The 56,826-nt window shown below is 70.9% G+C and carries 53 protein-coding genes (2 of these 53 only partly in view); 33 read left to right on the forward strand and 20 right to left on the reverse strand.

Annotated elements, in window-relative coordinates; genetic code table 11:
• A protein-coding gene (locus tag ACFPZ3_RS08570) for a glycosyl hydrolase family 28-related protein (protein ID WP_379513429.1) crosses the window boundary here: on the reverse strand, positions 1-1,751 show its 5' portion. Its footprint begins 271 nt before the window's first position; only the first 1,751 of its 2,022 coding nucleotides appear in the window; its start codon is at positions 1,749-1,751; the stop codon falls past the left edge of the window.
• Between the two features lie 213 nt (positions 1,752-1,964).
• Between ACFPZ3_RS08570 and ACFPZ3_RS08575 the strand changes: the two genes are divergently transcribed.
• From ACFPZ3_RS08575 to ACFPZ3_RS08590, 4 genes are read left to right on the forward strand one after another with little or no spacing between them, the layout of a single operon-like run.
• Positions 1,965-3,011 carry an ABC transporter ATP-binding protein gene (locus ACFPZ3_RS08575; protein WP_379513430.1) on the forward strand — a complete coding sequence of 349 codons (1,047 nt, stop codon included), beginning with the start codon at positions 1,965-1,967 and terminating at the stop codon, positions 3,009-3,011.
• Positions 3,008-4,213: an ABC transporter substrate-binding protein gene (locus ACFPZ3_RS08580; protein WP_379513431.1), complete on the forward strand. Its 1,206-nt coding sequence runs from the start codon at positions 3,008-3,010 to the stop codon at positions 4,211-4,213. Before ACFPZ3_RS08575 ends, ACFPZ3_RS08580 begins: the two co-directional genes overlap by 4 nt.
• Positions 4,210-5,040 carry an ABC transporter permease gene (locus tag ACFPZ3_RS08585; protein ID WP_379513432.1) on the forward strand — a complete coding sequence of 277 codons (831 nt, stop codon included), beginning with the start codon at positions 4,210-4,212 and terminating at the stop codon, positions 5,038-5,040. Before ACFPZ3_RS08580 ends, ACFPZ3_RS08585 begins: the two co-directional genes overlap by 4 nt.
• Complete coding sequence (locus ACFPZ3_RS08590) at positions 5,037-5,843, forward strand: ABC transporter permease (protein ID WP_379513433.1); 807 nt, start codon at positions 5,037-5,039, stop codon at positions 5,841-5,843. Before ACFPZ3_RS08585 ends, ACFPZ3_RS08590 begins: the two co-directional genes overlap by 4 nt.
• Here ACFPZ3_RS08590 and ACFPZ3_RS08595 read toward each other — a convergent pair.
• From ACFPZ3_RS08595 to ACFPZ3_RS08630, 8 genes are all read right to left on the reverse strand, one after another.
• A complete protein-coding gene (locus ACFPZ3_RS08595) occupies positions 5,801-6,115 on the reverse strand; it encodes a hypothetical protein (RefSeq protein ID WP_379513434.1) in 315 nt (104 codons plus the stop codon). The genes ACFPZ3_RS08590 and ACFPZ3_RS08595 overlap by 43 nt on opposite strands.
• A 2-nt stretch (positions 6,116-6,117) precedes the next feature.
• The gene (locus ACFPZ3_RS08600; protein WP_379513435.1) at positions 6,118-7,068 is read right to left on the reverse strand and encodes a hypothetical protein; all 951 of its coding nucleotides are present in this window, start codon (positions 7,066-7,068) and stop codon (positions 6,118-6,120) included.
• Between the two features lie 124 nt (positions 7,069-7,192).
• Positions 7,193-9,466 carry a glycoside hydrolase family 43 protein gene (locus ACFPZ3_RS08605; protein WP_379513436.1) on the reverse strand — a complete coding sequence of 758 codons (2,274 nt, stop codon included), beginning with the start codon at positions 9,464-9,466 and terminating at the stop codon, positions 7,193-7,195.
• On the reverse strand, positions 9,463-10,932 hold the full coding sequence (locus tag ACFPZ3_RS08610; RefSeq protein ID WP_379513437.1) for a sulfatase-like hydrolase/transferase: 1,470 nt from the start codon (positions 10,930-10,932) through the stop codon (positions 9,463-9,465). Before ACFPZ3_RS08610 ends, ACFPZ3_RS08605 begins: the two co-directional genes overlap by 4 nt.
• Positions 10,929-11,897 carry an aliphatic sulfonate ABC transporter substrate-binding protein gene (locus ACFPZ3_RS08615; RefSeq protein WP_379513438.1) on the reverse strand — a complete coding sequence of 323 codons (969 nt, stop codon included), beginning with the start codon at positions 11,895-11,897 and terminating at the stop codon, positions 10,929-10,931. Before ACFPZ3_RS08615 ends, ACFPZ3_RS08610 begins: the two co-directional genes overlap by 4 nt.
• A 24-nt stretch (positions 11,898-11,921) precedes the next feature.
• Complete coding sequence (locus ACFPZ3_RS08620) at positions 11,922-12,701, reverse strand: ABC transporter ATP-binding protein (protein ID WP_379513439.1); 780 nt, start codon at positions 12,699-12,701, stop codon at positions 11,922-11,924.
• Complete coding sequence (locus ACFPZ3_RS08625; RefSeq protein ID WP_379513440.1) at positions 12,698-13,507, reverse strand: ABC transporter permease; 810 nt, start codon at positions 13,505-13,507, stop codon at positions 12,698-12,700. The genes ACFPZ3_RS08620 and ACFPZ3_RS08625 overlap by 4 nt, the downstream gene beginning before the upstream one ends.
• Entirely contained in the window at positions 13,504-14,739 is a 1,236-nt protein-coding gene (locus ACFPZ3_RS08630; protein ID WP_379513441.1) for an ROK family transcriptional regulator, read from the reverse strand. The genes ACFPZ3_RS08625 and ACFPZ3_RS08630 overlap by 4 nt, the downstream gene beginning before the upstream one ends.
• A 237-nt stretch (positions 14,740-14,976) precedes the next feature.
• Between ACFPZ3_RS08630 and ACFPZ3_RS08635 the strand changes: the two genes are divergently transcribed.
• Entirely contained in the window at positions 14,977-17,847 is a 2,871-nt protein-coding gene (locus ACFPZ3_RS08635; protein ID WP_379513442.1) for a beta-galactosidase, read from the forward strand.
• Between the two features lies 1 nt (position 17,848).
• Here ACFPZ3_RS08635 and ACFPZ3_RS08640 read toward each other — a convergent pair whose 3' ends face one another.
• The gene (locus ACFPZ3_RS08640; protein WP_379513443.1) at positions 17,849-18,181 is read right to left on the reverse strand and encodes a putative quinol monooxygenase; all 333 of its coding nucleotides are present in this window, start codon (positions 18,179-18,181) and stop codon (positions 17,849-17,851) included.
• Positions 18,182-18,295: 114 nt separating this feature from the next.
• Between ACFPZ3_RS08640 and ACFPZ3_RS08645 the strand changes: the two genes are divergently transcribed.
• The 7 genes from ACFPZ3_RS08645 (at position 18,296) to ACFPZ3_RS08675 (ending at position 26,757) form a co-directional block, all read left to right on the forward strand.
• A complete protein-coding gene (locus ACFPZ3_RS08645; RefSeq protein ID WP_379513444.1) occupies positions 18,296-19,081 on the forward strand; it encodes an ABC transporter ATP-binding protein in 786 nt (261 codons plus the stop codon).
• On the forward strand, positions 19,074-19,244 hold the full coding sequence (locus ACFPZ3_RS08650) for a hypothetical protein (protein ID WP_379513445.1): 171 nt from the start codon (positions 19,074-19,076) through the stop codon (positions 19,242-19,244). The genes ACFPZ3_RS08645 and ACFPZ3_RS08650 overlap by 8 nt, the downstream gene beginning before the upstream one ends.
• Positions 19,245-19,372: 128 nt before the next feature.
• A complete protein-coding gene (locus ACFPZ3_RS08655) occupies positions 19,373-19,873 on the forward strand; it encodes an NADPH-dependent FMN reductase (RefSeq protein WP_379513446.1) in 501 nt (166 codons plus the stop codon).
• A gap of 83 nt (positions 19,874-19,956) precedes the next feature.
• The gene (locus tag ACFPZ3_RS08660; protein WP_379513447.1) at positions 19,957-21,303 is read left to right on the forward strand and encodes a vWA domain-containing protein; all 1,347 of its coding nucleotides are present in this window, start codon (positions 19,957-19,959) and stop codon (positions 21,301-21,303) included.
• 108 nt (positions 21,304-21,411) lie between these two features.
• Positions 21,412-22,251, forward strand: coding sequence for an ARPP-1 family domain-containing protein (locus tag ACFPZ3_RS08665; protein WP_379513448.1), 840 nt, complete (start codon positions 21,412-21,414; stop codon positions 22,249-22,251).
• A 272-nt stretch (positions 22,252-22,523) separates the two neighbouring features.
• On the forward strand, positions 22,524-25,421 hold the full coding sequence (locus ACFPZ3_RS08670; RefSeq protein ID WP_379513449.1) for a M36 family metallopeptidase: 2,898 nt from the start codon (positions 22,524-22,526) through the stop codon (positions 25,419-25,421).
• Between the two features lie 136 nt (positions 25,422-25,557).
• Entirely contained in the window at positions 25,558-26,757 is a 1,200-nt protein-coding gene (locus ACFPZ3_RS08675; protein WP_379513450.1) for an amidohydrolase family protein, read from the forward strand.
• 60 nt (positions 26,758-26,817) lie between these two features.
• Here ACFPZ3_RS08675 and ACFPZ3_RS08680 read toward each other — a convergent pair whose 3' ends face one another.
• A complete protein-coding gene (locus tag ACFPZ3_RS08680) occupies positions 26,818-27,798 on the reverse strand; it encodes a zinc-binding dehydrogenase (RefSeq protein ID WP_379513451.1) in 981 nt (326 codons plus the stop codon).
• A 76-nt stretch (positions 27,799-27,874) separates the two neighbouring features.
• Between ACFPZ3_RS08680 and ACFPZ3_RS08685 the strand changes: the two genes are divergently transcribed.
• On the forward strand, positions 27,875-28,858 hold the full coding sequence (locus ACFPZ3_RS08685; protein WP_379513452.1) for a phosphotransferase enzyme family protein: 984 nt from the start codon (positions 27,875-27,877) through the stop codon (positions 28,856-28,858).
• On the opposite strand, the gene ACFPZ3_RS08690 is transcribed toward ACFPZ3_RS08685, so the two are convergent.
• The gene (locus ACFPZ3_RS08690; protein WP_379513453.1) at positions 28,855-29,253 is read right to left on the reverse strand and encodes a hypothetical protein; all 399 of its coding nucleotides are present in this window, start codon (positions 29,251-29,253) and stop codon (positions 28,855-28,857) included. The genes ACFPZ3_RS08685 and ACFPZ3_RS08690 overlap by 4 nt on opposite strands.
• A gap of 114 nt (positions 29,254-29,367) precedes the next feature.
• Complete coding sequence (locus tag ACFPZ3_RS08695; protein WP_379513454.1) at positions 29,368-30,633, reverse strand: serine hydrolase domain-containing protein; 1,266 nt, start codon at positions 30,631-30,633, stop codon at positions 29,368-29,370.
• A 200-nt stretch (positions 30,634-30,833) separates the two neighbouring features.
• Here ACFPZ3_RS08695 and ACFPZ3_RS08700 point away from each other — a divergent pair, with 200 nt between their 5' ends.
• From ACFPZ3_RS08700 to ACFPZ3_RS08750, 11 genes are all read left to right on the forward strand, one after another.
• Positions 30,834-31,883 (forward strand): LacI family DNA-binding transcriptional regulator, encoded by a 1,050-nt coding sequence (locus ACFPZ3_RS08700; RefSeq protein WP_379513455.1) that lies wholly within the window; start codon positions 30,834-30,836, stop codon positions 31,881-31,883.
• A gap of 414 nt (positions 31,884-32,297) precedes the next feature.
• Positions 32,298-33,392: a Gfo/Idh/MocA family protein gene (locus tag ACFPZ3_RS08705; RefSeq protein WP_379513456.1), complete on the forward strand. Its 1,095-nt coding sequence runs from the start codon at positions 32,298-32,300 to the stop codon at positions 33,390-33,392.
• Positions 33,389-34,291 carry a DUF6807 domain-containing protein gene (locus ACFPZ3_RS08710; RefSeq protein ID WP_379513457.1) on the forward strand — a complete coding sequence of 301 codons (903 nt, stop codon included), beginning with the start codon at positions 33,389-33,391 and terminating at the stop codon, positions 34,289-34,291. The genes ACFPZ3_RS08705 and ACFPZ3_RS08710 overlap by 4 nt, the downstream gene beginning before the upstream one ends.
• Positions 34,288-34,998, forward strand: a complete 711-nt coding sequence (locus ACFPZ3_RS08715) for a cupin domain-containing protein (RefSeq protein WP_379513458.1) — start codon at positions 34,288-34,290, stop codon at positions 34,996-34,998. The genes ACFPZ3_RS08710 and ACFPZ3_RS08715 overlap by 4 nt, the downstream gene beginning before the upstream one ends.
• Before the next feature lie 35 nt (positions 34,999-35,033).
• Positions 35,034-35,819, forward strand: a complete 786-nt coding sequence (locus ACFPZ3_RS08720; protein ID WP_379513459.1) for an early set domain-containing protein — start codon at positions 35,034-35,036, stop codon at positions 35,817-35,819.
• A gap of 5 nt (positions 35,820-35,824) precedes the next feature.
• A complete protein-coding gene (locus tag ACFPZ3_RS08725; protein ID WP_379513460.1) occupies positions 35,825-36,856 on the forward strand; it encodes a LacI family DNA-binding transcriptional regulator in 1,032 nt (343 codons plus the stop codon).
• 103 nt (positions 36,857-36,959) lie between these two features.
• The gene (locus ACFPZ3_RS08730; RefSeq protein WP_379513461.1) at positions 36,960-37,688 is read left to right on the forward strand and encodes a class I SAM-dependent methyltransferase; all 729 of its coding nucleotides are present in this window, start codon (positions 36,960-36,962) and stop codon (positions 37,686-37,688) included.
• A 148-nt stretch (positions 37,689-37,836) separates the two neighbouring features.
• Positions 37,837-38,259: a YbaB/EbfC family nucleoid-associated protein gene (locus ACFPZ3_RS08735; protein ID WP_379513462.1), complete on the forward strand. Its 423-nt coding sequence runs from the start codon at positions 37,837-37,839 to the stop codon at positions 38,257-38,259.
• Between the two features lie 95 nt (positions 38,260-38,354).
• The gene (locus tag ACFPZ3_RS08740; RefSeq protein ID WP_379513463.1) at positions 38,355-40,502 is read left to right on the forward strand and encodes a hypothetical protein; all 2,148 of its coding nucleotides are present in this window, start codon (positions 38,355-38,357) and stop codon (positions 40,500-40,502) included.
• Positions 40,499-41,623: a DUF58 domain-containing protein gene (locus tag ACFPZ3_RS08745; protein WP_379513464.1), complete on the forward strand. Its 1,125-nt coding sequence runs from the start codon at positions 40,499-40,501 to the stop codon at positions 41,621-41,623. The genes ACFPZ3_RS08740 and ACFPZ3_RS08745 overlap by 4 nt, the downstream gene beginning before the upstream one ends.
• Positions 41,611-43,833, forward strand: a complete 2,223-nt coding sequence (locus ACFPZ3_RS08750) for a transglutaminase TgpA family protein (protein WP_379513465.1) — start codon at positions 41,611-41,613, stop codon at positions 43,831-43,833. Before ACFPZ3_RS08745 ends, ACFPZ3_RS08750 begins: the two co-directional genes overlap by 13 nt.
• 177 nt (positions 43,834-44,010) lie before the next feature.
• Here the strand turns inward: ACFPZ3_RS08750 and ACFPZ3_RS08755 are convergent, their stop codons facing one another.
• The 3 genes from ACFPZ3_RS08755 to ACFPZ3_RS08765 all read right to left on the reverse strand — a co-directional run bounded on the left by ACFPZ3_RS08755 (position 44,011) and on the right by ACFPZ3_RS08765 (position 46,174).
• On the reverse strand, positions 44,011-44,472 hold the full coding sequence (locus ACFPZ3_RS08755; protein ID WP_379513466.1) for a nitroreductase/quinone reductase family protein: 462 nt from the start codon (positions 44,470-44,472) through the stop codon (positions 44,011-44,013).
• A gap of 99 nt (positions 44,473-44,571) precedes the next feature.
• Positions 44,572-45,573, reverse strand: a complete 1,002-nt coding sequence (locus tag ACFPZ3_RS08760; protein WP_379513467.1) for a zinc-binding dehydrogenase — start codon at positions 45,571-45,573, stop codon at positions 44,572-44,574.
• A 4-nt stretch (positions 45,574-45,577) separates the two neighbouring features.
• Complete coding sequence (locus ACFPZ3_RS08765) at positions 45,578-46,174, reverse strand: NADPH-dependent F420 reductase (protein WP_379513468.1); 597 nt, start codon at positions 46,172-46,174, stop codon at positions 45,578-45,580.
• A 141-nt stretch (positions 46,175-46,315) separates the two neighbouring features.
• Between ACFPZ3_RS08765 and ACFPZ3_RS08770 the strand changes: the two genes are divergently transcribed.
• Positions 46,316-46,936, forward strand: coding sequence for a TetR/AcrR family transcriptional regulator (locus tag ACFPZ3_RS08770; RefSeq protein ID WP_379513469.1), 621 nt, complete (start codon positions 46,316-46,318; stop codon positions 46,934-46,936).
• A 348-nt stretch (positions 46,937-47,284) separates the two neighbouring features.
• Here the strand turns inward: ACFPZ3_RS08770 and ACFPZ3_RS08775 are convergent, their stop codons facing one another.
• From ACFPZ3_RS08775 to ACFPZ3_RS08785, 3 genes are read right to left on the reverse strand one after another with little or no spacing between them, the layout of a single operon-like run.
• Positions 47,285-49,183 carry a protein kinase domain-containing protein gene (locus tag ACFPZ3_RS08775; protein WP_379513470.1) on the reverse strand — a complete coding sequence of 633 codons (1,899 nt, stop codon included), beginning with the start codon at positions 49,181-49,183 and terminating at the stop codon, positions 47,285-47,287.
• Positions 49,180-50,388, reverse strand: coding sequence for a hypothetical protein (locus ACFPZ3_RS08780; RefSeq protein ID WP_379513471.1), 1,209 nt, complete (start codon positions 50,386-50,388; stop codon positions 49,180-49,182). The genes ACFPZ3_RS08775 and ACFPZ3_RS08780 overlap by 4 nt, the downstream gene beginning before the upstream one ends.
• A gap of 10 nt (positions 50,389-50,398) precedes the next feature.
• Positions 50,399-51,028: a hypothetical protein gene (locus ACFPZ3_RS08785; protein ID WP_379513472.1), complete on the reverse strand. Its 630-nt coding sequence runs from the start codon at positions 51,026-51,028 to the stop codon at positions 50,399-50,401.
• Positions 51,029-51,161: 133 nt separating this feature from the next.
• On the opposite strand from ACFPZ3_RS08785, the gene mycP reads away from it, so the two are divergent.
• The 8 genes from mycP to ACFPZ3_RS08825 all read left to right on the forward strand — a co-directional run bounded on the left by mycP (position 51,162) and on the right by ACFPZ3_RS08825 (position 56,139).
• Entirely contained in the window at positions 51,162-52,319 is a 1,158-nt protein-coding gene (gene mycP / locus ACFPZ3_RS08790) for a type VII secretion-associated serine protease mycosin (RefSeq protein WP_379513473.1), read from the forward strand.
• Between the two features lie 84 nt (positions 52,320-52,403).
• Complete coding sequence (locus ACFPZ3_RS08795) at positions 52,404-52,727, forward strand: WXG100 family type VII secretion target (protein WP_379513474.1); 324 nt, start codon at positions 52,404-52,406, stop codon at positions 52,725-52,727.
• Between the two features lie 36 nt (positions 52,728-52,763).
• Positions 52,764-53,063 (forward strand): WXG100 family type VII secretion target, encoded by a 300-nt coding sequence (locus tag ACFPZ3_RS08800; RefSeq protein ID WP_379513475.1) that lies wholly within the window; start codon positions 52,764-52,766, stop codon positions 53,061-53,063.
• A gap of 5 nt (positions 53,064-53,068) precedes the next feature.
• Positions 53,069-53,416, forward strand: a complete 348-nt coding sequence (locus ACFPZ3_RS08805; RefSeq protein WP_379513476.1) for a hypothetical protein — start codon at positions 53,069-53,071, stop codon at positions 53,414-53,416.
• Between the two features lie 9 nt (positions 53,417-53,425).
• Complete coding sequence (locus ACFPZ3_RS08810) at positions 53,426-54,667, forward strand: hypothetical protein (RefSeq protein WP_379513477.1); 1,242 nt, start codon at positions 53,426-53,428, stop codon at positions 54,665-54,667.
• Between the two features lie 4 nt (positions 54,668-54,671).
• Positions 54,672-55,001, forward strand: a complete 330-nt coding sequence (locus tag ACFPZ3_RS08815; protein ID WP_379513478.1) for a hypothetical protein — start codon at positions 54,672-54,674, stop codon at positions 54,999-55,001.
• Positions 54,998-55,723: a hypothetical protein gene (locus tag ACFPZ3_RS08820; protein WP_379513479.1), complete on the forward strand. Its 726-nt coding sequence runs from the start codon at positions 54,998-55,000 to the stop codon at positions 55,721-55,723. The genes ACFPZ3_RS08815 and ACFPZ3_RS08820 overlap by 4 nt, the downstream gene beginning before the upstream one ends.
• A complete protein-coding gene (locus ACFPZ3_RS08825; protein ID WP_379513480.1) occupies positions 55,723-56,139 on the forward strand; it encodes a YbaB/EbfC family nucleoid-associated protein in 417 nt (138 codons plus the stop codon). The genes ACFPZ3_RS08820 and ACFPZ3_RS08825 overlap by 1 nt, the downstream gene beginning before the upstream one ends.
• On the opposite strand, the gene eccCa is transcribed toward ACFPZ3_RS08825, so the two are convergent.
• Positions 56,136-56,826: the final stretch of a type VII secretion protein EccCa gene (gene eccCa / locus ACFPZ3_RS08830; RefSeq protein ID WP_379513481.1), read on the reverse strand. 3,269 nt of this gene lie beyond the right edge of the window; the window shows 691 of its 3,960 coding nt (coding positions 3,270-3,960); the start codon falls outside the window, past its right edge — the gene reads right to left on this strand; its stop codon occupies positions 56,136-56,138. The two genes, ACFPZ3_RS08825 and eccCa, sit on opposite strands and share 4 nt — an antisense overlap.

The raw sequence follows: 56,826 nt of genomic DNA on the forward strand, positions 1-56,826 counted from the left end.
TTGAAGTGCACGTTGTCGATCGCGTACAGGTCCTTCACCGACCACTCGCTCACCAGCATGATCGCGTTGTAGGTGTTGTCGAGGAAGTCGTTGCCGCTCACCCGGATGTCGGCGGAGATGTCCCGCTCCAGCGCGTAGAACCAGATGGCGCCGAGGCCGATGTTCCAGTTCAGCTCGTAGGTGCCGGATCTGACGGTCGTGTTGCCGGTGATGTTCAGCCGCCCGGTGAACGGCTCGGCCGCGAAGCGGGAGCCCACCTGGAGCGCGCTGCCCTCCCTGATCGGGTCGGCGATGAGGTTGCCCGAAACCGTGTTGTCGCCGCCGCCGTAGATCGCGATGCCGTTGGCCAGCACGGGTGTCTGCACGGTGTTGTGGTCGAACGTGTTGCCCTTGTTCGGGATCTTCTCCGACCACATGGCCAGGGCGTCGTCACCGCTGTTGCGGACGAAGGTGTTGGACACGACCGAGTTCGTGACGCCGGTGTGGAAGTTGATCGCGTCGGCGATCTGGTCGACGATCACGTTGTTCGTGAGGCGCGTGTTCGTCATCGGGCCGTCGAACCACATGCCGACCTTGGTGTGGCGGATGTGCAGGCCGTCGATGGTGGAGTCGCTCATCGCGCCGCCGACGCCGTTGACCTGGTCGGTGTCGATGCGCTCGCGGACGTCGCCCTCGATCGCGAAGCCCGACAGGTGCACATCGCTGCTGCCGCCCTGCTTGCCGTAGAAGCCGACGCCCGTGTGCGTGGATCCGTCGGGGGCCGGAGTGGCGAGGGCGACCTCGCGGCCCTTGATGGTCGTGTACCAGTTCCCGGCGCCGGTGATGGTCACGTCGTCGACGATGATGTGCCGGTTGACCTGGTACGTGCCCGGCGGCACGTACACCTTCAGCCGTCCCCGCTTGGCGAAGGCGATGGCCTTGTCGAACGCCCCCGCCGAGTCGCGCCGCCCCGTGGGGTCCGCGCCGAACACCAGCACGTTGGCCGCCAGGAGTTCTACCTTCGGCGGGCCGACGAGCTCGGAGTCGAGCAGGTCGACGACCGTCCACTCGGCCCTGCTCCCGGCCGGGACCGTCAGGCGTACCCGGTCGCCCGCCCGGTAGGTGCGCCCCAGCCGCAGCCGCTGCTCGTCGTAGAAGTGGCTCGGCCGGAACGGCTTCGCGATCACCGGGGCCGGGGTGGTGGCGCTGGGCACGCACGAGCACTCGGTGATCCACCAGTCAGGGTGCAGCAGGCCGGCCTGGGGGTCGTTGGAGAAGGGATACTGGTTGTACAACCACGCGTACTGCGACGTCAGCGTCATCGTCGTCCGGCCCCCGCCGTTGACCGTGACGTCGAGCGGCGCCGTGATGCCACCCCCGCCCGGCGCGTCGGGGATGCTGTAGCGCACGGTGATCGCGTTCGCCTTGGCGGGCAGCGTGAACTCCACGTGCTGCCCCCGCGTCAGCCTGACCGCCTTCCTGCCCGACGCCTCTGCGGGCAAGGTGTACGCGCTGCGATCCGGCCCGATGACCGTGCCGTTCGTCGCGGCGTTCTCCGCCTCCTGCTCCGCGAACGCCACGTCGGCGCCCCGGCCCGCGACCAGCGCCGGATCCAGGGCCGCCCGCGTCACGACCGGAGCAGGACCCGCGGACCCGGCAGAAGCGGGCTCGGCTGAGGCGGACCCGGCAGAGGCGGACTCGGCTAAGGCGGGGCCGGTGAGGCCGCAGGCCAGGACGGCGGCGAGGAGCGCCGCGGTGAGGGGGCGAGGCATCCCGTGCTCGTTTCTCTCGGGGGGTGAGGCGACATTAGGCCCCCCGCACACCACTCCACAAGGCCCTGTGAACTACTTTCAGAATGTCCTCAAATTCTTGCGTCCATAACGCAAGCCGTTGCGGTTCTTGCGATGGCCGGCGACCGAGGAAACCCGCCGCACGCAGGCGAATCCCCCTTGTCGCCATACATCAGAAAACATATGTTTTCGGTTATGCCAGGCAGCGACGCGGCCGTGGGACTGAACGGGCTGCGCAAGGAGTTCGGGCCGGTCACCGCCGTCGACGGCATAGACCTGGAGATTCGCGACGGCGAGTTCTTCGCGATGCTCGGCCCGTCGGGCTCGGGTAAGACCACGGTGCTGCGCCTGATCGCCGGGTTCGAGACGCCGAGCGCCGGCACCGTGGAGCTGGGCGGCAGGGATGTCACCCGCCTGGCCCCCTTCGAGCGCGACGTCAACACCGTCTTCCAGGACTACGCCCTGTTCCCGCACCTCAACGTGCTGGCCAACGTCGAGTACGGCCTGCGCGTGAAGAAGGTCCCCAAGGCCGAGCGGCGCGAGCGGGCCGTGGCCGCGCTGCGTTCCGTGCGCCTGGAGGACTTCGGGAAGCGGCGGCCCGCCGAGCTCTCCGGCGGCCAGCGGCAGCGGGTGGCGCTGGCCAGGGCCCTGGTCAACCGTCCCCGGGTGCTGCTGCTGGATGAGCCCCTGGGCGCACTCGACCTCAAGCTGCGCGAGGAGATGCAGGTCGAGCTGAAGGAGTTGCAGCGCGAGGTCGGCATCACGTTCCTGTTCGTCACGCACGACCAGGAGGAGGCGCTGACGATGAGCGACCGGGTCGCGGTGTTCGACCGGGGCAGGATCGAGCAGATCGGCACGCCCGCCGAGGTCTACGAACGGCCCGCCACCGCGTTCGTGGCCGGGTTCGTGGGCACCTCCAACCTCATCTCCGGCCCCGCCGCCGAGAAGATCCTCGGCCGCTCCGGCACGTTCAGCGTCCGCCCGGAGAAGCTGCGCGTCGTGCTGGACGAGGACGAGGCCGCCGGGGCCGGTGAGCACTCCGCCGCCGGGACGGTCGCCGAGGTCGTGTACGCGGGCGCGGCCACCAGGTTCGTCGTCGACCTGGACGCCGGCGGGCGCCTGATAGCGCTCCAGCAGAACCTCCAGGTCTCCTCCATGGAGGTCCTGGGCCTGAGGGGCGCCCGCGTGCGGCTCGTGTGGCAGCGGCGCCACGAGTTCCTCGTGAAACAGGAGAAGGCATGAGACCGACCCGGTTAGCCATCACCACCGCGGCCCTCGCACTCCTCACGGCCTGCGGCGGCTCCACCACCACCGGCGGCGGCACGGCCCCCGCGCCGGGTCAGACCGGCTTCGTACCGCCCAAGATCGACGCCCTGCGGGACCTGGGCACGGGGGAGGGCCAGGTCAACCTGGTCGCCTGGGCCGGGTACGCCGAGGACGGCACCAACGACCCCAAGGTGGACTGGGTCACCCCGTTCGAGCAGGAGACCGGCTGCCAGGTGAACACCAAGGTCGCCGGCACCTCGGACGAGATGGTCACACTCATGCGAACCGGCCAGTACGACGCCGTCTCGGCCTCCGGCGACGCCTCCCTGCGCCTGATCGCGGCCGGCACGGTCGCCCCGGTCAACACGAACCTGATCCCCAACTACACCGACGTGTTCGACGGCCTGAAGAGCAAGCCGTGGAACTCCGTGGACGGCGTCGCGTACGGGGTCCCGCACGGCCGCGGCGCCAACCTGCTCATGTGGCGCACCGACACGGTCAAGCCCGCCCCCGACTCGTGGAGCGTGGTGTTCGACCCGAACTCGCCGTACAAGGGCAAGGTCACCGCCTACGACTCGCCCATCTACATCGCCGACGCCGCCGTCTACCTGATGGCGACCAAGCCGGACCTGGCGATCAAGAACCCGTACGCGCTGGACGACAAGCAGTTCAAGGCCGCCGTGGACCTGCTCAAGCAGCAGAAGCAGATCATCGGCGAGTACTGGTCGGACTACACCAAGGAGATCCAGTCGTTCAAGAGCGGCGACTCGGTCGTGGGCACCACGTGGCAGGTCATCGTCAACGTGGCCAAGAGCGAGAAGGCGCAGGTGGAGGCCGTCCTGCCCAAGGAGGGCGCGACCGGCTGGTCGGACACGTGGATGGTGGCCACCAAGGCCGCGCACCCGAACTGCGCCTACAAGTGGCTCGACTGGATCATCTCGCCCGAGGCGAACGCGCAGGTCGCCGAGTACTTCGGGGAGGCCCCGTCGAACGCCAAGGCGTGCGAGGAGACCGCCGACCCGAAGCACTGCGAGACCTTCCACGCCACCGACGAGACCTACTTCTCGAAGGTGCACTACTGGACCACCCCGATCCCGCAGTGCCTCGACGGCCGCACCGGCGTCAAGTGCACCGACTACGCCGAATGGACGCGGGCCTGGACGGAGATCAAGGGTTGACCCGGGTCGCCGCCTTCCTGCACCGCAGGGCGGGGGTACGGCTGTCGCTGCTGCTGTCGGCGCCGCTGGCGTGGCTGGGACTGGCGTACCTGGGGGCGCTGGCGGCGCTGTTCGTCACCGCGTTCTACACCACCGACACCTTCACCGGCGAGCTGGTCCGGACGTTCACCTGGGCGAACTTCCGTGACGTGATCACGGTGGAGGTGTACAGGACGATCACGTTGCGCTCGGTCGGGGTGGCGCTGGCGGTGACGGCGATCGACCTCGTGGTGGCCTTCCCGATGGCGTTCGCGATGGCCAAGCTGACCTCGCCCCGGGCGCGACGGTGGCTGGTGATCGCGGTGCTGACGCCGCTGTGGGCGAGCTACCTGGTCAAGGCGTACGCGTGGCGCGTCATGTTGTCGTCGGGCGGGCTGCTGGGGTGGGGGTTCGGGGTGACGTCCACGGTGCTGACGCTGGCGTACCTGTGGCTGCCTTACATGATCCTGCCCATCTACGCGGGGCTGGAGCGGCTGCCGGGCTCGTTGCTGGAGGCCGCCGGGGATCTCGGGGCCCGCGCCGGGCGGGTCTTCCGCACGATCGTCTGGCCGCTGGCGTTCCCCGCCGTGGTCGCCGGGTCGATCTTCACCTTCTCGTTGTCGCTGGGCGACTACATCGCGGTCAAGATCGTCGGCGGGCGCAGCCAGCTCATCGGGAACGTGGTCTACGACAACATCGGGGCGGCCAACAACCTGCCGTTCGCCGCCGCCGTGGCCACCGTGCCCGTAGTCATCATGCTCATCTACCTGGCGGCCGTGCGCCGTACCGGAGCCCTGGAGAACCTGTGACGTTGTCCCGCCTGTCCCGGTCGCTGCTCCGGCTCGCGCTCGCGGCCGGGCTGGCCGTGATCTACGTGCCGCTGCTCGTCGTGCTGCTCAACTCGGTCAACGCCGACCGCACGTTCGGCTGGCCGCCGCCCGGACTGACGCTGCGCTGGTGGAGCGCGGCCTGGGCATCCTCGGGGGTACGCGACGCGCTGTGGACCTCGCTCCAGGCCGGGCTCGGGGCGACGGCGATCGCGCTGGTGCTCGGCACGATGGCGGCCTTCGCCGTGCAGCGTTACCGCTTCTTCGGCCGCGACGCCGTGTCCCTGGTGATCATCCTGCCCATCGCGCTGCCCGGCATCGTCACGGGGATCGCGCTCAACAACGCCTTCCGTACCGTGCTGGAGCCGTTCGGAGTGGGGCTCGGGCTGTTCACCGTGGTGGTCGGGCACGCCACGTTCTGCGTGGTGACCGTCTACAACAACGTGCTGGCGCGGTTGCGGCGGACGGGCACGAGCATGGAGGAGGCGTCGGCCGATCTCGGGGCGGGGCCGTTCACGACATTCCGGCTGGTGACCTTCCCGCTGATCCGGTCGGCGTTGCTGGCGGGCGGGCTGCTGGCGTTCGCGTTGTCGTTCGACGAGATCATCGTGACCACCTTCACAGCGGGGGCGGGGGTGCGCACGCTGCCGATCTGGATCTTCGAGAACCTGTTCAGGCCGAACCAGGCGCCCGTGGTGAACGTGGTGGCCGCCGCGCTGATCGTGGCCTCGGTCGTGCCGATCTACCTGGCCCAGCGGTTGTCGTCGGACGTCGGCCCGCACTGAGCCGCCTCCTCGCGCAGCCGTCCGGCGCGGTGGCGCAGGTTCTCGGCGGTGGCCACGCAGGAGTCCTCCAGCTCGTCCATCTCGTGGCGCAGCCGGAGGGCCTGCGTGAGGTACCGCTGCGCGGCCGGGCCCATCCAGTACGGCCCGACATCGGCCGGTTTCGAGGGGATCCCCGCGAACACGTCGGACAGGCCCCTGGCATAGCGCATGAACGCGGCGGCGAGCGTCTCCTTCTCGGCCGCCTCGCGCAACAACTCGGGCCTGGTGGGCATGATCAGCGATCCTCGATCTCCACGGCCGCGCCGACGCCGCGGACGATGTTGCGCCACGCCCGCTCGCGCAGCCCGTCGGCCCCGACGCCCGGCTTCAGCGCCTCGTGCAACGCACCCGCCAGCGCCTCCTCCAGGCTGGGGTCGCGGGTGGCGGCGTCCAGCAGGGCGCGGGTCTCGCTCGGGTGCTCGGCCAGCAGCTGCTGCAACGCCAGCGGCTCGTCCTCGTACGCCCTGACCAGGTCGTGCATGCTCCAGGCGGGGTCGGGCGGGCGGTTGAGCAGCCCCACCGCCACCCGGTTGAGAAACGTGCCCGACTGCCCGGCCAGCGTGACCAGGCTCGTCAGGACGCCCGGCGGCGCGCTCCCCACCAGCTCATACCATTCGTCCCCGAGCCGCCCGGTACGTTCCGCGCTCGCGAACGCCTCAGCCAGCCCGCCGCCCAGCGCCCTGTCCGGGCCGCCCAGCGCCCGCGTGAACGCGTCGGGACCGAGCGCCGTCAGCAGCGCCGCCGCATAGGCGGGATCACGCACCTCGGCGCCCAGAACCGCGTCGCCGTCCTTGGTGGGCGGGGCTGTGTCGCTGCCCTCGGCGGGCGGGGCCGGGTCGCCGCCGTCGAGCGTCGCGCGGATCGAGTGCGCCGCCTCCGCGGCGGATCGCACCGCCTCCGCCTCGCTGCCGAACGGGAACGTTCCGGTGAGCATGCCTCGCTCGCGCACCGGCACGATCTGCTCGATCGTGTCGATCCGCCACTTCAGGTCGTGCTGGGACTCGTCGAAGAACGCCCACGCACGATGCATGGCCGTGGCACCCTGACGGCCCGCCCAGTCCTGACCCGCTTCGGCGATCGCCGCGTCGAGCCCGGCCCGCGTCCGGCCCAGGTGCCCCTTTCCCGCCTCCATCCGGCGGATCAGCTCTTGTGCCCCATGAGGGTCGATCCCCACGAACTCCCCCATGAACTCTCCCAGAGGGTGTGGTTTACCAGGCGGGAGTCAAGCACATGTGCCGGGTCGCGGACCGGCGTTTACCAGAACGGGAATCAGTGCCGGTGACGGACAAAGCCATCACCGGCACCGTGAATCAGTCGCGATAGGTCCGTACGTAGTCGAACTCGGCGACCGCGCCCGCCCTGTTCATCGAGACCAGAGCGATCCTGAGCTTGTCCTTCGCGGGCAACGTCCAGACCCCGTTGCGCACCCAGCGCTCGCCGTCCCGGCTGGTCGCCGCGCGCACCTCGGTCTCGTCGTTCGCGGCGTCATGGTGGTAGGACAACCGCAGCCACATCGTCTCCGCCGCCGGCCCGCCGAACATCGGCTGGTTGGCCACCGCGATCGGCGGCGTGGTCGTCGGCCGCTCGCCCTCCTTGCCGAACTCGCTCATCTGCAACACGGCCCCGTTGCCCCGTTCGAGCGGCAGCGCGGAATGGGCCATCTTGAAGTAGCGGTCGTCGTTCTCGTACAGCAGGATGCCGGCCTGCTGAGAGGCCTGCGCCGGCGCGAACCTCAGCTTCGCCTCGACCGTGTAGTCGCCTTCCGGCGCGTCCCGCAGCAGCACCGACGCGGTGTTGGTGGCCTGGTACAGCTCCGCGTTCTGCGTCGGCCACGACAACACGCCGTCCGCCACCTTCACCCCGGCGGCGGGGCCGCGCACCCACTGCCACGACGGGCCCACGGCGGTGCCGTCGAACTCGTCGCTGTACTCCGGCAGCAGCCTGCCCGGCTTCGGCGCGGGCACGCGACGGGTGACGGGGGTGTAGAGCCTGGCCGCGCCCACGTTGTCGGCGTCGGCCAGGCCGCGCGCCACCGCGCCTACCGAGCCGCTGCGGGCGGCGGCCCGCGGGATCGTGCGCCGCTGCTCCACGATCGCGTCGCCGAGCTGGTCGTCGCTCACCTGCACGGTCAGCTCCGTGCCGCGCAGCTCGGCCACCACGTTGTGCCAGGCGCCGAAGTCGAACCCGGCAGGCAGCGCGGTCACCTGCTCACCACGGCTCCTGCCGATCACCACGTCGGTCACCAGCGCGCCGCGGTCCTTGTCCAGCCAGGCGACCACGTGGTTGTTCCCGTTGACGTGGGCGAGCGTCAGCCCCGCCGCGCCTGAGGAGGCCCGCAGGTCGGCCTGGGCGCGGACGTCGGCCGAGCGCGTCCTCCCGGTCGTGGCCAGGTACGCCGTGCCCGGGCCGGCGTGCGAGGCGTAGCCGTGGGCGTCCTGATCGGTCTTCGCCGACCAGCCGCCGCCCTCCGCCCTCCAGCCCGCCAGGGTGCCCTCGCCGAACGCGCCGCCCACCTCGTACGAGGCCACCGGCGCCGGCTGGGCCCCCTCGGACGGACCCGCGCCGGCGCGGACCACCGGCCAGCCGTCGATCCAGTCCAGGCGGTCGATCAGCAGCGGCCGCTTGCTCAGCCCCGCCAGCCGCCCGCCGCCGATCGGCGGGAAGTCCGGGTCATCGGTCGAGATGCCGTGGTAGACCAGCCAGTCCTGACCCGAGAGATCGGTCTGGAAGCCGCTGTGACCAGGTCCGGCCCAGCGGTTGCCGTTCGCGCCCACGACGATGGCGCCCTTGCCGGTCAGCTCCATCAGGTCCACGCCCTCGTCGTCCGTGAACGGGCCGAACGGGCTGGTGGAGCGGCCTGCCTTTATCTGGTAGCCGCTGAAGGAGCCGGAGCAGCAGCCGGCGTCGGAGTAGAAGAGGTAGTAGAAGCCGTCGCGGCGGACGACGTAGCCGCCCTCCATCCGGCGGCCCCTGGCGATCTGCTTGGCCGTGCCCTCCACGAGGGTGGCCTCGGCGTTCATCCGGGCGACGCAGATGGTGTCGTAGCTGCCCCAGTACATGTAGTGGGCGCCGTCCACGTCGGTGAACTGGGCCTGGTCGATGTGGCCCGTCGGGCAGCTCGACTGGGTGGCCGCCGGGAGGATGTCGCCGTGGTCGGTCCACGGCCCGGTCGGGGTCGGGGCGGTGGCCAGGCCCAGGTCGCCGCTGGCCAGCGAGTACGACAGGTGGTACTCGCCGCCGACGTACCTGATGTCCGGGGCCCAGAGGCGGGCGCCGTTGTGCCAGGCCGGCTTCGTCTCCGGAGTGAACACCTCGCCGGCGTACTCCCAGGTCACCAGGTCCTTGGAGCGCAGGATCGGCAGGATGCGCTCGCCGTCCTCGCCCTTGCTGTTGAAGACCGGGTTCTGGGTGCCGTAGGCGTACCAGAGGCCGTCCCTGGCGCGGATCATCGTGGGGTCGGGGAAGGTGTCCACGACCCCGGCCGAGACCGGGTTGGAGTAGGTGGGGGCGGCCTGCGCCGACGCCGGTGACGGCACGGCGACCAGGCTCGCTAACAGGACGGAGATGCCGAGCAGAGTCCTCATCCCGTGGTGCTCTCCTTCTCGAAAGAGCTCAGCGTGGGGTCGTAGTCCAGTTCGCCGATGTCGTACATCGGGGTCATCCAGTGGTAGAAGTTGTCGCCGCGGTCGCGCAGCAGGTCGTACAGCCTGCGCATCAGGCGGCGGCGGACCGGGGCCAGCTCCGGATGGGTGTAGCGATTGCTCAGCTCGTGCGGGTCGTCGCGCAGGTCGTACAGCTCGTTGACCGACTCCGGGTTGACGATCAGCTTGTAGCGGTCGTCGCGGATCATCCGCTGCGGGTAGGGGAAGTGGTGGCCGTGGAACTCCGCGAGCAGCTCGCCGGGCCACTCCGGGTGCTCACCGCGTACGAGGGGGACCAGGCTGCGGCTGTCCACGGCCGGCTTGGTGTCGCAGCCCGCCAGCTCCAGGATCGTCGCCGTGCAGTCGGTGAGCGACACGAACTCGTTCCTGACCTGCGGCGGCGCACCCGGGATCCGGACGATGCCGGCGATGCGGTAGATGTCCTCGTACATCGCCGGGCCCTTGTCGTGCAGCCGGTGCGCGCCGGTGAACTCGCCGTGGTCGGAGGTGAAGAACACCGACGTCTGGTCCGTCAGGCCCAGCTCGTCCATGCGGTCGAGGATGCGGCCGATCTGCTGGTCGATGAGCGTGACGTAGCCCCAGTAGACCGCGATCAGCTTGCGGGTGATCTCGATCGGGATCGTGTCGAACGTCCAGTGCCGGCTGTAGTTGCGCTGCACCGGCGGCTTGCCCTCGAACGTCTCCGCGATCGACGGCGGCAGCTCCACCAGGCTCGGGTCGTACATGTCGAAGTACTCGTCCGGCAGCAGGTACGGCAGGTGCGGCCCGAAGAAGTGCGTGGCCAGGAAGAACGGCCGCCCGTCGGCCGCGTACCGCTCCAGGTGCTCGATCGCCCTGGTCGCCAGGTAGTGCTCGAACGTGGCCTCCACCGGCTGGTGCAGCCGCGCCGCCAGCAGGTTGCCCTGGTTCCCGTTCGGCGTCGTGCCCCGGATCAGATCGGAGATCCGGTACGGCGGCAGCCCCCGCTCCTCCAGATAGGCCAGGTAGTCGGGGTGGTCCACCGGGTTGTGCCAGCCGGGCAGGTCGGGCCCGTCGAAGCCGTAGGAGGCGGCGTTCCTGCTGGTCCCGCCGTGCCACTTGCCGATCAGCCCGAGCTGGTACCCCTGCTCCTTCAGCGCCTCGGGAAAGGTGAACGCGTCCTCCCGCAGGTCCTCCAGGTAACCGACGTTGCGCTCGTAGTTCGCCAGCAGCCGGTGCCTGAACGGGGCCTGCCCGGTGAGCAGGCTGGCCCGCGCCGGCGTGCAGATGGCCGTCGGCGTGTAGAAGCGGTCGAACCGCGTGCCGGTCGCGGCCAGCCTGTCCAGGTTGGGCGTGGCCACGTGCGGGTTGCCGTAGCAGCCGAGCGTGTCGACGCGATGTTGGTCGGTCATCAGGAACAGCAGGTTCACTTCGTGAAGGCCTTCGTGTAGAGATCGCCGGTGTAGTACGTCGCGGGGTCGGGCCTGGACTTGAGCTGGCCGGTGCTGACGAAGAAGTCGCCCAGGCTGTTCAGCCACTTGGCCACGGTGCCGTCCTTGGTCTTGTTGACCAGGTCCTCGGTGGTCATCGTCCGCACGTTCGCCGCGTCGCCCTTGACCTTGGCCGGGTCCAGCTTGAGCAGGGCGGCCGCCTCGGTGATCGACTCCTCGGGGTGCGCGGCCCGCCAGTCGTTGGCCTCCTGCAGCACCTTGATGACCTTGTTCTGGAGCTCGCCGTCCACCTTCGTGCCGCTCACGAACGCGGTCGGGAACGAGCTCTCCGGCCACGCCTTGGTGCTGGCGATCTCCACCAGGTCCGGCACCTGCTGCTTGATGTTGTCGATCAGCGGGTACCAGATGCCGGCCCCGTCGATCTGCCCGGCCACGAACGCCGACACGACGGTGGCCGGGTCCATCGGCACCTTCTCGATGTCCTTCTCCGTCATGCCGGCCTTCTGCAGCGCCAGGTTGAGCACCATGTCGCCGGAGGTGCCCGCCGGCACGCCGACCTTCTTGCCCTTGAGGTCCTGGATCGTCTTGATGCCGGGCCGGCCGATGACGCGGTCGGCGTACGCGAGCGTGTTGATCGCGACGACCTTGGCCTTGCCCGTGGCGGGCAGCCACATCGCGCCCGGGCCGATGTAGCCGAAGTCGAGGTCGCCCGCGCCGAGCGCCTGGATCTGCAGCGGCCCGTTGGTGAAGACCTTGACCTCGGGCGTGAGCCCCTGCTTGTCCCACAGGCCCTGCTTGTCGGCGATCGCGAGCAGGCTGGCGCCGTTGTAGTCGCTGATGTAGCCGAACCTGACCGTGGAGCCGTCGTCGGAGCAGGCGGTCACGGAAAGTGCTACGAGGCTCACCGCCGAGGCGGCCGTCAGGGCGCGACGAAGAGAAATCATGGCGGATCAGTCCTTTCTGGGGGTTCAGGCCGCCGACGCGGCGGGTGCCTGGTGGTACACGGCGTGCCAGACCTCGTTACGGATCCGCCCGAACTCGGGCGACAGCCGCATCTCCTCGGTCCTCGGGTAGGGCAGGTCGACGTCGATGATCTGCTGGACGCGGCCCGGCCTGGCGGCCATCACGACCACCCGCCTGGCCAGGTAGACGGCCTCGTCCACGTCGTGCGTGATGAACATGACCGTGCGCTGCTCCTGGCTCCAGGTGTCGAGGAGCTGGTCCTGCAGTTGCACGCGGGTCAGCGCGTCGAGGGCGCCGAACGGCTCGTCCATGAGCAGGACCTGCGGGTTCACCGCGTACGCGCGGGCGATCGCGCAGCGCTGCTTCATGCCGCCTGACAACGTCTTGGGCAGCGCGTCGGCGAAGTCGGACAGCCCGACCAGCTCGATCGCCCGCTGGGCCCGGCTCCTGCGCTCCCCGGCCGGCAGATCCATGAGCTTCAGCCCGAACTCCACGTTCTTGCGCACGGTCAGCCACGGGAACAACGCGTACTGCTGGAAGATCACCCCACGGTCGGGGCCAGGCCCGGTGACCGGCTTGCCGTCCACCAGCACCTCGCCCCCGGTGGGCTCGACCAGCCCGGCGGCCATGCTCATCAGCGTGCTCTTGCCGCAGCCCGACGGGCCGACGACCGTGACGAACTCGCGGTCGTCGATGTCCAGCGACACGTGGTCCAGCGCGGTGAAGGTCTCGTCCTTCATCGGGTAGGTCTTGACCACGTCCCTGAAGGAGATCTTGTTGTTCATCGGCGCTCCTGCCAGTCGGTGAGGTGGCGCTCGGCCAGCAGCAGCAGCCGGTCCATCAGCAGACCGAGCACGCCGATGGCGATCAGGCCCACGAAGATCGTGGACAGGTCGTAGTAGAGCTGGGCCTGCTGCATCCGGAAGCCCAGGCCCTCCTGGGCGGCGATCAGCTCGGCGGCGACCAGCGTGCCCCAGGCCGAGCCGAGCCCGACCCGCATCCCGACCAGGATGAACGGCGTCGAGGCCGGCACCACGACCTTGAGGAAGATGGTCCGGTCCGAGGCGCCGAGCACGCGGGCGGCGTTGATCAGCGTCTTGTCCACGTCCACCACGCCCTGGAACGTGGCCACGACGCTCGACAGGAACGACGCCAGGAAGATCACGAAGATCTTCGGCACCTCGCCGATGCCCAGGAGCACGATGGCCAGCGGGATGATCGCCAGCGGGGGAATCGTGCGGAAGAACTGCACGTACGGCTCCAGCAGGCCGCGCGCGGTGGCGTACCAGCCCATCAGGAAGCCGATCGGGATGGCCAGCAGCGTGCCGAGCAGGAAGCCGAGCAGGACCCTGCGCAGGCTGGCCAGGGAGTCGAACAGCAGCGTGCCGTCGGAGATCAGCTCGCCCGCCTTGGCCGCCACCTCGAGCGGTCCCGGCAGGCCCTGCACGCCGATCGTGGCCAGCAGCGTCCAGATGGCGAGGCCGATGACGACCGCGATCAGGTTGAGCGCGAGCGCGCGCCGCGAGCGCTTGGGGGCGCGTCGCACGGCCGGGGCCGCCGACGACTTGCCCAGCGCGGTGAGCTGGGTCATGGGTGCCTCGATGGGGTCATGGAAAGGTCCTCCGCGAGGTCCGGACCGGCCGGATAGCGAGAAAGCAGTGGGGATTCATGGAGCACCAGGGCGATGCCGCCGAGGGCGCCCGCGACCTCGCCGAGCGTGGCGGAGCGCAGGCTCACCCGGTGCCTGGAGACGGGGATGACGTGCTCGTGCAGGGCCCGTTCGATCGGCTCCGACAGCGCGGCGCCGGTCTCGACCAGCTCGCCGCCGATCACGATCACGCTGGGGCCGATCGCGTTGCACACGGCCGCGAGCGTCTCACCGATCCTGGCGCCGACGCCGCTCAGCAGGCCCAGGGCGGTCTCCTCGCCCGACCTGACGGCCTTGACCAGCTCGGGCACGTCCGCGGCCCGGCCGCCCGCGGCGCGGTAGGCGTCGAGCACGGCCCTGATCGAGGCGACGGTCTCCAGGCAGCCGGTGCCGCCGCAGTCGCAGCGGGCGCCGCCGGGCTCGACCGTGATGTGGCCGAACTCGCCGGACATGCCGTACGCGCCGCGGTGCAACGATCCGCCGACCACGAGCCCGCCGCCGACGCCGTGGGACAGGCGCAGGTACAGCACGTCCTGGTCGCCGGCGGCGGCGCCCCAGATGGCCTCGCCCAGCGCGGCCAGCCGGGTGTTGTTGTCGAGCAGGACCGGGACGCCGAACCGCTCGCGCAGCAGCACCTGTACGGGATGCGGCGCATCCTCGTCCTCGTCCTGGGCCTGCCCACCCACCTGCCCGCCCACTGGGCCGACGACTCCGACGCCGACCGCCTCAAGGGCGCCCAGCCGCAGGGCCGCGCCGGAGCCGATCCCGGTGAGGGAGCCGACGAGCCGCCCGGCCAGCTCGACCCGCTGCTCCCACGGCAGGTCGGCGTCGTGCGGCTCGCTGGCCGCGCCGATGACCTCGTGCGCCAGGTTGACGGCCGCGACGTGCAGCCCGCGGCGGGCGAAGTCGATGCCGATCGCCTGGCCGGCGTCCGGGTTGAGGGTCAGCGTCTCGGCCGGCCTGCCGCGGCCGCGGGGCGTGTCCTGCGAGGTGGCCGTGACGACGGCGCCGTCCGCCACCAGCTCTGCGAGGATGTCGTAGAGGGTGGTGCGGGACAGCCCGCAGTGTTTGCCCAGCTCGCCCCGGCTGAGGGGCCCGTGCTTGCGCAGCAGCCCCAGCACGAGCTCTTCGTGCCCGCGCCGGAGTTGCGACAGGGGGCCGCGGGGTTGTGACATGACGGAGAGTCTGCCGACGCACGGGCTTTTTCGTCAATAACCCGGAAAAAAACATTACCGTCCTGAAATCGGGGCTGTGAGCTGGGAGAACGCCTGCATGAGGGGGTTCGCGAGGCTTGTAACGTTCCCGTAACGGGCGTCCCCGGCGGTTTCGCGGTGTGGCCGTTGACTTTTGTTTGGATGGTCGCCAAATTAAAGAGGCGCGTGCGTTCCGAGTCCACCCCCTGGAAGGCGACCATGAGGCGCTTGCTCTCGGTGCTCCTGGCCATGCTCCTGACCTGCGCCACCCTGGTCGTGCCCGGGCACGCCCTGACCGGGGGCGAGGTCACCTACGACAAGTACTCGCTGACGGTGGACGGCCGCCGGATCGTCCTGCAGTCGGCGGAGTTCCACTACTTCAGGCTGCCGAGCCCCGAGTTGTGGCCGGATGTGTTCGAGAAGTTCAGGGCGGCCGGGTTCAACGCCGTCTCGCTCTACTTCTCGTGGGCCTACCACTCGCCGGCGCCCGGTGTGTACGACTTCACCGGCGTCCGCGACGTGGACCGGCTCCTGCGCGCCGCGCGGCAGGCCGGCCTGTACGTGATCGCGCGGCCGGGGCCCTACATCAACGCCGAGACCACCGGCGGCGGCTTCCCCGCCTGGCTGAAGACCGTGCCGGGACGGGCGCGCAGCAGCGAGCCCGGATACCAGGCCGCCTACCGGGAGTGGCTGCACCGGATCAACCCGATCATCGCCAGGCACCAGGTCTCCGAGGGCGGGCCGGTGCTCCTTTACAACGTCGAGAACGAGTACCAGGTCAACACCGACGCCGCGTACATGCAGGACCTCCAGGACCAGGCCAGAGCCGACGGCATCGACGTGCCGATCACCACCAACGACTGCTGCGACGCCGGGAGCTGGAGCTCGACCTGGGCCAGCGGGCCCGGCGCGGTGCAACTCCCCGGCGTGGACGACTACCCGCAGTCCTTCGAGTGCGCCACCCCGGATGTCTGGGGTCCGTGGGGCGAGGGGCTGACCGAGAAGTTGCGCGACGACATCCCCGTCTTCGCCGCCGAGTATCAGGCCGGGGCCATCGACCTGGGCAACGTCGGCTACGACAAGTGCCGCGAGCTCACCGGCCCGGCCTACATGAAGTATTTCTACAAGAACAACCTGATCCAGACCGGCGCCACCATGTTCTCCTACTACATGGGCTACGGCGGCACGAACTGGGGCTGGCTGGCCCAGCCCAACGACGTCTACACCTCCTACGACTACGGCGCCGCGATCACCGAGGCCAGGCAACTGACGCCCAAGTACGACGAGTTCAAGCGCCAGGGCTACTTCCTGGAGTCCGTGGCCCCGCTGGCCAAGACCGACGCGATCGCCTCCCCGGCCACCTCCGGCACCGCCGCCCTGAGCACGACGGCTCGCGCGAACCCCGACACCGGCACCCAGTTCGTCCTGCTCCGGCACACCGACAGGGCCGCCACCGGCACGGACGGGACCACTCTCGACTGGGCCGCCCCCGACGGCCACTACCGGCTCCCGGCGCAGGTCAAGGGCCGTGACGCGCACGTCCTGGTCGCCGGCTACGACCTGGGCGGCCAGCGCCTGGCCGCCTCCACCTCCGAGCTCCTGACCCACGCCGCCATCGGCGGCCGCGACGTGGCCGTCCTGTACGGCACCGCGGGCTCGCCCGGGGCCACGGTCCTGCGCTACGCCTCCCAGCCCTCGGTCAAGGTGCTCGAAGGGGCGGTGCGGGCCGCGTACAGCGGGGGCGACCTGCGGCTCGACTACGCGCATGAGGGGCTGGCGAGGGTGCTGGTGACGGGCGGCGGGCGACGGCCGCTGCTGCTCCTGATCGGCACGGACGAAGAGGCGGGCCGGTTCTGGCGCGCCTCGACGCCGACGGGTCCGGTGCTGGTACGTGGTACCGAGCTGGTCCGCTCGGCGGCCGTGAACGGTGACACCGTGCGCCTGTCGGCCGACACGGTGGCGGCGGAGGTGGAGGTGTTCGCGCCGCCGTCGGTCAGGCGTCTGCGCATCGGCCAGGACACCGCCCGGGTCGCGGCACAAGAGCGGGACACGAGCGGCGAGGAGGAGGTCCGCGTCACGCCTACCGCGAGCGGCTCACTGACCGGCGTCACCCGCGCCCCGGCCCCGGTGAGGCTGCCCGAGCTGACCGGCTGGCGGGCTCATGCGGAGGCCCCTGAGGCCGCGCCCGGCTTCGACGACTCCCGCTGGACGGTCGCCGACCACACCACGACGAACAGCCCGCACCCGCCCAGGACCCTGCCCGTCTTGTACGCCGACGACTACGGCTACCACTACGGCAACCTCTGGTACCGCGGCCACTTCACCGCCACCGGCTCCGAGACCCGCGTCGACCTGAACGCCATCACCGGTCTGCGCGGCGACTACCTGGTCTGGCTGAACGGCCGCTACCTCGGCTCGGCCGCCGGCGGCGTGCAGGCCGACTCCGGCGACCAGGCGACCCCGCCCAACCCCGACCCGGGCCCCGGCCACTTCGACATCCCCGCGGGCCTGCTCAAGGCGGGGAAGGACAACGTGATCTCCGTCCTGGTCGCCAACATGGGCCACAACGACGACTGGATCGCCGACGACCTGCGCTTCAAGCAACCACGCGGCCTGGTGGCCGCCTCCGTCGGCGCGACCCCGATCGCCTGGAAGATCCAGGGCACCGCGGGACAGGACAAGGTACGCGGCCCGCTCAGCACCGGCGGCCTGTACGGCGAACGCACCGGCTGGCATCTGCCGACATATCCGGATAAATCCTGGAAGGCCCCGACCGCTCTCGCCCCCGGCGTCACCTGGCAGCGCACCACGTTCCGCCTCGACCTCCCCAAGGGCCAGGACGTGCCGATCGGGCTGCGCTTCAGCGGCGACCCGTCACCGGCGTACCGGGTGCTGATCTTCCTCAACGGCTGGAACGTCGGCCAGTACGGCGGCGACATCGGCCCGCAGCGTGAGTTCTCGCTGCCGGCCGGGCTCCTGGACGAGCACGGGAACAACACGCTGGCCCTGGCCGTGACAGCTGAGCGGCCGACGGCGGGGCCGGGCCCGCTCAGCCTGTTCGCCTACGGCAACCTCAGAAGCACCCGCTGAGTCAGCCGCGCGGCGGGACGGCCATCTCGCCCAGTTCGGACCAGTCGTCCTGGGCGACGGTGGCGTTCACGATGCGGGGCGTCTCGAGGAGATAGGGCGGCAACGTCTGCCGGGCCTGCTTGAAGTGGGCCGACCCGACGTGCGCCGCCCCCGCCTCGCCGTCCCTGAACGCCTCCACCAGGACGTATTCGGCCGGGTCGTCGAGGCTGCGCGACCAGTCGAACCACAGGCAGCCGGGCTCGGCGCGGGTGGCCGCGGTGAACTCGGCGGTGATCTCCGGCCAGCGGTCGGCGTGCTCGGGCAGGACGCGGAACTTCGCGGTAATGAAGATCATCAGACTCCCTCGATCGATCGTCGGCGCTACGGCACGAGACTATCGGCGAGGGATTCTCTATATCTCATGTAGGAAATGTTGACATTAGCGCCGGCGGCTCGTAGCTTCGTACGCATGAGCCAGGGCCTGCACCTCAGCCTCAGGAACGTCACCAAGACGTTCCAGGCCGACGACGCCGAGCCGTTCACGGCGCTGTCCGGGGTCGACCTCGACGTGCGGCAGGGTGAACTGCTCACGCTCGTCGGCCCCAGCGGCTGTGGCAAGTCCACCATTCTCGCCCTCTTCGCCGGCCTCACCCTGCCGAGCGGTGGCGAGGTCCTCATCGACGGCGCGCCGGTCACCGGTCCCGCCTTCGACCGGGGCATCGTCGTCCAGCAGTACGCCCTGTTCCCCTGGCGCACAGCCCAGGCGAACGTGGAGTTCGGACTGGAGGCCAAGGGGGCGCCGAGGCGGGAGCGGGCCCGCGAGCTGCTGGAGCTCGTGGGCCTGTCCGGGTACGCGGAGCGTTACCCGCACGAGCTGTCGGTCGGCAGGCGACAGCTCGTGGCCCTCGCCCGCAGTCTCGCCTTCGATCCCGGGGTGCTGCTCATGGACGAGCCGTTCGCGGGGCTCGACACACGGACACGCGAGTGGCTGCAGGAGCGGTTCGTACGAATCTGGCGGGAGAGCGGCAAGACCGTAGTCTTCATCACGCACGACATCGACGAGGCCGTCTGTCTGGGACAGCGTGTCGCGGTGATGACGGCGGCCCCGGGGCGGATAAAGAAGATCGTGGACGTGGGCGTGCAGGACGAGCGCCGGGTCGATCCGGCGCATCGGCGGCACGTGTGGAGTCTGCTGCGCGACGAGGTCGTGGCGGCGCGCGAGATGGAGCGGAAGGTGGCGGCCTCTCATGGCTGAACGGGCATCGGAGGAGCATGAGGGCGACCTGCACTGGTACGACCTGCCGGACGACGAGGCGGAGGAGGACTTCACGACCATGGACATCGAACCCGGCCGCGTGCCGACCTGGAAGGAGCGCGCCTTCGGCTGGGCGCGCGGCGTGACGGCGGTGGCCCGATGAGCGCCTTCGGCTGGGCGCGCGGCGTGACGGCGGTGGCCCGATGAGCGCCTTCGGCTGGGCGTGCGGCGTGACGGCGGTGGCCCGATGAGCGCCTTCGGCTGGGCGTGCGGCGTGACGGCGGTGGCCCGATGAGCATCGTCGCCCTGGTCGGGAATCCGCGTGAGGGCTCCAGGACGCTGACCGTGGCCGTCGAGGCGGCCCGCGCGATCGGCAAACGGCTCGGCTCGGGGGAGTCGCACGAGGTGGTGGACCTGTCGGCGCTCGGCCCGCACCTGCTGGCCCCCGGCGCGTCCTCCGGCGTGGAGGTGGCGCTGGAGCTGGTGGCGGAGTCGAGCGTGCTGGTGGTGGCCAGCCCGACCTACAAGGGCACCTACACGGGGCTGCTCAAGGCGTTCCTCGACCGACTGCCGTCCCAGGCGCTGGCGGGCAAGTCGGCGCTGCCGCTGCTGGTCATGGGGGATGCAAAACACGCGCTGGCGGTCGAGGTGCACCTGCGCCCGCTGCTGGTGGAGCTGGGCGCGAGCGTGCCCACACCCGGCCTGGCGGTGCTGGAATCCGAATTGTCCCGTCTGGACGCGGTGCTGGCGACCTGGGCGGACAGGGTCTCCCCGCAATTGGCCGTCGGCTGACTTTCCGTCCGGCGAAATTCCGGGAATCGTCGCGGGAGAAAATCGGTGGGATTTCACGGAGGTAATTCCTAAACTTCTTTAACGTGGACATCCAACCTCTTCTCCTGCATTTCCGGACGCATGACGTACCACTGGCACTGGCCAGGGGCGGCGAGCCGGTCTGGGACGACGCGGAGTTCCACCGGAGCGCCTGGCTGAGCGACCCCGAGGGATACGCGCTGCTCGCGCTGGTGCCCGGTGTGCTCCCGTGGCAGCGCGCCCGCGTGCTGCTGCGGATCCTGGCCGCCGCCCAGGACGGCCTGGACGACCGGACCCGCGCCACCCTGGCCAAGATCACCAGAGCGCTCATGTTCGGCCTGCCGCCGGCGTACGCGCTCACCGCCCTGCTCGCGCTGCGGCGGCTGCGCGCCAACCACAAGCACGTCACCCGGGCCATGGTCGCCTTCGTCCTGGAGCACCCGGAGGCGGACGCGCTGATCGAGGCGCGCCGTCCCGCCCTGGTCGACTGCTTCGAGCACGCGCTCGGCAAGGCGACCGCGCGCGGTTGCGCCCGCCTGATCGCCGAGGGCGGTCGCGCCCGCCTGGTCGCCGAGCGCGGTCGCGCCCGCCTGGTCGCCGAGGGCGACACCGGCTCGGCCTACCTGCGCAGGAGCCTGCTCAGGTTCACCTCCGACCCGGCCACGGCGGTCGAGCGGGTCCGCGCGCTCTACGCGCCCGGCACGTACGGCGCGACGGCCCCGCAGGAGCCGCCCGCGCCGCTCGACCCGCTCAGGGAGCACCCGCCGATCGTCACGCCCACCATCCGGGGCGACATCGCCGCGACGCTGGTGCACCTCTACCGGGGCGGGCCGGTCGCCGAGCTGCGCCCGGCGCTGGCCGGATACGTGGCGCGGGCGACGCGCGGGCTGGCGCGCCTGGACGCGAGCGTGGCCATGGTGCTGGACACCTCGGCCTCCATGCGCGGGTACGGCGAGCGCGAGTGGGCCGTCATGTCCCAGGCCGCGGCCCTGCGCCTGGTCCTGGAGCAGGTCTGCGACCGGCTCACGGTGATCGAGACCGGCGGCAGGGAGCAGGCGCCGTCGGGCTCCGCCGACCTGGCGAGCGGGCTGCTCGACGCGGTCGGCACCCACCCCGACCTGGTGGTGGTCGTCACCGACGGCTACGAGAACCACCTGCCGGGCGACCTGGCCAGGGTGGCGGCCACGCTGCCGCGCGCCGGCGTCACCACGCCCGTCGTGGTGTGCCTGGCGGCCTTCACCAGGGGCGACGACCTGACCCTGCGCGACCCGGCGCCTGAGCTGCCGCGGCAGTCGTTCTGGCACCAGGACGACTTCGCCGGGCTGCTGCCGTGGATGTTCGCCCACTGCGGGCCCGGCCTCGGCTGGATCCGCACGACCATGCTCGACCGTCTGGAAGGAGGACGGACATGACCAGCCTGAACACGCTCCTGCCCGCGCAGCTCGACCTCGCTCGCCACCGGGCGGGCACCCCGCAGCGCGCGGGAGCGCTGACGATGGTGCCGGTGTACGGGCCAGAACGTGCCGGCATCGTGCCGCCCCCGCTCCGGGCTCAAGCTCAAGCGGGTCGTCGGCTACGGCCAGGTGGAGCTGTCCAACGCCGCCTCCGAGGGCGTGGCGATCGTGCCGCTGCACATCGGCTACATCCAGGACGCGGCGCAGAACCACGCCCTGTGCTCCTCGGCGCTGATGGGCGCCGGGCAGAGCAGGCGCTTCGACGACGCCTGCTGCGTCCAGGCCGCTCAGGGTGGCTACCTGGAGGGCCGCGACCAGTGGTTCTTCGTGCTGCCGGTCGAGCTGCGGGCCGCCGCGCTGCGGCTGCGCGGGCGCCAGGACTACGCCAAGCTCTGGCCGGACATCAGCGAGCTCAACAGCGCGTACGGGCTGCCGTCCCGGGGTCACCTGGAGCAGATCCTGTCGCGCAAGCGGGCCACGCTGACCCAGTTCCAGAGCCGGCTGGAGCTGATGCCGGGGCAGCTCGGGGCGCTGTTCTTCGTCGGTGACCGGTTCGCGGGGCTGGAGCTGGCGCCCGACCCGGTGTACTTCGGCGAGTTGTGGATGGCCCTGGTCTGCTTCGCGTACGGGGTCGCCGCCTGGCACGCCGAGCCGGAGCCGGCGGGCGCGGAGCCGTACGACGTGGCGAGCCTGGCCGAGCTGCGGGCCGAGCTGGTCCGCGACCGGGCGGCGCGGCTGGCCGAGGTGGCCTCCTGGATGCCGGCACCGGTCGGCGACGTGCGGCTGGTCGAGGAGGAGCGCTACCTCGACCTGCGGCTGTCCACGCTCACCGGCGACGGGCTGGCGGGGCAGGTGGTCACCGAGCACGGGCGGCCGGTGTACGCCTCGATTTTCGCCGGCCGGTAAATCGGTTGCGATGCCCCTGGGGTGTCGGTTGAATGATCAGTGCGGGAACTGTGCCGGGCGCGGCGGACAAACCCTCATTCCATGTAAGGGAACGGCCGCTCATGAAAGCGACTTCTCAGGTTCGTCGAGGCGCCGGCCACCTGTCCCGCACTTTTCAACCTCCTATACGCCGATATTTCTAGATTTACAAGATCTTGTCAGGCAAAGGGAGTGGTGTTACCTCTTGCGGAGATGCGCGCAATCTGTGCATCCCTGACACGCAGGAGGGAAACGTGTCTAGCAAGTCCTGGTTACGCAGCGCACTCATCGTCGTCGCGGCCACCGTGACGGTCCTACCTCTCGCGGGGGCGGCCCGGGGCGAACCCGGCGGGCAGGCCCCGGAGATCCACGATTTCCAGGCAGAGATCCACGGCAAACCCGACGTGGACAACCGTCAGGGGCGGGTACCGCCCCCCGCGGGGGCGAACCGGCGCAGCGCCGGTCCCGCCGCGGAGATCCGTTGGAACGCTCTCGGCACCCCGGCCTCAGTCGTCAGCGCGGAACCGCTGGCCGAGGGCCTGAGCTCCGATCCCGTGCAGGCCGCACGGGACTACCTCAAGAACAACGAGACCACCTTCGGCCTGCCGGCCGCGTCGGTGGACGCGCTGGAGACGGTCGCGGTCAACCCCATCGGCGCGGGCCACGCGGTGCTGCTGCGCCAGCGCTTCGGCGACCTGCCGGCCGGGATCGACGGCCTGGTCGCGGTCGGCGTGTCCGGCGGGCAGATCAGGCACGTGACCTCCACGCTGTCGCGCGAGACGCAGGCGCCCCCGGCCGCCGCGATCACCGCCGAGCAGGCCCTGGAGATCGCGGCCAGGGACGGCGGCATCGACCTGGCCAAGGCGGCCACCAAGCAGGCCACGCCGGTGGCGGTGCCCGCACCCGACGGGGTGCACAGCGCGTACCAGGTGGTGCTGATCGGCGGCGCGCAGGGCGCGGAGGCCGGCTACACCACGCACGTGGACGCGGTCAGCGGCGCCATCCTGACCAGGGAGAACCTGGTCGACCACCTCGACCCCGAGAACCCGCGCTGGTCCACCTTCCCGTCGAACCCGCGCGACGACTACTCCTCCAAGGACATCCGCCAGACCTGGTGCTTCGCGCCCGGCGCCGGCTGCGACTACGTGACCGGCGGCGAGCCGGGCACGGGCAAGGCGTGGGACGTGGACCACGCGACGAACACCCCCACCGACACCAGCCTCGGCAACTCGGCCAGGACCTTCGAGAACCGGGCCAACGGCGACGCGTTCTCGGTCGGCACCCGCTCCAACGTGCTCACGCCGATCAGGAACTACACCTACCCCTGGCAGAACACCTGGTACGAGGCCAAGTGCGACCCCGCCACGTTCGACCAGCCCGGCGAGGCCGACCTTGAGGCCGCCATGGCGAACCTGAACGCCATGCACAACCGCATGCACGACTGGTCCTACCGGCTCGGCTTCACCGAGACCGCCTGGAACATGCAGCGGGACAACGGAGACCGCGGCGGGCTCGGCAACGACCCCGAGCAGGGCAACGCGCAGGCCGGGGCGCGGGTCCTGTCCGTACGCGACAACGCCAACCAGATCACCGGCCCCGACGGGGTCGCGCCGATCACCAACATGTACCTGTGGCAGCCGATCGCCGGCTCGTTCTACGCGCCGTGCGTGGATGGCGACTACGACATGTCGGTCATCGGGCACGAGTACACCCACGCCATCTCCGGCCGCATGATCGGCGGCCCGACCGCCGGATGGAGCGGTGCGCAGGCCGGAGCCATGAACGAGTCGACCTCCGACCTGTTCGCCATGGAGCAACTCTTCGAGTACGGCTTCCGCCCCTCCGGCCAGACCCCGTACGTCATCGGTGGCTACGTCACCGGCGACAAGGCGCGCGGCATCAGGAACTACGACATGTCGAAGTCGCCGCTCAACTACAGCGACATCGCCTACGACATCGTCGGCGTGCAGACGCACGCGGACGGGGAGATCTGGTCGGCCACGCAGTTCGACGTGCGGGCGGCCTTCGTCAAGCGGTACGGCCAGGGCACGGCCAAGCAGCAGAGGGCGTGCGCGGACGGCAGGACGGCGGTCGACAAGTGCCCGGGCAACCGGCGCTGGGCGCAGGTCTCGTTCGACGCCCTGCTGCTGATGGCCTCCGGCGCGGTGGACTACGTCGACCACCGGGACGCCCTGCTGGCGGCCGACGCCATCCGCTTCGGCGGCGCGAACCAGGACATCATGTGGCGCGCGTTCGCCGAGCACGGCCTGGGCGGGGCCGCGGCCAGCACCGGGCCGAACGATCCCGACCCGACGCCGAGCTTCGTCAACCCGTCGGGCAGGAACGGCTCGATCCAGCTCAAGCCCCTGGGCGAGGCCAAGGGCGCGGCGCTGCGGTTGTACGTGGGCGACTACGAGGCCCGCGTGGTCCCCGTCGCCGACACCGACCCGGCCACTCCGCTCGGCGACACCGTCGAGATGACCCCCGGCGTGTACGACTTCATCGTCGCCGGCGCCGGCTTCGGCCACCAGCGGCTGAAGTACGCGGTTCTCCCGGGCGTCAGGCTGCCGCTCCCGCTGGCGTTGTCCCGCAACCAGGCCTCGGCGGCCAACGGGGCGACGGCGACGGGCGACGGCGTCAACCAGGCCAAGCTGATCGACGACACCGAGGCCACGAACTGGGCCTCACGCGCCGGCGCGCCGGCCGGCAAGTCGGTCGTCGTGGACCTGGCGGGCGACGAGCCGGTCAAGATCCGCAGGGTCCAGGTGAGCCCGATGTTGCGCCCCGGCACCGACGCGGCCGACCCGGGCACGCAGAACCGCTTCTCCAGCCTGCGCTCCTTCGAGGTGCTGGCCTGCAGCGCGAACTGCGCCGACCCGGCGAGCTTCAGGAAGATCTACACCAGCAGGGCGAACGCGTTCGAGTCGGAGCTGCCGCGGCCCCGGGGCGCGGACATGCTCGTCAAGTCCTTCGACGTGCGGGACACGAGTGCCACGCACCTGATGTTGCGCACGCTCACGACGCAGTGCACCGGCAACCCGTTGTACGCCGGTGAGCAGGACAACGATCCGAACTCCGCGACGGACTGCGCCACGGCCGGCCCGCAGCGGGAATTCGTCAGGGCGGCCGAGTTCCAGGCGTTCTCGCACTGACCCGATCCACCGGCCCGCACTCCGCCTCTCTTGGCGGGGTGCGGGTTTTGTCGTAGGGTCTAGTTAGACGTCGTACTATCTTGCGTGGAAGTAGTAGGCTTCGAGTTAGTTCGACATCAAACTACATGGGAGAGACATGCGTACTCTGATCCGTAACGTCCGCGTCTTCGACGGCGAGCGGACCACGCCCAGCGCCGACGTCCTCATCGACGGCGACCGCATCGCGGAGCCCGGCGCTCCCGCGGACGTCGTGGTGGACGGCACGGGCAGGACCCTGCTGCCCGGCCTGATCGACGCCCACGCGCACGCCTTCGACGGGGACCTGGCGGACGCGCTGACCTTCGGCGTCACCACGGAACTCGACATGAACAACCTGCCGTCCATCCTCGCCACCCAGCGCCGCCTGGCCGCCGAGCGGGACGACGTGGCCGACCTGCGCAGCTCCGGGATGATCGCCACCGCGCCCGGCGGGCACCCGACCCAGATCATGACCCCCGACGTCCTCAAGGCCCTCGGCAGCGACAGGGGCCTCGACACGGTCGGCGACTCCGGACAGGCCAAGGCGTTCGTGGAGGCGCGGCTGGCGGAGGGCGTGGACTACCTCAAGATCGGCATCGACGACGGGGGATCCTCGGGCATGAACCTGCCCGCCCTGACGCCGGAGCTCGCCGCCGTCCTGGTGGAGGCCGGGCACGCCGCCGGGCTCAAGGTCATCGCCCACACGGTGACCGCCAGGGAGGCGCTGATCGCGCTGGACGCGGGCGCCGACGGCCTGGCGCACCTCTATTCCGACGTGGCCGAGGAGGAGGCCGAGGCCATGGCGGCCAGGATCGCCTCCTACGACGCGTTCGTGGTCAGCACGATCACCTACATCGAGGCGGTCACCGGCGACCCCGGAGGCACCGAGCTGCTGCGCGACCCTCGTACCGCCGGGCGGCTGTCGGAGCGGGCGAAGGCCACGTTCAACCGCACGATCACCGACATCCCCATGCACTCGGCCGGGGTGGTCAACGCCTCCGGCTCGGCGCTGGCGCTGCTGCGGGCGGGCGTGCCGGTGCTGGCCGGTACGGACGCGACGCCGTTCGGGCCTGTTCACGGGGCGGGCCTGCACCACGAGCTGCTGCTCCTGACCGAGGCGGGGCTGACGCCTGAGCAGGCTCTCACCGCCGCCACCAGCCTCGTGGCGCGCTCCTTCGGGCTCGCGGACCGAGGGCGGATCGCGGCCGGGCTCCGCGCCGACCTGCTGCTCGTGGACGGGGACCCGACTATGGACATCACCGCCAGCCGCGCCATCGCCGACGTGTGGCGGGGCGGGGTACGGCAGGGGGAGCGGTGACCGAGGCGCCCGGATTCCCGGCCGTTCCGCGTGTCGCGGCCTGCCCGGGGTCCGGGGGCGTCAGACCGTCAGGAGGGTTTTGCCGGGTACCTCCCGTGCCTCCATGGCCTTGTGGGCGTCGGCGGCTTGCTCCAGGGGGAACGTACGGCCGATGATCGGCCTGATGTGCCCCGCCGCGGCGGCCCTCAGCGCCTGTTCGGCGCGTTGCCGCACGCCGGCGGGGTTTCCCAGGCTGAGGAGCTGTTCGAGCCCGAGCACGCGCACGCCACGTCGTTCGGCCTCCGCCGGGTCGATCACCGTGGCGGCGCCGCTGGAGCCGCCGTGGATGGAGAAAACGCCGCCGCGCGCGGTGACCTCGAACGCCGCCCGGCCGATGAGCCCGCCGACCCCGTCGAAGACCACATCGGGCCCGTTCCCGCCGGTCTCCTTCCGTACGAGGCCGGCCCAGCCGTCCCGCGCGTAGTCCACCACCGCCTCGGCCCCCAGCCGCCGGGCCAGCACCGCCTTCGGCTCGCTTCCCACGGCGGCGACGACCCGCCCGCCCGAGGCCCGCACGAGTTGCACCAGCACGCTGCCCAGCCCGCCGGCGGCCGCCTCGACCAGCACCCAGTCACCCTCGCGGATGTCGGCCCGCTCGATCAGGCCGATCGCCGTGCTGCCCTCGTTCAACAGCGCCGCCGCCTCCCGCAGACCGAGTTTCTCCGGCACCGCGACGAGCTGCCGCTCCTCGGCGACGGCCAGTTCCGCGTTGCCGCCCTGCCCGGAGGCGGTACGCGTCACCACCCGCCGGCCGACCCAGGCGGGGTCGACGCCCTCTCCCACCGAGACGACCCGCCCCGCGACCCCGACGCCCGGCACGTAGGGCGGCTCCGGCAGCGGCGGGCCGGGGCTGATCCCGCGCCGCAACTGCGTCTCCACAAAGTTGATCTCCGCCACCTCGACCCCCACCACGACCTGCCCGGCCTCGGCGACGGGATCCGGAGCCTCCCCGGCCACCAGGACCTCAGGACCGCCGAACCGTGTCACTCGCACTACTCGCATCCGTGGACTCCCCCTGTCCGTCCGTCACTCCTCCAGTATCCAAGGCACTTCCGTCCGGGGCCGTCCGGGTGGACGCTTGTCCCCAGGGGAGGTCCTGATGGTGGCCGAGGACGTGGTGGCGTACGCGCGAGGTGCGTTCGGATGGGATGACGACGTCGTGGTGTCCCCTGGGCCGCGGGGCGCGCTGGGGCAGATCTGGCGGGTGGAGGCCGGGGCGGGGACGTACGCGATGAAGGAGATCTTCGGCGAGCCGCCCTCGGAGGCGCTGGTCGAGGCGGAGCTGGCGTTCGCGGCGCGGGCGGCGGCAGCCGGGGTGCGGCTGCCCGCCGGCCACCTCGACCGTGAGGGCCGCTACCTGGTGGAGACGCCCGGCGGGGCCTGGCTACGCCTGTACGACTGGATCGATATGCGACCGGTCGAGTTGACGGCGAAGGACACCCCGGGTGAGCTCGGGGCGCTGCTCGCGCGGCTGCACCGATGCGCGCCCCCTGCCGTGGCCGAGCCCGGCGGGGGAGCGCCCGACCCCTGGTACCACCGTGCCCCGGCCCCGCGGGAGTGGCCGGACGCCGAGGGCATGACGTGGGCGGGGCGGCTGGCCGAACAGCTGGCGGTGGTGCCCGAGTTGCGGGCGGCGGTCGTACCGGCCGATCCGGGCGAGCTGATCGTCTGTCATCGCGACCTGCACCCGGAGAACGTCCTGGCCGGCCCCGGCGGCGCGCTGGTGGTCGTGGACTGGGACAACCTCGGGCCCGCCGCGCCGGGGCGGGAGCTGGCCCAGGCCCTGTTCGACTGGTTCTGCGACCCCGTCGCCGACCTGGAGGCCATGCGCGCCATGTACGAGGCGTACGTGAGCGCGGGCGGGCCCGGGCGGATCGCCGGGCTCGCCGACTTCTCGATGCTGGTCGCGTCGAGGTTGAACTTCCTGCTGGTTCAGACGCGCGTCGCGGTCGATCCGCGAGCCGAGCCACGGCACCGCGCGTGGGCGGAGCGCGAGATCGACGAGGTGTTGCGCATCATGCCGACACCGCGACAACTCGCCGAGGTGCTGGAGCTCTTCTAGTAGATGCGGTACTTCTTGCCGCAGTTGTCGAACTTGCCGGCCCAGCAGGTGAAGGTGTAGACCTTCTTGATCCCCCGGCCGTTCCAGGAGCCGACGACCTTGCCGTCCCAGGACCGGTTGAACTTGTGCCAGGAGCCGTTCTGGTAGAACTCGAACCAGACCCAGCCCTTCTTGCCGCCCTTCTTGTCCACGCCGTACCACTTCGTGTAGACCTTGCCGCCCGACTTCCAGGTCTTCCCGAACGTGTACGCCTTGTGGTCGCTGGAGAAGAACTTGCCCCAGTTCGAGGTCGTGGCCTGCGTGGCCTGCGTGGTCGCCTGGGCGGCGGGGCTGACGGCGAGGCCGGTGACGGCCATCGAGCCGGCGAGTGCCGCGACCGTGATGATCTTACGCATTGGGTTTCTCCCCTGTCGGTGCTGCCGGAATGGCCCGGCAGCAAGGACAGTACGGAGAATCGGCACGATCATCTGTGGAGGAATCCACACATGGAACGTGATCGAGGACACACCTCAGCGCTTGACTGACACCGCCCGATCCACGGCGAACGGGACGAACGACGGCTGCGACGTCTTCGCCTGGGCCCCGCTCTGACCGCATATCCCCAGCAGGAAGTACTCGACGATCGCCTGGTCGATCGGGCTCGGCAGCAGGACGCCGTTCTCGTCCACGCGCTGATACTTGGTCAGGTTCATCCCCATGGAGAGCTGCCTGCTGCCGTCCGGGCTGGACACCGACTCCGTGCCCATGCCGAAGACGCTGCCGCTGTGCCCCCAGTAGCGGCCGCACGGCAGGTCGTAGGCGTACAGACCGAGGCCGTAGTCCAGCGCGCCCCCGCCGACCATCACCGGGACGGTCTTCCGCATCTCGGCGAGCTGCGCCTGGCCGATCAGCCGGCCGCGCAGCAGCGCCCGGTAGAACTGGTTGAGGTCGTCCATCGTGGAGGTGACCGCGCCCGCCGTGTTGATCCACGACATGTTGTAGACGCTGTAGTCCTTGGGCGGATCGATGAGGCCGATCATCGACTCGTACGCCTTGGAGTGCGGGCCGGGGATGTTCGGCGTGCGCGGGAAGGACGTGTGCCGCAGGCCCGCCTTGCGGATGACGTCGCGGGTGATGTACTCCTCGGCCCCCATGCCCGTCACCTTCTCCAGGAGCAGGCCGGCGAGCACGTAGTTGGTGTTCGAGTACACCCCGGGCGTGGCCCCAGGCCGGCCGGTCGGCGTGGCGTCGAGGCTCATCCTGACCAGCTCTTGCTTCGTGAACGTACGGAAGCGGTTGTCGTCGAGGCTCTGGGTCGAGCCCACCAGCAGCGAGGGGAACGCCGGGCCCACGAGGTCGGCGATGTGGCTCGTGTGGTTGAGCAACATCCGTACGGTGATCTGCCGGCCGCGCTCGCCGGGCACCTGGTCGGGCAGGTAGTCGGCGATGGGGGCGTCGAGATCGACGGTGCCCTTGGCGACCTGCTGGAGGACGGCCACCGCGGTGAACGTCTTGGTGATGCTGCCGACCCGGTGCACCATGTCAGGGCGTACCGGGCGGTTCGTGTCCACGTCGGCCACGCCGGACGCGCCCTGCCACGCCTGGTTGCCGTCACGAACCTCCGAATAGATGCCGTACATGCCGGCCTCGTGCACCGCGTTCAGCGACTGCCGCAGCGCCTGCCGGTCGAGCCCGGTGCCGGCCGTGGCCGCCTGGGCCGGAAGCGCGGCCACCAGCACACCGGCCGCCAGCGCGAGGGCCGCCCGGCGGGTCACAGTTGATTGGCGAATAACCATGGCGAAAGCATGATCGAACGGGCGCGTCCCGGTTAGTCCACGGTGTCATCGGCTCCACATGACACGCGTCATGCGGGCCCGCGTTCAGAGAGATCCCACCGCCCCGGTACGGCCGCAGGTTGACGGCGGGACGGCCGGAAGCCGGGAAGGACAGTACTCTTCAATCCCGGTGACACCAGCCCTCGGAAAGGACAGAGCGGATGCCCCACGCGGCGAGACCCACGGTCACGCTGCACGACGTGGCCGCGGCGGCCGGGGTCTCGGTCTCCACCGCCTCCCGCGTCCTGGGCGGCAGCGCCAGGAAGGTCGCCCCCGAGTACGAGGCCCGCGTGCTGGCGGCCGCGGCGACCCTGCGCTACACGGTGGACGCCGCGGCCAGGGCGATGCGCAGGGCGAGCGACTCGATCGCGCTCGTGACCGACGACCTCACGACCCCGTCGATGGGCCTGGTGGTGGCCGCGATGGAGCGCGAGGCCCGTACGGCGGGAGCCTTCGTCACCGTGTCGGCCACCATGGGCGCCCCCGAGCGGCAGTCCGAGACCGTCCGCGTGCTGCGCTCGCTGCGCCCGCGTGCCCTCGTGCTCACGTCGAGCCGTTACCTGGCGGGCCGGATCGACGACCGGCTGACGAAAGAGCTCGTCGCGTACGAAAGAGAAGGCGGCCGGGTGGTGATCGTCGGCCACACGGACATGACTTTCGATTCGATCAACTTCGACAATTTCGGCGCCGGCCGTTCGATGGGCGCTTTCGCCGCGAAATCCGAGCATCGCCGGGTGGCGATATTCGCCGGCGCCGAGGACCTGCAGAACATGGCCGATCGTACGGCCGGATTCGTCGAGGGACTGCGCTCGGGAGGCGTTGACGAGCGGGATGTCCGCGTCGTTCACTGCCAGGTCAGCCGCACCGGTGGATTCGAGGCGGCAAAGGCGCTCGCGGGTGAGGGAATGGACGGCAGGCAGGCGGTTCTCGCGGTCAACGACACCATCGCGATCGGTGCTTTGTCGGGCTTTCGCGCCGCCGGCCTGAAGGTGCCGGAAGACGTTTCCGTGACGGGGATCGACGACATTCCGCTCGCCGGTGACGTGGTGCCCCGATTGACGACCGTGGCGCTCCCGCTGGCGCGGTCGGGCGTGGAGGCGATCCGCTTCGCGCTGGGGAAGGCGGGCACGGCCAGGCGGCTGACGCTCGAAGGCCGGCTGGTCGTCCGCGAGAGCGCCCTCGTAACACCCCGGCATCAATACGGTAGGTAACCGGCGCCCGCCACGGCTCGGCGTACGAAGGACAGCGCCACCGCAGGAGCAGCAGCACGCGCCCGCCTTCCAGGGCGGGGAATGACCTCGACACGAGCGGGACCACGTCCGCCGACTCCCGAATGCGCGTTTCCCCAGCTCAACATCGCCGCACAGCCCCCTCACCCACTGTGATCGCCCACCCCCTCACACTCGGGACGCGGCGAAGGCAACACTCTTGACGCTCACGTAACGGCCGTGCAAACCTGCGGAATACGTTTTCCCAGGCGGCCACCCCCCGCCTCTTGGTAACAGGAGGTCACGAATGATCGCGTCGAGGAGTCCCGCGTGAGCGCTCTTGGCGAGTTGCAGCGCATGCGCAGAGGCAGCGGCGGAACCCTCGGCGGCAAGCAGGACAACTGACGGAGGATCACATTGTCTCAACGTGACTACCGGGCCGCGATCGTCGGCACCGGAGGGATCGCCCACGCTCATGCCCAGGCCGTGCAGGACTCAGGCGGCCGGGCTGAGCTGGTGGCCGTGGCCGACGTGGACGCCGGGCGGGCGGCCGAGTTCGCCGGCAAGTATGGCGTGCGGAACAGCTACGCCAGTGCCGAGGAGTTGCTGCGGGCCGAGGAGCTGGACTTCGTGCACCTGTGCACGCCGCCCCAGCTGCACGCCCCGCTCGCCGTCGCCTGCCTGGAGGCCGGGGTGACGGCGCTGGTGGAGAAGCCGCCGACGCTCTCGCTGGCCGAGTTCGACACGCTGATCGAGGCGGAGAGCCGGTCGGGCGCGCACGTGGCGACCGTCCTGCAGCACCGCTTCGGCGCCGGCGCCGTACGGCTGCGCCGGCTGGCGGCGGCCGGCGAGCTGGGCCGCCCGCTGCTGGCCACGTGCCTCACCCAGTGGTACCGCGACGAGGACTACTACGCGGTCCCGTGGCGCGGCACCTGGGAGTCGGAAGGCGGCGGCCCCACGATGGGGCACGGCATCCACCAGTTCGACCTGCTGCTGTCGGTGCTCGGCCCCTGGTCCGAGGTCACCGCCGTGGCCGCCCGCCAGGCCCGCCCCGTGGACACCGAGGACGTGTCGATGGCGCTGGTGACGTTCGAGAACGGCGCGGTCGCCACGGTCGTGAACTCGGTCGTCTCCCCGCGCCAGACCTCCGAGCTGCGCTTCGACTACGAACGCGGCACGGTCGAGGTGGAGCACCTGTACGGCTACACCGACGACGACTGGACCGTCACCCCCGCGCCGGGCCAGGAGAACCTGACGTCCCTGTGGGGCGCCGCCGACGCCAGCAGCGAGCCCAGCGGCCACCGCGGCTGGCTCGCGGCCGTGCTCGACGCGCTCGACCGGGGCGAGAAGCCGCCGGTCACCGCCGCCGACACCCGGCGCACGATGGAGTTCATCGCCGCCCTGTACGCCTCCGCCTTCACCGGCGAGCGCGTACGGGCCGGCCAGATCACCGCTGACAGCCCGTTCGCCCTCCGCATGGACGGCACGGGCGCCCCTTGGAGGAACCAGTGAGCCTTCAGGCCACGCACGCGCTCGGCCGCTCGGTCGCCGTCACGGCGGGCGACGTCGAGTTGTTCACCTACGTCTACAGCCCGGACACGCCGGTGCTGGAGTCGCCCAAGCCGTACCTGCACCCGATCCGCACCCTCGGCGGCGCCCTCGTGTCGTTGTACCGGCCGCACGACCACGTGTGGCACAAGGGCATCGCCTGGTCGCTGCCGGTCGTGGGGGAGCACAACTTCTGGGGCGGGCCGACGTACGTGGCGGGCGCGTACGTACAGCTCGACAACAACGGCAGCGCCACCCACCGCGAGATGACCACGCTGACCGCCGGCGCGGAGCGGGTCGAGATCGGGCACGCGCTCGGCTGGACGGCGCAGTCCGGCGAGCCCGTCATCGAGGAGCGGCGCTCGCTCACCACCACGATCCTGGACGACGCGACCTGGGCGCTGGTGTTCGAGACGGCCATGACCAACGTGTCCGGCGCCACGATCGACTTCGGCTCGCCCACCACCAAGGGCCGCGAGAACGCCGGGTACGGCGGCCTGTTCTGGCGCGGCCCCCGCTCGTTCACCAATGGCCTCATCCAGTCACCGGGCGGTGCGGGCGGCGACGAACTGCGCGGCCTGCGCGCCGAATGGTTCGGCTTCCGGGGCCGCCACGACGAGAGCGGCGACCACTCCACGATCGTCATGGTCGACGACACCGCCAACCCGCAACACCCGCCGCAGTGGTTCGCCCGCAGCGAGGACTTCGCCTGCCTCAACCCGGCGCCGTTCTTCAGCGAGGAGGTGCCGCTGCCGGACGGGGAGAGCCTGCGCTTCCGGTACGCGGTCGTCATCGCCGACGGCGACCGGGGCGAGGACGGCACGGCGCTGCTGGCCAAGCAGGGCAGGGACGTGCTGGGATGACCTTCCCCGGTGGCACCTCGATCAGCCGGCTGTCGGTCTACTCGGGCAACGCGTGCGCCGACGGCCTCGAAGGCGGCACGCCGCATCTGCACACGGCCTCCACGGAGGCGTACGTCGTGGTCGGAGGACACGGCGCGCTGCAGACGCTGGACGCGCACGGCTTCAGGGAGACCGAGCTGGTCGTGGGCTCGACCGTGTGGTTCACGCCGGGCACCATCCACCGGGCCGTCAATCGCGGCGGCCTGGAGGTGGTGGTCGTCATGTCGAACGCCGGGCTGCCCGAGGCGGGGGACGCCGTCATGACGTTCCCGCCCGAGATCGTCGCGGACCAGGACCGCTACCGCGAGGCCGCCACCCTGCCGGCCGTGGACGTCGAGGAGGCGGTCGCGCGCCGTCGTGAGCTGGCCGTGGAAGGGTTCCTGCGACTGGTGGACGGCGGCCCCGACGCGCTGCGGGGCTTCTACGACAGCGCCGTCGCCCTCGTCCGGCCCAAGGTGGCGCGGTGGCGCGGCATCTGGGAGAGCACGGTCGCCGAGGAGACCCGCCGCACGGCGGAGATCCTGGACGCCCTCGAACGCGGGGACGGCGCCCACCTGTCGCACTCCGCCCTCATGGAGAGCAAGCCCGAGGACCGGTGGGGCATGTGCGGCCACCTGCGCGCGCACGACGTCGCCCACCCCATCGTGCACACCCCCGACCCGAGCTGATCGCCAGCCCGCACCCCCCAACGAGGAGCACGGCGATGTTCCGAATCACCCTGGTGGCGGCCGTGGTCGCCTCCTTCGCACTCACCGCCCAACCCGCCGCCGCCGATGGCGCCACCTACTACGTGGACGCCACGGCGGGCGACGACTCGGGTCCCGGCACGGACGAGGCGCACCCCTGGAAGAGGGTGTCGGAGGACGGCACGGCGGACGCCACGTACCAGATCAAGGTCACCCGCCCGCACGACGGCTCCACCTCGCCGCCCGCCCGCGCCACCCTCTCGACCAGCGGCGCCTGGCTCGGCGACGGCTCCTACGACGTGACCATGAACCTCTGGTACGGCGCCAACGCCGGCGTCTTCATCCTGTACGAGAACGGCAAGGAGATCGCCCGCCGCGACCTCACCCTCCACACCCCGTCCCCCCAGAAAGCCACGGTCGCCGTCACGGGCCGTCGGAACGGCGTCTACGTCTACACCGGCGAACTCGTGAACCAGGTCGGCCGCACGCCCACCACGTCCGTCAAGGTCGAGGTGACCCACGCCGACCCAGGCGAGCCCGTGCTCAGCGGCGACAACTGGGACGGGGACGGCGACTACACGATCCGCATGAACATGTGGTGGGGCACCAACGCCACCACCTACCGCCTGTACGAGGACGGCGTCCTCGTGGACACCCGGCAGCTCGCCCCCGCCACCCCGGCCGCCCAGAGCGCCGCCACGGTGCTCACCGGACGTCCGGCGGGGCGGCACACGTACGTCGCCGAACTCGTCAACGAGGCAGGTGCGACGAGCAGCGAACCGCTGACCGTGATGGCAGGATGACCGCCATGGACGACGGTCCGGTCGCAGGGGACACACCGACCCTGCACGACGTGGCGAGGGAGGCGGGCGTCTCCATCGCCACCGCCTCCCGGGCGCTCAACGGCAGCGCCCGCAACGTCAGGGCGGAGAACCTCACCCGGGTACGCGCCGCGGCGGCCAAGCTCAACTACGAGCCCCACCTGTCGGCGCAGGCCATCGCCAAGGGCTCGACCATGACCGTCGCGCTGGTGGTCCGCGACGTGGCCGACCCCTACTTCTCCTCCATCGCCGCCGGGGTCACCCAGGCGGCGAGGGAGGCCGGCCTCATCGTCACGATGGCGGTGGCCGACAGCTCCCCTGAACGCGAGCTGGAGATCGTCAAAACCCTCCGGGGCCAGCGCCCGCGCATCGTCATCATCGCGGGCAGCCGCATCGACGGCACCCCCACCAGGGAGTCCTTGATCGAGGAACTGCAGGAGTACCGCACGGCAGGCGGCCAGGTCGTGCTGGTCAGCCAGAGAGACCTCCCCTTCGGCACCGTCACCATCGACAACCACGGCGGCTCGGCGGCCCTGGCCCGCGCCCTGCTGTCCATCGGCTACCGCCGCTTCGCCGTCTTCCACGCGCCCCCTTCTCTCCGCACGTCCCGCGACCGCCACGAGGGCTTCCTGTCCGGCCTGACCGGCGTCCCCGAGCCGCTCGCGATCGAGACCGGCTTCACCCGCGCGGGCGGCTACGACGCGGCCAGGCGGCTGGTGGAGCGGGGCCTGGAGGACGTGGAGGTGGTCTTCGCGGTCAACGACGTCATGGCGATCGGCGCGATGACCGCCTTCCGCGACGCCGGTCTGACGCCGGGTACGGACATCGGGGTGGCCGGGTTCGACGACATCGGCTCGGCGGTGGACGTCGTCCCGTCCCTGACCTCGGTGGCGGTCCCGCTACGGGAGGCCGGGGTCAGCGCGATGCGCCTGGCCCTGTCGGCAGACGCCGAGGCGACCACCCGCCTCCCGGTGTCCGTCGTCCTCCGGGAGAGCACCCCACCGCGCCCACCGGCCTGACGACCCGCCGCGCCCGCCGGCCTGACGCCTCGCCGCCTCAAGCGGACCGCCCGCCGCGATATCCCGATGCGAACCACCACGCGGGTCCGGCACGATCATGCCCATGAGCTACGAGGAGTTGATCCACGAGGCGCTGACCACCCCGTTCGAAGGCTGGGACTTCGCGATCTTCGACGGCCGTGTCACCGACGACGGCACCGTGCCATGGGACTACGCGAGCCTCGTCCGCGACCGCCTCCCGAAGGCGACGGCCCTGCTGGACCTGGGCACGGGAGGCGGCGAACTCCTGGCCTCCCTCACCCCGCTCCCACCCCGCACCGCCGCGACCGAGGCATATCCACCGAACCTCCTGGTGGCCCGCGCCCGCCTGGAACCCCTGGGCGTCGAGGTCACCGACAACACGCGCTCGTTCCCCGACGCCTCCTTCGACCTGATCACCAACCGCCACGAGTCGTACGAGCCCCGGGAGGTTCACCGCCTCCTGGCCGAGGGCGGCACGTACCTCACCCAGCAGGTCTCGGGCCGCGACCTGGAAGAGCTGAACACCGCCCTGGGCGGCCCACCACACGAGGACGCCACCTGGGACCTCACCACGGCGACCGCCGCCCTGGAGGAAGCGGGCCTGGAGATCGTCTGGAGCCGCGAGGCGACCTTCACCACCACATTCCACGACATCGGCGCACTCGTCCTGTTCCTGCGCGTCATCTCCTGGCAGATCCCGGACTTCGACGTGACGAGCTACGACACCAGTTTGCGCGCCCTGCACGAGGCCATGGAACACGGCCACCCCCTGAAGTCCACCGCCCACCGCTTCGCCCTCGCGGCCACATAAGCGGCCGGCAGGTGAGGTTAGCCAGCCGGACCGACGGGGTGGGTCACTTCAAGAAACGGCCGACAGTCAAGGTCAGGGGCACCCTTCAAGCTTTTCCGAAGTGGCGGTGGTCCCCCGTACGCTCCCCGCAAGAGACCCGGGAGGTACGTTGAACGACTTCGACCCCGAAGACCTGGAACGGATCACCGCGCGGGCGGAGGAGATGCTGGCCCGCGTCGAGGAGCTCAGGAGCGAGATCGACGTGGTCGTCGGCCGCGGGGAGGCGGCGGACGGCCAGGTGCGCGTCACGGCCGGCGCCTCGGGCCGGCTCATGGACGTCGTGCTCGCCCCGCGCGCCCTGCGCATGGACAGCGTGCGGCTGGCCGAGGCCGTGTTGCGGGCCGCCCAGGAGGCGCAGGACGACGTCGGCAGGAGGGTGGACGACGTCATGGCGGGGACGCTGGGCGACGGCGCCGGCGGGCCGGTCGAGGACGTCCTCGACGACCTGTTCCCGAACATGCTGGAGTCCTTGGAGGCGTCCATGGCCGAGCAACTCCAGGCCATCGACGACCGGCGCAAGGAGGCCTCCTGACCGGGACGTTTCCAGGTTATTTGAAGGAACGTCGTGATCGGCGGCCCTCGCCCTAGGGTGTGCGCGGATACGTAACGCTAGCGGGATGTGAGTCTGTGGCCATTCGGTGGCGGAGCGCGGCGGGACGGCGGGCGACGGGGATCGTCGCGGCCGTGCTGGTAGCCGTACTGGTAGGAGTCGGCCTGTTCCTGGGCACGGGTGTCTCCAGCGCCCGGCCCAAGCTCGCGGACGTCGGCGCGTGGCTGGCCAGCGCCCTCAACGGTGAGGTGGTGCACGCCAACGGGCTGTCCGGGCAGGTGGACGGCCGGGTGGACCTGGCCTCCGCCGGAGGGCAGGCGCTCAAGGTCGTGCAGGACGGCGACAACGTGCTCGTGATGGACGAGTCCACCGGCAAGGTCAGCCGCATCGACCCCACCCAGCTCGAAGTGGCCCAGACCGGCACGCTCGGCGCGGGCGGCATGCAGATCGTGATGGGGGCGGGGAAGGCGTACGGGGTCGATCCGCGCGCCGGCACCGTACAGCAGCTCGACCCGCTGACCGTGGACACGATCGGCTCGGTGATCACCCTCAAGCCGCCGCTCGGGCAGGCCGGGATCGACAAGAACGGCACGCTCTGGGTGCCGGTGCCCGAGGCGGGCACGCTCGTCCAGGTGAACGGCGCGCAGCAGGGCAAGGCCGTCACGGTCGGCGAGAAGGGTGACCCGCTGACGCTGACGATCGCGAGCGGCGTGCCGCTGGTCACCAACTCCGCCGCCGCCACCGCGATGGTGATCGGCTCCACCGGCACCCGCCTCCAGGTCAGCCTGCCCAGCACCGTCACGGACGCCGGGAGCGGCGGCCTGCTGGTCCCGGCGGTGGCCGAGAGCCAGGTCGTGCCGATCCTGGCGCCCAAGCAACACGCGCTCGTCATGGTGGACACCGCCAGCGGCGCCCTGCAGACGGTCTCGGTGAAGGGCGGCAAGCTGGGCGCGCCGCAGGCGCTGGGGCGGCGGATCTACATCGCGGACGAGAGCACGGGCAAGCTCATCGTGTACGACACCGTGGCCAGGCAGTTCGAGGCCGACAAGGTGGTCACCGGCAAGCCTGGGCCGCTGGAGGTGTTCGTCAAGGACGGGCTGCTCTGGGTGAACGACCAGTTCAGCGAGACGGCGCTGGTCATCGAGCAGGACGGCAAGGGGCACCGGGTCGGCAAGTACGACGAGGCGCTCGGCCAGAAGGACACCCCGACGCCGCTGCCCATCCCCTCGGTCGTGCCCACGGTGGGGCAGCCCACGATCGTCCCGACTCAGACGGGTAAGCAGCCGACCGGCACCCCGACGTCCGTGCCGACCCAGACGCGGACCGCCGCGCCCACCGTGACCGTCACCGCCACCCCGACCCCCACGGCCACCGCGACCCCGACTCCCACGCCGACTCCGAAGGTCACCCCCGATCCGCCGGGATCCGTCACCGCCAACTCAGGGCCCGGGTGGATGGAGATCGTCTTCGCGCCCTCAGGGAAGGGCGACGTCACCGGGTACACGCTCAAGGGCGCCCCCGGCGGGGCCGACGTCAGCCCGTCCCGCGTGCAGTCCGACGGGCCGTACCAGTTCAAGGTGACGGGCGGGAGCTGCGACCAGGAGTACACGTTCCGGGTGGCCGCCCAGTACGACGGCGGCGAGGTGGAATCCGCCCCCTCCATCCCGGTACGTCCCTGCGTCGCCCCCGGCCGTCCCGCCGACTTCGCCGCCAAGGGCAAGAACCACGGCGCCGACCTGACCTGGTCCGCCCCGGAGAACGCCAAGAACGGCACCACGTACACGCTGGAAGGCCCCGGCGAGCACCCCGCCAACCCGACCGGCACCGGCGTCGAGGTCACCGGGCTCAAGAACGGCCAGTCCTACACCTGGACCCTGCGCGCCAAGAACGAGGCCGGCGAGAGCGAGGAGAACGCGGAGGCTACGGCCGACCTGCGCCCGCCGTCCGCCCAGTTCAAGAACGCCAACAACAACGACACGAACACGAACATCCGCCCGGGTCCCAGCGCCGACGGCGAGGCGGGCAAGATCCCGCAGGGCGAGTACATCACGATGACCGTGCTCTGCCAGCAGAAGGGTTCCTCCTACACCGACCCCACCACGGGCCAGAGCAGTGACGTCTGGAACAAGGTCGAATCCAGCAGGGGCAACGGCTGGCTCAACGACGTGCTGATGGACACCCCGAAGGGGGGCTTCCCCGCGGCCCCGCTCTGGGAGTGTGAATGATCACCAGGGCGGGGTGGGGGCTGGCGGCCGCCTCGGTGCTGGTGTACGCGGCAGGGGCGCCCTTCGGGTACGCCCAGGTGGCGGTGCTGGCTGCGGCCGGGCTCGCCGCCGTGGGGGCCGGGGCGCTGTGGACGCTCAGGGGGGCGGGGCTGGAGGTGCGGCGCGAGGTGGCGCCGGTGAAGGTCGCCCGGGGGGAGCCGGCCGTGGCCGTTCTGCACCTGCGCAACACCGGGCGGTGGCGGCGCTCGGGGCTGGTGGCGCGCGACACGTGCCGGGACACGACGGTGAGCGTCGAGGTGCCCTCGCTGGCTCGGCACACGGCCAGGACGGTGTCCTACCGACTGCCGACGCGCCGTCGCGGGGAGACGCCGGTGGGGCCGCTGCTGCTGGAGCGCACCGACCCGTTCGGGTTGTCGCGGCGTTCGATCGCCTACGGTCGGGCCGACATGCTCCTGGTACGCCCCAGAACCGTGCCGCTCGCATCCCTGAACTCGGGGCGGCGGCGGAACGTCGACGGGCTGGCCTCGCGGTCGGCGCCGGCAGGCGCGAGCAGCTTCAAGGGGCTGCGTGAGTACGTGATCGGCGACGACCTGCGGCACGTGCACTGGCGTTCGACGGCCCGCACCGGGGTGCTGATGGTCAAGGAGCTGACCGACGTCAACCTGCCGAGCACCGTCACCGTCTTGGACACCCGGACCTCGGCGTACGAGGGGGACGACGAGTTCGAGCTGGCCGTGGACGTGGTGGCGTCGGCGGCGTGCGCGGTGACCAGGGACCGGTTTCCCGTGCGGGTGTTCACGGGGGCGGGGGAGCTCGTGCACGCCAAGGGCGCGCCGGGGGAGGACGAGGAGGTGCTCGACCGGCTGGCGGTGGTGGAGCGGTCCGACGCGGCCGAATCGCCGCTGCACGCGCTGCGCCGGGCCGGTTCCGGTGGGGCGCTGGTGCTGGTCAGCGGGACGTTCGCGGCCCTGGCGGACGCGGCCGCGGTGCGGCGGCGCTTCGACCAGGTGTTGTTCGTGCGGGTGGGCGAGCCCAGCGAGGGCGGGGTGCCGCAGGCGGCGGGGGTGACCGTCATCGAGGCGGGAGATCTTGAGGAACTGGCCGCGGCATGGCCACGCTAGCGCCACCTTCCGGAGCGCCGGCCGGTTCGGTGTCGCCCTCCGGGGCGGCCTCCGGAGCGCCCGCCGGTTCTGGGCCGCCGGCTGGGGAGTCGCAGGGGCGGAGGCTGGCGGCCGTGGTGGTCGTCGCGTTGCTCGCCGGGGCGGCCGGGCTGGCGTTCGACGGGGTGTTTCCGCTGGGGGCGCTGGTTCCCGTGGTCGGGCTGTCCGCCGGGGTGCCGTGCGTGCTGGCGCTGGCGCTCTCCGGCCGGTTGCCGCTCTGGGGGATGATCCCGGTCAGTGCGCTGGCGTGGCTCGTGGTGGTGTCGGCGACGCTGTTCAGGGGAGAGGCGTGGCTGGGGTTCGTGCCCAGCCCGGCCGCCGTGCGGGCCGCGTTGCTCGGAGTGCGGGACGCGGGCGGGTGGTTGCTGACCACGATTCTGCCCGCCGCCCCGGACAGCACCGCGATCGTGCTGGTCAGCTTCCTGGTGTGGGTCGGGACCACGGCCGGGACCGAGATCGTGCTGCGGTCCAGGGCCGTGTTGGCGCCGGCGGTGGCGGCGCTGCCCGTGCTGGCCGTGGCCGTCGTGCTCGGTGTGGCCGGGGCGGGGTCCGTGGTGCCGTACGCGGCCGGGTTCGCGGGGCTCGTCCTGCTGCTCGCGCTCGTCAGGTCGGGCAGGTCGGTGGGTACGGCCGTGGCGGGGGTGCCGTTGCTGGCCGGGCTGGTGGTGGTCGCCGCCGTCGCGGCGCCCGTGCTGCCCATGGCGGCGCGGCCGTACGACGTGCGGCAGCTCGTCGAGCAGCCGCCGCCCAAGCCGATCAACGGGGTGAGCGCGCTCGATCAGGTGTCGGCGTGGTTGCAGAATCCGCAGCGGGAGCTGTTCACGGTCAGCACGACGTCCGAGGCGAACCTGCGGCTGGCGGTCCTGGACACCTTCGACGGGGTGAGCTGGACGTCGAGCGCCGGGTTCGTGCCGACGGGCGGGCGCGTGCCGGGGGAGAGCGGTGACCGTGACGCCGTCGAGCAGCGGTTCACCGTGCAGAAGCTCCCCGGTCCGTGGCTACCCGCCGCCGATCGGCCACTGGTGGCGACGGGGCCCGGGATCATGGTGGATCCGGCGACGGGCATGCTGGCCGGCACGCAGACGCGCGAAGGGCTGACGTACCAGGTGACCTCGGGCATCCGGCAGTACTCGGCCGGGGAGCTGCGCGAGGCGACCCCGGCCGCCGACCCGACCGTGCGGCGGCTGCCGGACGGGCCCGACGGACGTACACCGCCGCAACGTGCCCGCCTCGCCCAGCTCGCCCGCCGCGCCACGGCCGGAGCGCGCAGCCCGTCGCAACAGGCTGCCAAGCTGGCCGCGTACCTGCGCAAACTCGCCGTCAACGACGTCAACTCCCCGCCCGGGCACAGCTACCGCAGCATCGAGTTCTTCCTGACCGAGTCGAAGCGGGGGACCACCGAGCAGTTCGCCGCGTCGTTCGCGATGCTGGCGCGGGCCATCGGGCTGCCGAGCCGGATTGTCGTGGGGTTCCGGCCGGGGAAGGCGGAGGGGGCCGTGCGGCAGGTGCGGGGCGGGGACGTGCTGGCCTGGGCCGAGGTGGAGTTCCAGGGGATCGGGTGGGTGCCGTTCTATCCGACGCCCTCCCGTACGCGGTCCGGCGGGGGCGGGGACGTGGCCGAAGGCGCGCCCAAGCAGGCTCGGGAGATCGAGCAGGCCATCAACAGCGACTCCGCCGACCCCAAACCATCCAAGACCCCCACCCATCCGCCCACCCCGCGGCCCGAACCCCCGCAGGAGACCACCGGGTTCCTGGTGTGGCTGCTGGTGCCCGGGGCGCTCGTGCCGGCGTACCTGGTCGCGGTGGGTCTCGTGCCGTTCGTACGGCGGATGCGCCGCCGTCGCCGATCGGCCCCGCCCGCCGCCCGGGTGATGGGGGCGTGGCGGCAGACGGTCACCCGATTGCGGGGGGCCGGGATCCCGGTGTCGTCGGGGGCGTTGGCGGCGCGGGAGGTGGCGTACCTGGCCGAGGGGGCTCTGGGGGCCGGGGAGCCCTTGAGGGCGCTGGCGGATCTGGCGAATCTGGCGGCCTTCGGTGGGGCGCCCGTGGACCGGGGGGACGCCGAACTGGCCTGGCGGCACTACGCCTCGGTGGATGCGCTGGTCAGGCGGCGGGTGGGGGTGATGAGGAGGTTCTGGTGGCGGTTGTCGCCGCTGTCCCTGGTCAGGTGAGCATCTCGCGGAAAGGCCAGAGGCCCTTCTCAGGAGGACGTGGCCAAGGGCTTCTCAGACAGTTGCTCGTATACGGCCCCTTGGTCGGGAGCGACGTCGATCCACAGGATGGTTCGGTCGGCGTCGGCCGGATGGCGGGCGCCCGGGTGCGAGCCCGGGCGCCCGTGGCGAGTCCGGTCAGCTCTCGGTGGGTTCGAGCAGGATCAGCGGCACCTCGCGATTGCCGGCCTCGACGGCCCGGGCGCGGAAGTCGGCGAAAAACGGGTAGAGCTCGTCGGTGTAGGCCAGCCAGTTCTCCCGCTCCGCACCTTCGGCTACCCGGGCGGTCATCAACCGGCGATCGGGACCGTCCTGCAGCTGCACCGTCGGGTGCGCCACGAGGTTGTGGAACCAGCTCGGATTGCGAGCCTGGCCGCCGGCCGCCGCGCCGATGGCGTAGACGCCGTCACGCTCGATGCGCATCAGGGCGACCTTGCGCAGCTTGCCCGAACGGGCGCCACGCATGGTCACCACGACCACAGGGCCACCCTCCGTCGTCGCGCCTTCGCGGCCGTCGGTGCGCTCGTAGAGCTCGACCTGACCGCGAGTCCTCGCGTCGGCACTGGGGACGTATTCACCGTCGAGCAGATCCGTTGTCATGTCAGGGAATTCCTTTCATTGGGGGTGGCGTTTCACGCGCGGCCGTGGATGTCGCAGCCAGAACCGGCGGGACGGTGGAGCCGAACACGTTCACCGGCTTCAGCCGGTTACCTGGATCACGGTCTTCCCGATGGTCCGGCCGCTCTCGGCGAGGGCGTGCGCCGTCTTCATGGTCTCGGCGGTCAGGCCCTCGAGCGTGGTGGTGACGATCGGGCGCAGCCGGCCCGCCGCGACGTCGTCCGCTGCCCGGGCGAGGATCCGGCCCTGGCTGCCGACGTCACCGCCGGCCACGATCTTGCTGAACACCATCTCGCTGTGCAGCGACAGTGACTTTCCGGTGAGGGCCCCCGGGTCGAAGGGGCCGGTGAGGTCGCTGGAGGCCAGGTGCCCGAAGGGGCGCAGTACCTCGACGATCGCCCCCAGATGGCCGCTGGTGCCCGAGGTCGAGAACACCAGGTCGACGTGGTCGATCCCCGCTGTGTGGAGCTGTCCGGCCAGGTCACCGCGGTGGTCGACGACCAGGTCGGCGCCCATTGCCGTCGCCCACTTCCGCGACTCGGGCCGCGAGGCCGTGCTGATCACGAATGCCGGCGTCGTGGCCTTGAGTAGTTGCGTGGCCATCGACCCGACGCCGCCGGCTCCGCCGATGACGAGCACGCGGCCGACACCGGGCAGCAGCGCGTCCTGGTCGCGAAACAGCGATTCCCAGGCCGTGAGGACACCGATGGGCAGCGATGCGGCGTCGGTGAACGCGAGCCGGTCCGGGATCTTGGCAACCACCCGGTGGTCGAGCGCGACGCGCTCGGCCCAGCTGCCGTCGCGGGTGAAGTCGCCGCTACCCATCACCCGGTCCCCGACCGCGAACCCGGTGGCCGCGGGCCCGGCCGCGGCGACGACCCCGGCGAACTCCCAGCCGAGGATGACCTGCCCGCCGGGCTCGGCGCTGCGCGTCTGCCGGATCGCCGCTTCACCCGGGTTGATGCCGATCGCACAGACTTCGACCAGCAAGTCACCGTCGCGTAGCCGAGGTTCGGCGACCTCGGCCAGGGTGATGGCGAACGCGTCGAGCGTGTGCGCTTTCTCGTACGCGAGTGCCTTCATGGCTTCATTCCTGCCTCAGGGCGTGCAGCGCCGAGAGCGGCCCGCCGATCTGCATCAGGCGGCCGCCATCGCGCAGCGTCCCGGCGTCGACCGGCGCGAATCCGAGGGCGTCGGCGACGGTGTGGAAATCCGCCTTGGCGGCCTCGTCGTCACCGGCGTAGAACAGCAGCTGCCGCCCTTCCGTGTGCCGGGGATCGGCGGCGATGTACTGGGCGTAGAGGGTGTTGAAGGCCTTGACCACGCGCGCGCCCGGCGCACGATCGGCTACGAACTCACTCGCCGTCTCCACCCCGAGATCGGTGACGGTCGGCAGCATCGACTCGAGGTTGTTGGTGGTGTCGACCAGGATGCGGCCGTCCCATTCGGGCAGCCCGGCCAGCGCGTCACCGACCTGCGGCCACATCACGGTGAGGAAGACCATGTCGGCGGCGGCCGCTTCGTCGGCCGTGCCCGCGCTCGCGAGCGGCCCCAGCCGGGTCACGACGTTGAGCAGCGTGTCCGGGCCGCGGCTGTTGCTGAGCGTCACCTTGTGGCCGGCCGTCACGAGGTGGCCGGCGATGGCCTGCGCGACCGTCCCGGCGCCGATGGTTCCGAAGTTCATGACCGTCCCTTCAGTCTTCGATGACGTCCGCCATCATAATTTATGATTGTAGACGTCATCATTAACTGTCAAGCCTGGACTCCTCCGTGCACTCTCGTTTTGATGATGAGTATCATCGGGAGAGACGAGCTCGCCGGGAAGGTGGTCGACGTGCCCCGCATCACGCAAGAGCAGAAGCGGCTCAACCACGAGAAGATCGTCAACGCGGCCGGTGCGGGATTCCGGCTGCGCGGCATCGACGGCATCGGCATCGAGGAGCTGATGAAGTCGGCAGGCATGACGCACGGCGGGTTTTACAACCACTTCGCCTCGAAGGACGATCTCGCTCTCGAAGTCCTCCACCAGGGCTTCGCCGACTCGCTCGAGGCGCTCGACGCCATCCGCGAAGCGCATCCCCGCTCGGCGCGCGCGGCCCTGCACGACATGGTCGACGGGTACGTCAACGCCGAGCACCGCGACCACCCCGAGATCGGCTGCGCCTCGGCCGCCCTCGTATCCGACGCCGGCCGCCACGGCGCCGCCGCCCAGGCCGCATACCGGCGCGGGCTTGACGGCTACTTCGCCACCATCACCGACATGCTGCTCGACCGCGCACGCCAGTCCGGCACCGAACTCACTCCCGCCGAAGCCCGCGAGCGCGCGGTGGCGCTGTTCAGCCAGATGGTCGGCGCGCTGATCCTCTCCCGGGCGATCGCGGACGCCGCCCCGGACCTGTCAGACGAGGTGCTGACGGTCAATCGGCGGCGGCTCAAGAAGCTGTGACCGCCGTCGTTCCGGCCGCCCCCGGCGGAGCGAGTCCGGCGTCGAGCAGCAGCCCCGCATGGCGCCGTCGGCGTGCCAACAGTCATGACAGATGTTGCCTGAACAACTACCGCGACCGTGGAATCGGGCACGGGGGGCCGAGCTCGTCACCACGCCTGCCCTGCCCCCGAATCTCCACGCTTTCCGATGAGTTGCCCCAGATCGCCATCCAGGCAGAAAGGACGAGTAAGACCATCCGATCCACGCGCAAAACACCTGATCAACGCGCAGGTTCTGGTTGAGTGGATGCTGTACGTTGCACTATCCAGCGCAAGCGACGAAGCGGACATCAACTCGCGTAACGCCCTCTCAGGAGGGAGTGGCGAGAGGGAGGACGATCGGGGGCTGGACCTCGTCGTCCTGCGGGCTCGCTTCGGCGGCGCCCCGGATGCACAGGGTGGATGACCAGGCCACGGAGGACGGCTGGCCCAGGGTTACCACGCTGCCGACCTTGAAGCAGTAGCCGATCGTCGCGTCCAGACCGCCGACGGTGTAGGTGTTGCCGCCGCTCGTCGCCGACATCAGGCGGTCGCCGGGGGCCTGCTGGATGATCATCGGGTAGCCGTTCTTGCGTTCGGCCTTCCAGGACAGCGTGACCGTGGTGCCGTTGTCGGAGACCAGCTTGAGGCTTTTGGGGCGGTACGCGGCGACCGTGGCGGGGTTGGCGGTCTGGCGGGCCGGTGGGTCGGTGGCCGCGTCCGGTTGCCGCGACTCGTCCGATGCGGTCGGGAGTTTCGACGGCTGCTGGTCGGCCTGTGAGGGTGCGTCGGTCGCCGAGCCGTCGGGTGCGGTCGTGCCGGTATTTTGCGTCGGATCGGTGCCTTGCGTGGTGCCGCCGTCGGACTGGGTGCCGGAGGTGCCGTCGGAGTGGGTGCCGGAGGTGTCGTCGGAGGTGCCGGTGGCGGCGGCCGGTTGTCCGTCGGCCGTGGTTCTGGCGCTCATCGCCAGGGCCACGCTGCCCACGCCCACCAGCACCGCCAGCGCCGACGCCCCCGCCACGAACAGCGGCACCTTGCTGCTCCGCCCGCCCGGCCGCGCGGGCGACGGGGATGCCGGGGCAGCCTCGGGGGCGGGCGGCAGGAACGGCTGCGGCCCGGCCGGGGGGCTGACCTGAGAGCGGTCCGGATCCACCGTCCACACCAGCTCCCGGGGACCCGACTGCTCATGACTCGCCTGGCCCTCCACCATCGGCGGCCTCGCGGTGAGGGGTTGCCCAAGATCGGCGGACAGGCGTGCCGCGAGCGGCCGGCCTGCATTCGCGGTGGGCAGGCGGGCGGTCGAGGGATGGCTTGCTTCGGTGGGTGGGAAGCGGGGCGTGGAGGGGTGGCTTGCCTCGCCCAGCGGGAGAAGGGGCGCGGAGGGTTGGCCGGCTTCGGCGGGAGAGAGGGGATGGACGGAGGCGCGCGGGCGCGATGATGAGGCGGCTGCGGCGAGGTCGTCGGCGCTCGGGCGGGCCCCCGGGTCCTTGGACATGGACTTGGTCAGGATCGCGGCCAGGTCGGCCGGGACCGTGGCGGGCAGCGGGGGAGGGGCCTCCGTGAGGACGCCGAGCACGAAACGTGCCGTGCTCCCCGGCCCGTCCAGGGCGAACGCGGGCCGCCCCGCCAGCAACTCGTACGCCATGGACGCCAGCGCGTACACATCCGAGGCAGGCACCGGCGGATGCCCTTCGAGCTCCTCCGGCGAGGCGTGCACCGAGGGCAGCGTCCCGTCCGGCAGTTCGACGATGGACATCAGCGCCGACATGGCGTATCCCGTGAGCACCACCCCGCCCCCGGTCATGACCACGTTCTCGGGCTTGACGCGCCCGTGCGCCCCGCCCGCCGCGTGCGTGGCCGCGACCGCGCGCGCGACCGCCCTGAGCAGGCCGGTCGCCTGCTCCAGCGGCATCGGCAGGCTCCGCCCCGGCCGTTCGGCGAGCGTGAGCCCGTCGTGCGGCGGCGTCACCAGGTACGGCCGCCCGTCCCCGGTCGCCCCCACCTCCAGCACCGGGATCACACTCTCGTGTGCCGCCAGTTCCTCGGGGAAGCCGAAACCGCGGACGATGCGCTTCAGCGCCCGCTTGTCCACCCGATGGCAGGCGAGCGTCTTGACCAGCACCTCCGTGCCCTCGCCTGCGGAACGCGCCAGGTGCACGGTCCAGGGGCCGTCCTGACCGGCCCGCTCAACCAGTTGGTAGCCGCGGACCCGTTCGGCGATCACCGTCATGCGATCACGGACGGGCCGCCCATGTCATCGCTCTCGAACGCCTCGTCCTCCACCAGCGCCATCCTGGTCCGCTCCCGCTCGCGATCCTGCCCGGCGCCCTGACCGCCCATCGGCGGCATCATACCCATCGGCATGCCGCTCGTCCCGGCCTTGCCGCCGGCCAGCGGGTTCGTCGGCCCGCCGAGCTGCGTGGCCGCGGTGGTCCCTGAGGTAACGCCGGGGCCACTGCTGTGGGGGAGATTCGTGGTCGTGTTCGGGACGCTCGACGGCACAGTGGGCTGGGGCACGCTCGACAGATCGGTCGTGGACGGCGTCTGCGAAAGGTCGGGGGTTTTCGGCGTGTCGAGGGAGGGATTCTGCAGGTCAGGGGCGGTCTGGTCCTGAAGGGACGGGTTCTGGAGCGAGGGGTCCTGCTGGGCGGGATCCTGAAGCGAGGGATCCTGAAGTGACGGGTCCTGCTGGGTCGGGTCCTTCTGGGAAGGGTCCGTGAGCGAAGGGTCCTGGAGGGACGGGTCGGTGAGTGAGGGGCCGTCGCCGAAGTCGGGCGTGTCGTACGGCGAGGTCAGGGGAGAGCCCGTGTACGGCGAGCCGGTGGGCATGCTGGGCATGCTGAACTGCGGCCCGAGCGGCGAGTCCGTCATCCCCGTCTGCGGCGCCGTGGTGCGCTGCTCCATCTTGGGGCTGATGGATTGGTACACCTCCACGATGAACCGGTTGAGCTGCTGGAGATGATGCCGCGCCATGGCGTGGGCGTTCGTGCCCGTGTGCCCGATGTCGTCGCCGACCCAGTCGTCCAGGTCGGTCACGAACCCCAGTTCGCCCGTCCTGGGCACGTTGTTCTGGAACCAGGGCAGGACCTCCTGCCCGTACCAGACGAGGGGCTGACCCACGGACTTGGCGGCGAAGCCGAGGCGGGTGAGGTCCCGCTGGAGTTCCCCCACCTTCTCGAAGACCTTCTGCAGGGTCTCGCCGCCCAGCGTCTCGGCGAGGCGGCCGGACTCGCGGTGCAGCACCTCCACCGAGTTGGAGCACATCTCAGCGATCTCGTTGCACTTTTTCCCGGCCTCGACGATCTTGTCGGGACTGGTGCTCTGGATGAGGTCGGAGATGTCGTCGCTGCTGTCCGCGTCCCCGCCCAGCACCGCCGTGCCGTTGATCTGCGGCGCTTTAGAGCTTTTGAGGTCCCTTTGCCAGTAGTCGGTCATGCGGTCCCCGTCACTTCTTCTTCATGCCGCTCGCGATGCTCTGGTCGGCGTTCTTCGCGGTCTGCACGGTTTCGTCGAGCGCCTGCACCACGGCCTCGTACATCGTGTAGATGCGCGTGATGGCCTGACCCAGCGTGCTCTGCGCCGTGTCCGTGGTGGCCTTCAGGTCCTTGGCGGCCGTCCACCGGCCGAGGTCGGTTTCGGACAGCTCGTCGAGCGTGAGTCGTTCTGAAAGGCCCGGCCCGCCGACCTCGCCCCGCAGGAGCTTGAGCTCCTGGCGGAGGCGCTCCACCGGGGAGGACGGGAGGGCATTGCCCGCGGCGTCCTCATACTCGCCGATCTTGATGAACAGGTCCTTCTTCGCCGTGCCCGGGTCCACGCGATTGCCGGCGAGTTGCTCGTCCAGTTGCGCCTGCGTCGGCGCGGCCGGAGGCTCGGGGGGATAGCCGCCATTGCGTTTGTTGTGGATGTGGTCGGCGTAGGCTTCCTCAACGGTGTCCTGGGTGTAGTCGAACTCCTCTTGGGAGGAGATGCCGTCCTCGTTGCCGACGATTATCTTCGGCCGCGCGAGCACCGATTCGCCGACGCCCGGCCTGGGAATGCCGCGCGCGTCGCCGCCCTCTTCCACAGGTACTGTCATGCTCACTCTCCGCGCCCACAACGATGGACATGCCAGGCACCTGCCTACCTGGTCCGCCGCCTCGCGAAGCTTCATTTCAAGATATTTCTAAGAGAGCCACGACGAATCCGAAATATCGGCAGACTCCGGTACCGTGCCTCTTCCCTGGTACGGCGCCGCCCTCGGCCTGGTGCTCGCCCTCATCCCCACCCCGACCCCGACGCGTACGGTCACCTGCGACCCTGAGCCGGGCGTCGCGGAGGTCACCGGCACGCCGTGGCCGCAGGAGCGGCTGAGGTTCCAGCAGGTGTGGCGGCTGACCAAGGGCGAAGGGGTGACGGTCGCCGTCGTGGACAGCGGCGTGGACGCCGCACACCCCCAGCTCGCCGGCGTCGTCACCCGCCAGGTGGACCTCACGAACACGGACCCGCGCGACTGCGTCGGCCACGGCACGGCGGTGGCCGGGATCATCGCCGGACGCGACCTCACCTCGCGCGGCGTGCCCGTGATGGGCGTCGCGCCGGCCGCCGCGATCCTGTCGATCAAGCAGACCGAGGGGCAGCAGGGGGACGTGTCGCGGCTGGCCGAGGGCATCAGGCGGGCCGCGGATCTGGGCGCGGAGGTGATCAACGTGTCCGTGCAGGCCCACGACGCGCCCGAGTTGAAGACGGCGGTGACGTACGCGCAGAGCAAGGACGCGGTCATCGTGGCGGCTGCGGGCAACGTCAAGCAGGACGACGGGGCGGTCACGCCCGCGTACCCGGCCGAGTACCCCGGCGTGGTCGCGGTCGGCTCCGCCTCGCCGGACGGCACGAAGTCGGAGTTCTCCAACACCGCCACCCGTATCTCGGTAACCGCTCCGGGCGCGGGAGTGACGAGTTCGTGGACGGGCGGCGGCTACCGTACGGGGCTGGACGGGACGAGCTTCGCCGCCCCCTTCGTGTCGGGCGTCGCCGCCCTGATCAGGGCCAGGCACCCGGACCTCGACCACTGGCAGGTCAAGCGCCGGCTGGAGCAGACGGCCGAGGGCGGCGGCGCGACGGGAACCGGGGCGGGGCTCGTCAACCCGCTGCAGGCGGTCACCTCGGTGCTGCCGGCCGCCGAGGAGAGCGAGGCCGCCGCGCCGCCCGTCGTCCTGGCCAGAGCACCGGTCCCGGACGCGCGCACCCGGAACCTCGCGATCGGCATCGCCGCGGGCGCGGCCGTGGTCACGGCGTTGGTCGTGTTCCTGGCGTTGATGCTGCCCAGAGCCCGCCGGCGGGGGTGGCGGGCCGGGGGCGGCGCGACGTTTACAGGAAAGTTGAAATCGTAGCTCCGGCTGACAAAGGCCGTTTACGTTGATCCAGCAATAAGCAACCCGGCCGAATTCGGGTTCACCAGATCCGGGAGGAGAACCGTGGCATATCAGCCGACGACATTTGAAGAGGGCAGCCAACACAGTGCGGCGGAACGCGCACAGGCCGCCGTCGCCAACATCGAGCAGATCCGCAACCGGCTCCAGCAGATCCCGGAAACGCTCGGCGGCGCTTGGCAGGGCGAGGCGGCGAGCACCTATGTGCAGGTGCTCAACGAATGGACCCCGCAGTTCCAGAAGGTCATCAACGCGCTCGGCGTCATCGGGGAGAACCTGAAGGCCACCGACGTCCAGTACAACGAGGCGAGCACCCAGGCGAACGACGTCGCCGCGAGACTCCGGCAGTCGCTCGACGCGTCGGCCTGATGAGCAATCCCACGATTCAGCCAAGGGGAGATGACCGTGACCGGTGACTCGAGAATCATTCTCGCTAATTTCGACCAGATGGAGGAGATCTCGGCCGAGCTCGGCCGGGCTTACGCCAATCTCGTCGGCGAACTGACGGACCTGGAGGCCGACCTCAAGGTCCTGGAGACCTGGGAAGGCTCGGCCAAGGGCGTCTACCTCGACGCCAAGCGCCAGTGGAACGAGGCCGTGGTCTCCATGGGCGACACCATGCAGCGCTTCGCGCCTTCGCTCACCGACGCGACCGAGATCATGAAGGAGGCGGAGAACGCCAACGTCCGCCGCTGGGGCACCTGAGCAGCGTGAACGAGCCGCTCATCGACCCGGCGACCGCCGGGGACCAGGCGATGTGCAAGCCGGAGGCGCTGCTCGACGCGGCCGGCCGGCTGACCACGGACCTGCTGCCGCAACTGGAGGCGCTGCGCTTCCACTTGCTCGACCTGCCGCCGGGCGCGGCGGGCACGTGGGACATCGCCCAGGGATACGCCGAGACCGTGGGCCGGGCCCGGCAGGCCACCGGGGATTCGGTGCAGTTCGTGGTGGAGCAGATCCAGCGGGTCATCGACGACCTGGCGGCCACCGCGAACACCGTGCGGGACGCCGACCAGCGGGCCGCCGGCGTGGTGCCCCGGACGAACAGCACGGGATAGAGGGGACGCGTGCCGGAACCAATACCGATCAAGAACGGCTGCCTGCAGGGCGGGAACACCAACCTGTACGGCAACCGTGACGCGATCCGGGTGTTGATCATGGGGACCAGGCCGGAGGAGTTCGGGCCGGTGGCGGACTCGTACCGGAAGACGGCCGATCTGCTCACCACCACGATCACCACGCTCGGAGACAGCGCCGCCCGCCTGGTCGCGGACGGGAACTGGGGCGGCGAGTCCGCCAGGGCCATGCTGACCCGCATGAACCGGCTGCAGGCGTACTTGCGGTCGTTGCGGGACGGGGTGAACGGCGTCCCGCCCGCGCTGGTCGACGCGAGCGCGGCGCTGGCCGAGGCGAAGAAGACGTTCGACCAGACCACCAAGCCCGTGCACGCCTACGCGATGGGGGCGGGGTCGACCGATCCCGACGAGCCCGTCAACGACCCGGACGGGGCGGCCAGGGCGGTCATGACGCAGCTCAACGGCGCCTACCGCAACGCCCACACGGCTCTGCCCGACCGGCTTCCGTGGGACGCCGCGCTGGCCTCGCCGGCGCCGTACCTGCCGGCCGTCGCACCTGGACCGACACCGACGCAGGGCGGCGACCTGCGGTACGAGGACACGGTTCCGGCACGGTCGTCGGAGCTGGCCCAGGCAGCCGGCCACCAGCAGACCTCGCCGGGTTCGCCGCCCGGCGCGTCCCCGGCCCAGCCGCCGGTGTCCACCGCTCCAGTGACCGGCGGCACCCTGGCACCCGGCACTCCGGCACTCACCGTCCCGGCGGGAACCGGTCAGCTCAGCGGCGCGACTTCGAGCAACGGGCAGACCCCCACGACCGGCACCTCCACGCAGCCCTCCACGAGCGGCGCCGGACAGCCCAACGCCAACGGGCAAGTGCCCGCGGCGAGCACGCCTGTCACCCCATCCGCACGTCCCACCACGCCGGCCCCCAGCTCGACCGGCAACCAGAACACCGGCCGCGCGGCCGACCCGTACACCAGGACGGCCCAGGAGAGCGGCGGTCCGTCCGTGCGGGCGGGCAGCGTCCCGGTCGTGGACGGCTCATGGAACGGGAGCAAGCCGCCGGCGAGCGGCGGCGGGGCAGGCGGGACCGGCACGAGCGGCATGCCGTTCATGCCCATGTCCGGCGCCGCGGCACCGGACAACCGCTCCAGCAGCCGTCCGATGACGTCGAAGAGCGACGACGACTTCTTCCGGCCGGAGGTCGACTGCGGCCCGCCGGTGGTGGGGTGAGCGCATGACCTCCGACAGTGTCCGGGTGCAGATCGACTCCGTCCGCGAGATGGGCCGTCTCCTGGCCGAGACCCCCATGCGGGACCTGGAGTCGATGAACGAGACGATCGCGCAGGTGCGGCTCTCCTCCGGTGCGCACGGGGCGTTCGGCGTGCTGGGCGCGGCGCTCGGGAGCGCGTGCGACGAGGTCAAGGAGAACGCGCAGCGCTACCTGCAGGAAAAGCGCGGTCAACTGGCCGATCTCCACGAGAAGGCGATGGACACGGCCAACACCTACGTGGACGGCGAGAACAGCGCGACCACCGTCGCCGCTGATATGCGGGCCCGCACATGATCGAGCAGCCCTGGTCGGTCATCGAGGGCACGGCGATGGCCGTGACCGGCGCGCAGCTCCTGGGCTGGGGCCGCGCCCGCTACGCACTGCTGATCCTGCCCCTCATGTACGGCGACTCCGCCCAGCAGCGGGCGGCCGCCGAGGCGTACGAGTCGCTGGCCACCTCGATGCGCGCGCACCCCGACCTCGTCCACGAGGCGGCCAGGAACGTCAAATGGAGCGCCGGCAGCGCGACACTCGCGAAGAACGAGGTGACGGCCTACGCCGACGACACCGCCGACAAGGCCGCCTCTCCGCAGGGGACGGCCGACACCCTGAACGTCACCGCCGACGTGTACGACGTCCTGGGCAAGGCCGTCTTCGGCATTGGCGCGGGCATCCTCACGGCCGGCGTGCTGCGTACGATCTCCCAGGTGAACCCGTTCACCAGAGCTGTGGGCGAGGTGGCCGCCACCGTGTTCGGCCGCCGGGCGGACCAGCAGGCCGGCGCGATGGCGGCCGAGGCGAAGGGGTTCCTGTCGAGCGGCCAGAGCGTGCTGGCCAGGGTGGGAGAGCGGCTCGCGACGGTGTCGACGGGCAAGAAGGTCATGGGTGGCGCGGCGGTGGTGGGCGCCGAGGTGATGGGTCAGCAGGCGGTGGCCTCCAACCTCACCGGCACGAGCCTGGACAGCACCCAGTTGAAGGCATCCGCCCAGCTGCCGCGGATCGAAACGGAGGCGTGATGTTCGACGAGGGTGCCATGGACCGGCTGATCGCCGAGGCCCAGCGACCGGTGGAGGGCCTCGACGAGCTCCATCAGCAGGTCCTCACCGTCAAAGGGCAGGCCGAGGACGCGGACAAGCTGGTCCGGGTCGAGTGCTCGGCGCAGGGCGTCACCGGCCTGGAGATCGACCCCAGGGCCATGCGCTGGGGCTCGCAGCGCCTGTCGGAGACGATCCTGCGGCTGATCGCCGAGTCCCTGGCCGACCTGCAGGCCCAGTCGGTCGAGCTGATGCGCGACGTCCTGGGGGACGGCCCGCTCGACCTGTCCGCCGAGGACAACCCGGCCGACCTGCGCATGCGGACGGCCAGGGAGGCGTACGAGGGGGCCATGGACCAGGCCGTCGCCGAGCTGGCCAGGATCGAACGCGGCCTCTAGGAGCCCAGGTAGGCGGTCTGGATGAGCTTCTCGCCAGACCGCCGATCCACATAAAGCCCGCGCCCGGCGGGAAGCTGCCTGGGCCGTACGTTGCCGAAGAGCTGCCCCTCGTCCCTGGGCCCCGACAACATGACGGCGGGAGAGTTCATCTCCTTCAGCCGCCGCACCACCGGATCCAGCATGCTGCGCCCCGCCCCGCCCATGGCCCGCGCCAGCACCAGGTGCAGCCCGATGTCCCTGGCCTGCGGCAGCAGCTCGCCGAGCACGGTCAGCGGATTGGCCGAGGTCGCCACCAGGTCGTAGTCGTCCACGATCACGTACAGGTCGTGCCCGTTCCACCAGCTCCGCGTGCGCAGTTGCTCCGAGGTGAGGTCGGGCGGCGGCAGACGGTCCTGCATCACCTCGTGCACCCCCTTGAGCAGGGTCATGGCGGCGGTGCTCGACGCGGCGTACCCGACGCGCTGTTCGGTGTCGGTGGCGTCCAGCAACGAGCGGCGGTAGTCGATGACCACGAACCTGGCCTGCTGGGGACCGGCGGCGATGCCCCGCGTGAGGAGCTTCAGCAGGTTGCTCTTGCCGCTCTCGGTGTCGCCGAACACCACGAAGTGCGGGTCGGCGCCGAAGTCCACCAGCACGGGCGCGAGCGCGGCCTCGTCGATGCCGATCGGGATCCGCCCGCCGTCCCCC

The organism is Nonomuraea insulae, from assembly GCF_042656245.1.

Bases quoted from the DNA above. Each gene is read 5' to 3' on its own strand.
- ACFPZ3_RS08720 (WP_379513459.1), top strand. From the start codon at position 35,034: ATGTTCCGAATCACCCTGGTGGCGGCCGTGGTCGCCTCCTTCGCACTC.
- ACFPZ3_RS08620 (WP_379513439.1), bottom strand. From the start codon at position 12,701: ATGAACAACAAGATCTCCTTCAGGGACGTGGTCAAGACCTACCCGATG.
- ACFPZ3_RS08725 (WP_379513460.1), top strand. From the start codon at position 35,825: ATGGACGACGGTCCGGTCGCAGGGGACACACCGACCCTGCACGACGTG.
- ACFPZ3_RS08635 (WP_379513442.1), top strand. From the start codon at position 14,977: ATGAGGCGCTTGCTCTCGGTGCTCCTGGCCATGCTCCTGACCTGCGCC.
- ACFPZ3_RS08785 (WP_379513472.1), bottom strand. From the start codon at position 51,028: ATGACAGTACCTGTGGAAGAGGGCGGCGACGCGCGCGGCATTCCCAGG.
- ACFPZ3_RS08750 (WP_379513465.1), top strand. From the start codon at position 41,611: ATGGCCACGCTAGCGCCACCTTCCGGAGCGCCGGCCGGTTCGGTGTCG.
- ACFPZ3_RS08690 (WP_379513453.1), bottom strand. From the start codon at position 29,253: ATGCGTAAGATCATCACGGTCGCGGCACTCGCCGGCTCGATGGCCGTC.
- ACFPZ3_RS08700 (WP_379513455.1), top strand. From the start codon at position 30,834: ATGCCCCACGCGGCGAGACCCACGGTCACGCTGCACGACGTGGCCGCG.
- ACFPZ3_RS08680 (WP_379513451.1), bottom strand. From the start codon at position 27,798: ATGCGAGTAGTGCGAGTGACACGGTTCGGCGGTCCTGAGGTCCTGGTG.
- ACFPZ3_RS08745 (WP_379513464.1), top strand. From the start codon at position 40,499: ATGATCACCAGGGCGGGGTGGGGGCTGGCGGCCGCCTCGGTGCTGGTG.
- ACFPZ3_RS08655 (WP_379513446.1), top strand. From the start codon at position 19,373: ATGAGCATCGTCGCCCTGGTCGGGAATCCGCGTGAGGGCTCCAGGACG.
- ACFPZ3_RS08575 (WP_379513430.1), top strand. From the start codon at position 1,965: ATGCCAGGCAGCGACGCGGCCGTGGGACTGAACGGGCTGCGCAAGGAG.
- ACFPZ3_RS08675 (WP_379513450.1), top strand. From the start codon at position 25,558: ATGCGTACTCTGATCCGTAACGTCCGCGTCTTCGACGGCGAGCGGACC.
- ACFPZ3_RS08640 (WP_379513443.1), bottom strand. From the start codon at position 18,181: ATGATCTTCATTACCGCGAAGTTCCGCGTCCTGCCCGAGCACGCCGAC.
- ACFPZ3_RS08650 (WP_379513445.1), top strand. From the start codon at position 19,074: ATGGCTGAACGGGCATCGGAGGAGCATGAGGGCGACCTGCACTGGTAC.
- ACFPZ3_RS08595 (WP_379513434.1), bottom strand. From the start codon at position 6,115: ATGCCCACCAGGCCCGAGTTGTTGCGCGAGGCGGCCGAGAAGGAGACG.
- ACFPZ3_RS08630 (WP_379513441.1), bottom strand. From the start codon at position 14,739: ATGTCACAACCCCGCGGCCCCCTGTCGCAACTCCGGCGCGGGCACGAA.
- ACFPZ3_RS08825 (WP_379513480.1), top strand. From the start codon at position 55,723: ATGTTCGACGAGGGTGCCATGGACCGGCTGATCGCCGAGGCCCAGCGA.
- ACFPZ3_RS08715 (WP_379513458.1), top strand. From the start codon at position 34,288: ATGACCTTCCCCGGTGGCACCTCGATCAGCCGGCTGTCGGTCTACTCG.
- ACFPZ3_RS08615 (WP_379513438.1), bottom strand. From the start codon at position 11,897: ATGATTTCTCTTCGTCGCGCCCTGACGGCCGCCTCGGCGGTGAGCCTC.
- ACFPZ3_RS08695 (WP_379513454.1), bottom strand. From the start codon at position 30,633: ATGGTTATTCGCCAATCAACTGTGACCCGCCGGGCGGCCCTCGCGCTG.
- ACFPZ3_RS08605 (WP_379513436.1), bottom strand. From the start codon at position 9,466: ATGAGGACTCTGCTCGGCATCTCCGTCCTGTTAGCGAGCCTGGTCGCC.
- ACFPZ3_RS08625 (WP_379513440.1), bottom strand. From the start codon at position 13,507: ATGACCCAGCTCACCGCGCTGGGCAAGTCGTCGGCGGCCCCGGCCGTG.
- ACFPZ3_RS08580 (WP_379513431.1), top strand. From the start codon at position 3,008: ATGAGACCGACCCGGTTAGCCATCACCACCGCGGCCCTCGCACTCCTC.
- ACFPZ3_RS08780 (WP_379513471.1), bottom strand. From the start codon at position 50,388: ATGACCGACTACTGGCAAAGGGACCTCAAAAGCTCTAAAGCGCCGCAG.
- ACFPZ3_RS08755 (WP_379513466.1), bottom strand. From the start codon at position 44,472: ATGACAACGGATCTGCTCGACGGTGAATACGTCCCCAGTGCCGACGCG.
- ACFPZ3_RS08645 (WP_379513444.1), top strand. From the start codon at position 18,296: ATGAGCCAGGGCCTGCACCTCAGCCTCAGGAACGTCACCAAGACGTTC.
- ACFPZ3_RS08730 (WP_379513461.1), top strand. From the start codon at position 36,960: ATGAGCTACGAGGAGTTGATCCACGAGGCGCTGACCACCCCGTTCGAA.
- ACFPZ3_RS08760 (WP_379513467.1), bottom strand. From the start codon at position 45,573: ATGAAGGCACTCGCGTACGAGAAAGCGCACACGCTCGACGCGTTCGCC.
- ACFPZ3_RS08775 (WP_379513470.1), bottom strand. From the start codon at position 49,183: ATGACGGTGATCGCCGAACGGGTCCGCGGCTACCAACTGGTTGAGCGG.
- ACFPZ3_RS08600 (WP_379513435.1), bottom strand. From the start codon at position 7,068: ATGGGGGAGTTCGTGGGGATCGACCCTCATGGGGCACAAGAGCTGATC.
- ACFPZ3_RS08765 (WP_379513468.1), bottom strand. From the start codon at position 46,174: ATGAACTTCGGAACCATCGGCGCCGGGACGGTCGCGCAGGCCATCGCC.
- ACFPZ3_RS08815 (WP_379513478.1), top strand. From the start codon at position 54,672: ATGACCTCCGACAGTGTCCGGGTGCAGATCGACTCCGTCCGCGAGATG.
- ACFPZ3_RS08820 (WP_379513479.1), top strand. From the start codon at position 54,998: ATGATCGAGCAGCCCTGGTCGGTCATCGAGGGCACGGCGATGGCCGTG.